Below are 57,321 nucleotides of genomic sequence, written 5' to 3'. Positions count from 1 at the left end.
GACCTTTGTCCCGCCAACCGGATCGACCCTGCCCACCGCGATGGCAACCACATCGATCTTTCCGATCATCGCCCATGCGAGGGCTGCGGCGAACATCGTGATGATCGTGATCGCCACAGCCCTTCCTGCCGGACTGGCGGGCGTTTCGAGAATCTCGAGAGCGGCCGGCAGGAACTGTCGTTCGACGCCGTGGATTTTTTTGTGCCGTGTGCCGCCCTCGCGTTTTTCGTCCGCCTTTGCTTTCGCAGGGATCGCAGCGCTCGGCCGAACCACGGCATCCTCGCCACGCCCGGAACCAGGCTTCGCCCGAGCGCCCGCAAGCTTGATGGGCTGGCTCTGATCCGGCGCCTTCTTCTCAGGCTGCATCCGAGGCCCCGCTTCCCTGGATGTCCCAGAGCTGGGCGTAGCGCCCCCCGGCCTCGAGCAGGGACTCGTGCGTTCCGTCCTCGACCACCAGCCCCTTTTCCACTGTCAGGATCCGATCCGCGTGCCGGACGGCGGAAAGCCGGTGGGCGATGATCAACACGGTGCGCCCGCGGCAGATCTGCTGCATGTTCTGCTGAATGATGCGCTCGGATTCATAGTCCAGCGCGCTTGTCGCCTCGTCGAGGATGAGGACGCGTGGCTGCCCGATCAGGGCCCTGGCGATGGCGATGCGCTGCCTCTGACCCCCCGACAGGTTCGAACCGCGCTCGCCGACATGGGTGTCGTATCCGTCGGACAGCTCGGCAATGAAGTCGTCCGCCCCGGCCATTGTCGCGGCGGCGACGACGCGCTCGAAGGGCATGCCCGGGTCGACCAGGGCGATGTTCTCCCGAATCGACATGCTGAACAGCAGGTTTTCCTGGAGCACGACGCCGACCTGCCGCCGCAGCCAGCCGGCGTCGACAGACGCGATGTCGAGCCCATCGATCAGGACACGGCCGTGCGTCGGCACATACATGCGCTGAACCAGCTTCGTCAGGGTCGATTTTCCCGATCCCGAGGGGCCGACAATGCCGACCACCTGCCCCGGCGGAATGGTGAGATCGACGCGGGCCAGGACATCCTTCAGATGCGGCTGATAGCGAAAGAACACATTGTCGAACCTGATGCCGCCCTCAATGCGCTTGAGCGCTGCCCGGTTCGGGTTGTATTGGGGTTCGGACGGCGTGTTGAGGATGTCCCCTAGCCGATCGACTGAAATCCGCGCCTGCTGGAAATCGTTCCAGAGCTGCGACAGCCGCAGGATCGGCCCGGTGACCTTGCCCGACAGCATGTTGAACGCCACCAGCTGGCCGACGGTCAGATTGCCCTCGATCACCGCCAGAGCCCCGAAATAGAGCGTGGCGGCAAGCGTCAGCTTGTTGATGAGCTGGGTGATCTGGCCGGCGATGTTGCCGAGATTGGCGGTCCGGTACGACGCTCCCACATAGGCCGCCAGCTGTTCGTCCCAGCGCCGCTGCGATTGCGGTTCGACCGCCAGCGCCTTGAGGGTCTCGATCCCGGTGATGCTTTCCACCAGAAACGCCTGGTTGCGCGCGCCGTGGCGAAACTTCTCATCCAGACGCGCCCGCAGGATCGGCGTCACCACCACGGCCAGGAGGACATAGAAGGGAATGGAGGCCAGCACGATCAATGTCAGCATCTGGCTGAAATGCCACATCACCACGAAGAACACGCTGGTGAAGACCAGGTCGATCAACAGCGTCAATCCCGACCCGGTGATGAAGTCACGGATGTTCTCGAGCTCTCGCACCCGCGCGACGGATTCGCCGACCTGGCGGTTCTCGAAATAGGCCAGCGGCAGGCCGACCAGGTGGCGGTAGAGCCTGGAGCCGAGCTCCACGTCGATCCGGTTGGTGGTGTGCGAGAAGATGTACGTCCGCAGACCGCCGAGCGTGACTTCGAACAGCGCGATAGCGACCAGCGCCAGCATCAGCACATCAAGCGTGGTCAAGCCGCGATGGACCAGAACCTTGTCGATGATCACCTGGAACAGCAGCGGCGACACAAGTCCCGCAAGCTGCAGGAAAAAGGAGGCGAGAATGACCTCGCCGAACAGCTTCCGGTATTTCAGGATCGCCGGCACGAACCAGGAAATGTCAAAGCGCGAGCCTTCGCCGAGCAACCGTGCGCGCCTGGCGACGAGCAGCAGGCGTCCGGACCACCTGGCTTCGAACTCCGCCTTTTCCAGCTGCTCGACATTGCGGGCCTCGGGCTCCTGAATGAGGACGGCCCCGTCCCGCGCGCCCGCCAATATGACGAAGCTGCCATCCTTCATTTCCGCAAGCACGGGGAACGGGGTCCCGGGCAGCCGATCCCATCTGCTTTTCAGGATCCTGGCCTTCAGGTCGAGCCGCTTTGCGGCGCGCGCCAGCAGTTCCGCCGTCATCGGCTTGCCCGGGTCGGCGAACTGATGGCGCAGCTGCGCCGCGTCCCCCGGCATGCCGAGCAGGCTCAGGATACGAACGAGACCGATCGCGCCGGTGTCGATCAGGTCGTCGGCGGTGTCGGCGCTCTGGCTGGTCATTGGCCGGGCCCTACGCGGCTTGCCAGGCCGCGAGGGCGGCGACCACATTGTTGTCCTGCTCCAGCGCCGAGAGCCGATCGAGATTGGTTCCCCCGGTGTTGCTCGCGCTCCAGGCCGCCATGGCTGTCACCAGTTGCTGAACGCCTGCCCGGGAGAGCTGCAGGTCCGCAGCCAGGAACCCGTCGACACCGGCCGCCGATGGCGCGCCGCCTGAATACCAGCCGTCCAGCGTGACGCTGCTGCTTCCGTCGCCGCGCAGGATGTCGACCAGCAGGTCGTCGCCGCTCTTCGAGAACCACAGTTCTTCCCAGGACAGATCATCCTGGAACGAGACGACGTCGGTGGTAGCATCGTCGCCGTCGGAGGCGATCCTGTCCTTGCCGTCCGCGGCCCAAACCATGAACATGTCGCTGCCGGCGCCGCCCGACATCCTGTCGTCTCCGGCGCCGCCGATCAGAACATCATTGCCGGCGCCGCCGTTCAACACATCGCTGCCGCCCGCGCCGTCGAGCAGGTTGCCGTTGGCATCCCCCGTCAAGGTATCGCCGAAGCCGCCGCCGTAAATCATCTCGATGCCGATCAACTCGTCGACTTCGCTGGCGCCGACCCTTGCGGTCACAATGCCGCCCTGGCCGACCGCGCCCAGATCGACGACGACACTGGCCGTGGCATGGATGAAACTGGCGGTATCGATGCCGCCGCCGCCGGACAGGCGGTCATTGCCCAGACCACCTTCCAGCACGTTGTTGCCGTCGTCGCCCGTCAGCACGTCGTCGAAGTTGCTGCCGGTGACGTTTTCGATCCCGGACAAGGTGTCAGACCCGGCGCCGCCCGTCGCAGTACCGGCGGCGAGATCAACTGTCACGCCGAGCCCTCCCGTGACATGGACGTAGCTTGCGGTATCCGTGCCGCCGCCGCCCGCAAGCGTGTCATTTCCCCGACCGCCCTCGAGCACATTGTTGTTGCCATCGCCCTTCAGCACATCGTCGAAACTGCTGCCGATGACATTCTCGATTCCTGACAAGGTGTCCGATCCGGCGCCGCCCGTCGCGGTGCCGGCGGCGAGATCGACCGTGACACCGGTTCCTGCCCCGTGGTAGCTCGCGGTATCGCTGCCCCGGCCACCGTCGAGCTTGTCGTTGCCCAGTCCTCCTTCAAGCAGATCGTCGCCGTCGCCGCCCATCAGCAGATTGACACCCGCATCGCCTGTGAGTTGATCATCGAACTCGGTGCCGACAATGTTTTCGATATCGATCAGCGTGTCGGTGCCCGACGAACTGGTCGCGATCCCGGTGACCAGACTGACAACCACGCCGCCAGCCAGCGTGCTGCCGTCGAAACTTGCGGTGTCGTTTCCCGCCCCACCATTGAGTATGTCGTCGCCTGCATCGCCGAAGAGCAGGTCGTCACCGACGCCTCCGCGCAGCAGATCATTTCCGTCGCCACCATACAACTCATCGTCGCCGGTCGCGCCGGTCACGATATCGTCGCCGCGACCGCCCCAGATCTGGTCGTTTCCATCGCGCCCGAACAGCTGATCCGCGCCGTCGCCTCCGATCAGCTTGTTGGCCGCCATATCGCCGTAGATGACATCGTCAAAGTCGCTGCCGGTTGCGTTCTCGATGCTGACCATCGTGTCGGTACCGCCACCTCCCGTGGCGGTCTTGGCAAGAAGATCGACGACAACCGCTGCGGTCGCATCGGCGTAACTTGCCGTGTCCGACCCCTCGCCGCCATCGAGCGTGTCATTGCCCGTTCCGCCGTGGAGCGTGTCGTCGCCTTCCCGGCCGAAAAGCCTGTCATTGCCCTTTCCGCCGTAGAGGATGTCGTTCCCCGCATTGCCGTCGAGGGCGTCGTCTCCGTCCAGACCCTCGAGAACGTCATCGAGAAGGGTGCCGATCAGCAAGTCCGAGGCGACGCCGCCGGCAATCATCAGCCCCTTGTCCTGCCCGAGCTTGAAATCGGAAAGCCCCTCGCCTGCCGCGGAGGTCTTCACCCCGGTGCCATCTGCAGAGACTTTCCATTTACCTGTGCCGGCGTCCCAGAGGTCCTTCCAGACGGATGCCCAGAGCTCCGCGTCGGTCCATGCCGCATGGCTCGATTTGGCGGTCTCATACTTTGCGATGAGGTCCGCGACGCCCGCGCTGGTCAGATAGGTGTAGTCCGAGAAGTCGTGCTCGGAGTATGTGTGAATGGCCTCCGCCCCGAGCGCCGCTTCCGCTTCGTATTCAGCTGTCCACTCTTCCAGCACGCCGTCGGGGCCATTGAAGTAGCTGTCCCAAATCGACAGAACGATCTGCGCCGCATTGCCGCCACCCCAGGAAAAATACCCCTTGACCGTCACCGAATTGAGTTCCCCTTTGGCCAGGGGTGCGGTTCCGTTTTCGAACATCACATGGTCCGGCATCAGGATCAGCAAGTCATCGCCGACGCGCTGGAACTGCACCGGCGCGTCCAGCACGCTGACGCTGTAGTCGGCGACACCGATCCGCTCGCCGAGGACGATCTTGTCCTCGGTTTCGTCTCCAAAGCCGAGCTTGCTGCCGCCCGCGTCCTGAATGACGCCATCCTTCAGGCCGTAGCCGACGATGAACACGTCCTGGTCCTTCGTGCCGCCCTTGCCGCCCCATGCGTAAGTGTCCAATCCGCGCAGGACGATCGTATCGTTTCCGTGCCAGGACGATGTTTCAGCCTCAACATTCTCGCCATCGCCACGCAGCACCCCGCCCAATGAGTCGCGGCCAAATCCGATGAAATCCTTCCCGGCGCTGCCGTTGATCAGGCCGCCATTGAACTGGGCGTAGACAAGCCCGCCGGGGGCGATCGTGATCACCGATGCGCCGACATTGTAGATGAGATTCTTGCTGCCCAGGCCGCCAAGAATATAGTAATTGTTCTCGCCGCCGATGGCGAAAATGATGTTGTCTCCGGAGAGGTAGATCGAGTTCTTGTTTCCGACGACGATGCCGAAATTGAACCCGCCGCCCATTCTGACCTTTGTCTTGTCACCGTAGACGACGACAACGTCGTTTCCGTCGCCCGTACGGATATCGTTCTTCTTGCCGAAGACAAAGATCGCGTTGTCGCCATTCATGTCGTGAACGACATTGTATTCACCAAAGGCAAACATGGCGTCATTGCCGTTGTTTCCGGTCAGATAGCTGTATTTTCCGAAGCTGAGCAGGATGTCGTCACCCTCGCCGCCGAAAGCGCGGCTGACCTCTCCCATCGAGGCGATGATATCGTCGCCATGACCGCCGAACTGCAGGTTGGCGTTGCCCTTGGCGATCAGGATGTCGCCATCCTCGGTGAGCGGACGGAGACCGACGAGGATTTCGCCGAGATTGTCCACAGCGCCACCTTCGCCCCATTGAACGATATTGCCGAAGTCGCTGAACAGCTTGATCAGGGACGGCAGGTTCGGCACCGCGGTAATGACCGGATAGCCGTCCTGCGCGGTGAACAGGCTGGATATGTCGCCTTCCTCGAAGGATTGATCGCTGCTGATGGTCAAGTCGTCCAACGAACTCGAACCCGCGGCCAGTTCCACCCAGCCGTTGAACAGACTGCCGGACTGGTCAAGGAAGCCGGACGCCCACTCGGTCGGATCCCCAGCCCCCACGCCTTGATTCAGGCCGTAATTCACGCCAGTACCTATTCCAGCCACTATGGCGCCTCCGAAGAGACTGGACGGCAGGGTCAGGTCGAACCAGAACATGCCCGCCAGATCGGCCGCGATCTGATTGCCGTCAACTTCTCCGGACGGCAGGCCATTCGCATCGTAGCTGATGTTGAAGAAGTCTCCGAAGGAGTCGTAGGGGACCGTGATGCCGATATCGCCCCAGGTCTGGATATAGTCGATGAAGGCCAGGATCGGATCCATGACCCGTTTCACCTTTACCCCGGCGGCGTTATACTGATATTTTCCGTCTTTCTTTTCCGAACTGACAAGGAACATGGCCAGCAGTTCATTGAGGGAAATCGCCTGACCCATCGCCGGAAAGAACGAGGCCAGCGACATGTCGAGGATGCTCATGGCGGTGTCGCCGAAAACCAGGTTGGCGTTGCCGATGGAAAAGACCACGTCCGATCCCCGGCCGGCCAGGACAACGTTGCCGCCATCCTTGGCGCTGTCGACCATGATCCTGTTCATGTCGTACATGGACAGGCGAATGTCCAGCCCGCTCTCCAGCGATGTCTGCGACCCTTTCTGGATGCCAGACTCTTTTTTCTTAGGCTCAACAGGATCGGCAGTCTCGTCCGCGACGGCCTTTTTGGGAGTACTTTCCAAACCAAGTAAATTGCCAAACTTCGTCACAGTGGCATTGGTCTGAGACTCCGCGTTCCGCTTGCCGAAATTACCGTTGGTATATTTATCGCCTATGTTCTTCGCGCTCAAGGATGGCAGCGAGAAGCCCAGGAAGGCCAACGACGCAAATTGGGACGGGCTTGGCACGGGTATGCCAAGCGTTGCCCGACTCATCCAGCTCAGGTCAATGCCTGATATTTTCTCCATCATGCTCGGAGTTCTGGTGTGCGGACCAATAAATCCCTCGGTGTCCTCAAGGTTACGCGGACCAATAAACCCTGCAGTGTTCACGTCGAGAGAAGGCCGGCGCGGTTTTGCATAGGAAAAATAGATGTCATTCGATACGCCGTAGTCGAGATTGACGTTGTGACGCCCGGCCATGACGTGGAACCCATGCCATGCGAAGGTCATATCCGCGTCGCCCGTGACCGACGTCTCCGTACCATCACCGCCGTTCAGACCATCCAGCCAGTTGAGACTGTGGCTGCCCATGGCCGGATCGACGCTGCCGAAGCGCACGACGAGATTGAAGTTGCCCTTGACGATGCTGACGTCGTTGCCGTGGCCGACCTTGATGGCCACGTTGCCGCTGCCTTTCAGCAACCGGACGGTCAGGCCGTCGCCGACCTTGAGGGCCAGGTTCCTGTCGCCGAACAGGACCTGCGCGCTGAAGGTCGAATATGCGCCGCCGTTGCCCGCGGCCACATGTCCAAGCAGATCGCCACCGTCGAAAATCGAGTGGTAGTTGACCTCGATGGCCACATTGTTGTTGCCGTAGGCGACGTTGAAGACATCCGGCCCCGCCCCCAGATCCCAGCCCGCGTGACCATGACCGACCTTGACCACGAGATTGCCATCGCCGAGTTGCGCGGTGAAGGTCTTGCCGTCGCCGACCTGCACGAGAATGTTGTAGGAGGAGCCCAAGGCGATACTCTTGAGCAACCTGCTGGCTATGCTGTCTTTCTTTTCAATGACCTCACCGGCCTCGCCGCCCAATTGATCCGCGAGACGGGGCGCCGGCGAAGTCGTAGCCGCTGGCGCGGGCGGAGCGGGGCGTGTCGTTCCGAACTGTGCAAAGGCGACATCGCCGTCACCGGCCTTGATTGTGATATTTGCCGCCGCTTGCCCCTCCCCATCATGCGTCACGGCCTTTTTCATCGCTTCCTTGTCTTTGAGCGACGCCCGGACAGACTCGAGTTGTTCCGTGAAGAGCGTGTTCAGCGACGGCGTTTTCTTTGCAGGTGGCGTTGAGGGAGTCCCGCTCGGAGGGGAGGCCGTCTCGTCTTGGGGAGAGGCCGTGCCGGTCGTGGTGGTTTGCGTTGTCGACGTCGAATCGCCGAGATATGTTTTAAGTTGTTCCTTAAGCCAGCTCAGGAAGTCGCTCGGAGTCCCTTTCCTGTCGAAAATGGCCGGGACCAACGCGAGTTCTTCCTTGAGGTCTTCGCCTCGCTTCTTGCCGTCGACATCCGTACCGAAGAAACTCGACGCGACGCCGAGTCCCAGCAGCATGCCCGAGCCGTCTTGGATGGTGACATTGCCCTGGCCGGCCTGAAGGCTCACCGCCGTTCCATCGCCGACCTTGACGGCAACATTGGCCTTTCCGTAGGAGACAAAGGCGGTCAGGCCGTTGCCGACATGGGTGGAGACGTTCAGGCTCCCCATGGAGACCATCACGGCAAAATCCGCGTCTCCCACCTTGGTGACCACGTTCACCGTTCCGGACAGGATTGAAACCAGGTCTCCGTTGCCGACATTCGTCACCACATTGGCGGTCGACAACGCCCCGACGACGTACATCGCGCCATCGCCGACCTTGGTGACGACATTGTAACGTCCGGCCATCACGGCCCAGAGGTCCGATTGCGCGCTGTTGACCACCGTCAGGACATTGCCGACGCCGGCCATGCCGACCCCGACCAGTCCGTTGCCGACCTTGGTGACCACGTTGTACTGGCCGAGGAACACGCCAGAGAGTTCGCCGTTTCCAACCACGGTGGCCACGTTCAGCTTGCCGACCATGAAGAAATTGGCGTCGCTGTTGCCCGATAGCGTCGCGACATTGACCTGGCCACCCATGACGAAGGTGGACACCCCATTGTCGCCGACGCGTGTGGCGATGTTGAGCTGCCCGCCCATGACGAAGGTCGCGTCACCATCGCCGACCTTGGTCGCCACATTCAGCTTGCCCAGAAGCACGGCGACAAACGTGCCGTCGCCTTTCTGGGAGAAGGAATTGATATTCCCGCCCATGATCCCGACAGCCAACCCGTCGCCTTGCCGATGGGCGACATTGAGGTAGCCGCCCATGATCGCGACGAAATTCCCCACAGACTCGGAATCGTCGCCGATGGCATTGCCGTGGTAGGCGACATTCGCCCCGCCCGCCATGATCGCGTAGAAATCGCCATTTCCGTCCTTGGTGGCGAAATTCAACAAGCCCAGCTCGATGGCGATATCCCGCTCGCCCTCTCCCATCAGGGCAACGTTCCCGAGGGAACCGAGCATGATTGCCGTATCATTTCCAGCACCGCCTCGGAAAATATTCATGCCTCCGACAAGAAACGCGACGTCATCTCCTTCGCCCGCATCAACGAAATTAAGAATGCTTCCGGCAAAAATGAAGTCGTCGCCACCGCCCGTCGACAGCCAGTTTGTGCCAATACCAATCGCGATGACTTGGTCGTTTTCGTCTCCTGTATCAAGAACGTTCGCCAAACCGCCGACGATGTAGCGATTGAAATCGTCGAATATGAACTTTGTCCCGCCACCCGCTTGGGTTGTGAAGTCCTCTTGCGTGGCTTTGTATGCATCTTCGCTTGCCCCAGGGTCGGCGTCAGACACATCCGTGCTGGCCGCCAACAGCTCGCTTTGCTCCGCGACGGCTTCGTCTCGCGTCGTATCGGCCTTGGCGAGCGTGTCGGCATGACGGGCTGTCAGCGCCGCCATGTCCGGAAGCGTGCCGGCTGCGGCGGCCTGATTGGCAGCCGCCTGGCCGTCCGGGCCGCCATTCATCGCGGACTGCAGGATGGCGTCCGCGTCCGGGTCCTGCTCGCTCGGCGCCTCGGCGTCGCCGGTCTTCGCCAGATCGGCGCGCGTGCGCCCCCGTGCGGCCAGTTCGGCGTCGAGATCGAAGCCCTCGCCCTCCAGCTCCGCGAGATCGGCATCCGAGAGCTCCGGCTCGTCCGCCGCCTCCCCCGCGTCGAGTCCGTCAATGCCGAGGCTCTCAGTCAGGCCGCCGGCATCGGCGAAACCGCCTCCGGTGTCGCCGTTCATCAGGTCGCCAAGTCCGGAGACGCCCGCGTCGATGAAGCCGGTCAAGGCATCGACCATGCCCTGGAACGGGTTGGCGATGCCGCCGCCGGCGGTCTCGGCTGACGGGTCGGACACGGCGTCGGGGTCATCCGTCTGGGTGATGATCGAAAACCCGCCATAGGCCTGGACGTCGTTGTTGCTGCCCTTGGTCTCGATGATGTTGGCCGCGCCATAGGCCCGGATCGTGCTGTCGGTGCCGCCCGCGGTGATCACGTTGCCGATGCCAAAAGCCTGGATATCGGCCTGGCCTGCGACCGTGGCGACGTTGTATCCGCCGACCAGAACAGCGCTGGTCAGACCGGAGACATCGGTGGTCAGCACGTTGTAGCCACCGACCATGGTCGCATCGACACTGTCGCCGCCCAGTATCGTCGCCACATTGGCGCCGCCGCCGAGCGCGAGCTGGCTGTGTCCGCTGCCGCCGCCTGTCCGCGTCACCAAATTGCCGCCGCCAAGCGCCACCACATCGAGATCGCCATTCGTCACCGCCTGCGTGATCACATTCGCCGCGCCGGCCCCGTGGAAGATCAGATTGCCCGACGTGCCGATCCGCGTCACGGCATTGCCGATGCCACCCCCCTCGAACAATGTGTCTCCGGAGTCCGTCAGATGGGTGATCACATTCGCCGCGCCGGCGCCTCGGAAGATGACGTTGCCTGACGTGCCCGCACGCGTAACAATATTCGCCGCGCCCGCGCCCTCGAACAACGTGTCGCCTTGCGCTGTGGAATGGGTGATGACATTCGCCCAACCTGCGCCGCGGAAGATGACGTTGCCCGACGTGCCGGTGCGGGTCACGATGTTCGCCGCGCCCGCGCCCTCGAACCGAGTGTTGCCTTGAGCGGTGGAATGCGTGATCACATTCGCCGCGCCCGCGCCGCGGAAGGTGACGTTGCCCGACGTGCCGGTGCGCGTCACGATGTTCGCAGCGCCCGCGCCCTCGAACAGCGTGTCGCCGTAGGCAGTCGCATGGTCGATGACATTCGCCCCGCCGCCGCCCCGGAAGGTGACATTGCCCGAATATCCGTTGCTGGTCACGCTGTTGTAAAAGCCCGCTCCGGCAAAATCGACGTCGCCGTAGTCGGTCGATTGGGTCACCTCATTGTAGGCGCCGCCGCCAATGAAATAGGTATTTCCGGCCACGCCGCCGTGCATGACCCTGTTGTAGGAGCCGCCGCCCACAAAGGTCAGCTGGCCGCCGGTCTTTCCGTCACCCCCGACCATAATGTGAGTAACGCTGTTGTAGAATCCCGCTCCCTGGAAAAACGTGCCGCCGATCGTGGTGCTGTGGTAGATCTCGTTGTAGGCGCCCGCGCCGATGAAGGTGACCTCACCCTGATAACCCTCACTTGATATGCTGTTGTAGGCGCCGGCGCCCTCGAATGTGACATCGCCAAAGGTAGCCGTGCTCTTGAGCAGGTTGTATCCGCCAGCACCCTGGAAGGTGATGCCGCCCGCGTATCCATTGCGGATCAGAACGTTGCTGGCACCGGCCCCACGGAATGTTATTCCACCGTATAATACATTGTTCTCAATATGGTTTGCTCCACCAGCGCCATAGAAGTCGACATTGCCGCGGATGCCCGAACGATAAATGTTGTTGGAGGCAGCTGCGCCCTGGTAGAGGATATCGCCGTAGCCGCCCGTGTGATTGACCGAAACCGCGCCCGCGAGGCCGCCGAAATGGATGCTCCCGTCCCCGGTCTTCGAAATATCCGCGTATCCGAACAGGCCGTAGAGACCGAGGTCCCCCGTGGTGTCCTCGACGTGGAGCACCGTCACGGAGCCCCTGATCTCGTCATTGCCAGATCCCGTGTAGATCCGCGCCTCGACAGCCCCCACATCGACGATATCGTTGCCGGCGCCGGCATTGATGTAGCCGGCGAAGCCGAGGGCCACGATGGTATCGTTCCCGTCGGTTGCATCGTAGCGACCTGTAAAAGCAAAGTTCAAAGTCTGGACCAAGCCACCCATCACACACTCCATTGCTTCAGGAAGTTTGCGGATCCCGGCGACAGCGTCGATGCGCCGGAACCCGCCATGACGTTCATCGTATCTCCTGGTCCCTCACGGAGCCCGGCATGCCTCTCAGGCAGGCCCGTCGGCGTCGTCGGGCTTTCTATTGATCAGGCCGAGCTCGATGTATTTCTCGATGATCTGCTGCATCTTCGGCTCCTCCATCAGGCCACGGATGACCGAGAGCATGTAGAGGAAGCCAGGCAGCGGCATGATGAGCTGCTGCTTCAGGCGCGGCTTGACCTCTCCCGCATCCGCGCCTTTCTCGGCCAGAGCTGCGGGGTCCTGATCCACCAGCAGCAGGCGGACCATGCCGTTGTTGAAATTGATGGCTGAAACGGTTTCGGCGTAAAGATCTTGCATTGGTCACCCCACTTGGCCACTCCCGTGACGCCGGACATCCAGCGCCGAGATGCTGTATACAGGTGGACTTATTGCAACTGCGAAGACAATAGTCTTGACGTGCACTTCCGTGCATTTATTATGACATTCCGATGACAGGCTGGCGCATGATGGCCCCTGGAGCCGCGCGAGGGCCCATCGCTTTCGACGGCCTTCGTTGCGCTGCACAAGAATCGCGTCCGCAGCGCTCAACGGGTCAAAAAGCGCTGCACCCTGCCCTTGGCGGGATCACTCCCAAAAGCCACCGCGCCGCGAACCGACCAGATCGTCTGCCGTGGCGGAGCCACGTTCGTTCGAAGGTCCCGAACGACGTGCCGGCAATGCCCGAACGGCGCAAGCAGTTCCGGAACGAAGATATGCGGACCGCTGCGCCAGTGCGACTGTTCGAAGACGAGGTTGTGATGCAATGCCGCGTCCAGCAAAGGATCGGACAGGTATGCCCAGTTGCAAAATCCGATCGGCACGCCCTGCGTGGTCTCATAATAACGAAACTGGCCGATCTCGATGGCCGGAACAATGCGCTGCAGCAGCATGCCGACGGGGTAGTATTGATGCAGCGTGGATTTCCGGCAGAGCCATAGCACGCCGCCCAACACAGCCGTCTGATCCCTGGTCGATGGCGTGACCCGCAATCCGGAGGATTGAGGCTCGGGCCCGGTGTCGTTCATCCTGCGGCTCCACCTGACGGATTTCGCTCCGGCACAGACAGAGCACACGCAGCACAGGAAGTGAATACAGGTATATTTCGATCAACGCGTTTTCGCGGGAGCATCTCGCCGCGTTGCCGAGGCCCGATCCCGGCGCATGTCCAGAGGAAGCGAACTCCCTTCGGCGCAGGACGATATGACAGACCAAGACCCTGGAGCAGCTTGCGCGTCAATCAAGGGCAGAAGTGCTCTATCCCGGATTGGAAACAAGCGCGGTCAGGCGCAAGACGTTCGCGGCTTGCGACCGGAAGAAGCCGGCACGGTCTCCCGCATCGAGCGCTGTGACCAGATCGGAGGCATTCTGCCGGAACAGGTCGGCGGCCTTGCTGCGATCGCGGACAACACCCTCCATCACCGCCGGGCTGCTGCGGTAAAACAGCAGCTCGTCCATATGCTTTGGCAGATCATCCGAATAAAAACCGCTTCCGATCTCATGGACCGTCTTCAGCACCAGCCAGAACCGCGCCGGCTCGGTGCTTGCGGACAGGCGCGTGGCGCGGCCCTGCAGAGTGGTGGCAGCCTCCTCCAGATCACCGCAATCGGCGACCAGCCCGAGACTGGCGACAGTGCTGAGCATGTTCGCATACAATGCGAGATAGTTCCCTGCCATTCCGGCGGGATAGCCCTCGACCAGCGTCCCCACCCCGGTGCGGACCACGGCGAGCTTCTCGAAGGCGAGGCGCTGGAGCACCTGGCGGATCGGCGTCCGGCTGACCATGAACTCCTGCCCCAGTTCCTGCTCACGAAAAACGGTTCCCGCAGGATATTCGCCGAGGCAGATACGATCGCGCAGCGTTTCATAAATGACGTCGACACGGGTTTTTTCGCGCATGGGAGACTCTTTCATACAACTGGCCCGGGCGGACGGCGCCGGGCACCGCGGCAGGCGTTCGGATCCTGTAACAAGATTTTCACCATGCGCTCAAGTGCGCCACGCCGCGCCGAGCGTCAAGCGCGGTTGGCCCATGGCGGGAAACCCATCCTGGATCATCAAAAATCCCTTGCTTTCCAAGCGGATCACGCTTGTCATCACGCCAACACAATAAACTGAATAACTCGGATCGAAATGCAGCAGCTTCACCTGATTCCCCTCCCGGGCCGGCCCACGGTCAATCTGGCAGTCAGCGGAGTGCCGGGCCTTCTGATATCCGCAAACGGCGCGCTGGCGCTGTGCGAGGAGACACTCGCGGCGGAAATGAACCGGCTCCGCGACCTCAACATCAGGACCCTGATCGGGCTGGTCGAGGATGACGAGCTTGGCACCATTGATTACCTTGACATAACAGACGCGGCGAATTCCGTCGGCATTCAAAGCATCCGGTTCCAGGTCAGGGACTTCGGCATCCCGTCAGCGGATCAGGAAGCGGACTGGCGTCACATCTCGTCGCACGCACACGAGTTGGCGCGCGGCGGCCATGGGTTTGCCATCCACTGCATGGCCGGAATCGGCCGCAGCTTCATGATGGCAGGTCGCATCCTGGTCGATTTCGGCCTTCCGCCCGGCGAGGCCTTGAAGACCCTGCGCGCGGTCCATCCGGAAGCGCTGGAAACCCCCACTCAGGAACTCTACCTGCAGACCTTTCCCAGATAACCACTCGAAACCTGCAGCCGTGGCAACGCCCATCGATCTCCTCGCCTGCATGGACAGGATTTCACTTCCATCGCCACCACGTCCGGTCAGGACAGCGCCGCTGTTTGACAAGCCGAACTCCAGCGGTTGCCGACGCACGCGCACTCAACCGAATCAGGTATGATGCAGAGCACCACCCGTCTCCCGCCGGAGACCCGAGGGGACAATAGGGGCGCGAAGCTTGGCTGAACCATCAACGATGCCGGCGAGGCGGGTGCTTGCCACCATAAGCCTGCCGCAGGCGCCGAATAGATATTTTATGCAGCGATAACAAAGAGCTAACGCCACGCCCTGCACTCCAGCCGACCCAGGCCGCCGTGTTCCGGTCCCGTTTATGTTTCGCGCCTCCAATGTTCCTTCATTGTTTGTTCACCCCTTGCAGAACACATATGGAACATGTAAACAACGTTCTGGTTTTGTTTCATAAGGCGACCCGGGGGATTTCCGGCCATGTTGACACGCAAGCAGCACGAGCTCCTGCTCTTCATCCATGAACGCATGAAGGAATCGGGCATTCCCCCTTCCTTCGACGAGATGAAGGATGCGCTTGATCTGGCGTCCAAATCCGGCATCCACCGCCTGATCACCGCGCTCGAGGAGCGCGGCTTCATTCGCCGCCTGCCCAACCGGGCGCGGGCACTGGAAGTCATCAAGATGCCGGAAAGCTACCAGCCAAGCCTGCAGCAGCGTCGCGGCTTCTCCCCCAGCGTCATCCAGGGCAGTCTCGGCAAGGCAGAACCGGTGCGGCGGGCTCCCGAACCCTCCAATGAGTCGACGTCGCTGACGGCGCAGGTGCCGATGATGGGCCGCATCGCCGCGGGCGTGCCGATCTCGGCCATCCAGAACAACACCCACGACATCACCTTGCCGCTCGAAATGCTGGGCCAGGGCGAGCATTACGCGCTCGAGGTCAAGGGCGATTCGATGATCGAGGCCGGCATCTTCGACGGTGACACCGTGATCATCCGCAACGTCTCCACCGCCAATCCCGGCGACATCGTCGTCGCACTCGTCGATGACGAGGAGGCGACGCTGAAACGGTTCCGGCGCAAGGGCGCCTCGATCGCTCTCGAAGCGGCAAATCCCGCCTTCGAAACGCGGATCTTCGGGCCGGACCGCGTCAAGGTCCAGGGCAAGCTGGTCGGCCTCATCCGCCGCTACCACTGACACCCTGCCGGCTTTGCTCGCCGCCCTCATTCCAGGACTCCCGGCCCGCCCTCCAGCGGGCCGATTTCGTTTGGACGAGCGTCCTGCGGGGTGGCGCCGCCGGTCTCATATACGCCGGAGCGCCAGTCGTAGTAGCGCTGGATCGTCCACGGCCTGACCACGCCGGCAAGCGAAGCCGTGATGGCGAAGGACGCCTTTCCGCGCCGACCCGTCGCCGCCGCTGCCATGGTGGGGCTCGTGATCCCGTCTGCCGGATCCCGAGCCTCGCCGGGCAGCAGGCGGATCGCCAGCGCTCCGCTGCGCCGCAAGGTCCTGGCGGTGACCAGAACTGCACCGGAGCGGCAGCTGTCGATGCGCGCCGGGAACCCCACCACCACCAGGTTCGCCATGTCGCAGGCGGGACCGATGGCCGCCCCGTCGTCGACCGCGGCAATGACTGTGTCGCGCAGCACTGCGACACAGTTGCCCCGGTCCCGGCAGGCAAAGCGGCCGGCAGCGCCGCGGGCATGGCCAAGCAGGTCGCGCAGGGTGCGCTGCGCCTCGATGCGTTGCGCCCGCAGGGCCGCGGCGTCTTCCACCAACGCACTGCGCGCCAACTCCCCGTTCACGGGCGCCGTGTTCACTGGCGCCCTTTTGATTGACGCTCTGCCCGCCGGCGGCGGGTCCGACGCCGCACCGGCGGCCGCAACCGGGCTGTCGCCGGAATCGATCTGCCGCGGAAGCCGTACCATGACCGGCGGCTCATGGGTGGGCGCCCGGAGCGCCCTCTGCCACTGCTCGAAAACGAAAGCGGATGGCCGTTCGGCGTTGCTGGCAAGCGTCCCCTCCCCGAGCAGCGCGATGAGCCGCCCGTCCTCTCCGATGACGATGTCGGGCGGCGCCTGCCGAAACGGGGAGAGCGTGAGCATGGCGCCAAGCGCTGCGAGCAGCACGCCGGCGAAACGCAGGCGTCCGCGCATCAGCACCAGCACGAGGAAGCCGGCGGCGGCGGTCGCCGTGGCGGGCAGAGGCACCTGGCCGACCACGACATCACCGCCCAGGCTGTCGACCCAGGCGGCTGCAGCGATGACGCCTTCGAGCCCCAGGCCCATCAGCTTCAGCGGCCAGGCATCCAGTCCGAAGGGCATCAGCAGCAGCGCCACGAGCCCCGCCGGCATGATCACCAGCGTCATCAGCGGCATCGCCAGGAGATTGGCAAGCGTGCCCCAGGCGGCGATGCGGTGGAAGTGATGCGTGGAGAAAAGGCCCGTGGCAATCCCCGCCACCAGGGACGTCACCAGCAGGCCGGCGATGAAGCCGATTGCCCCGCGCAGCAGGCCGAAACCTTTCGCACCGCCCGACCGCTCGCTCCTTTCGGCCCGCCCTGCCCAGCCGCCATAGGCGGCAATCAGCGCGGCGGTGGCGGCAAACGACATCTGGAAGCCGGGGCCGGCCACGGCGGAGGGAGAGATCACGATGATGACGAGCGCCGCGATCGCGACATTGCGCATCGTCAGCGCCGGACGGTCAAGCAGCACCGCCACCAGCATGATGACCAGCATGATCCATGCGCGCTGCGTCGGCACGCTGGCGCCCGACAGCACCAGGTATACGGTGGCGGCGACAAGCGCGCCGGAAGCGGCGATCTTCTTGACCGGCCAGGACTCCACCACGGACGGAAACAGGGCCATCAGGCGCCTCAATCCGACATAGAGGGTGCCGGCGGCCAGAGCCATGTGCAGGCCCGAGATCGCCAGGATATGCGCCAGCCCCGTGGCGCGCAGATGGTCGACCACCTCGGGACTGATGCCGCGCCTGTCCGAGACGGCGAGCGTGGCGGCGATGGCGCCCGCGTCTCCCGGCAGCACGGACCGGATGCGGCCGGCGATCCGGTCGCGCAGCGCTCTGGCATATTCGACGCTTCGCAACACCCATCCGGCCGACGCAGCGGTCGCCGGCAACTCGACCGGAGCCTCGAAAAGGAAACCGTAGGCACCGATACCGTTCTGCAGGGCCGAGAACGCAAAGTCGTAGCCCCTGGGCAAGGCAGGACCGGAAAGGGCCGACAGCCGTGCCCTGGCCTTGAGGCGGGCGCCGATCGGAAGCGGCTCATGCCCTGTGCGCGCCACCAGCCTCACCCGCTCGGGCGGACGACGGATCTCCGGAGCCTCCGTCGCCTCCAGGGCGATCAGATAGCGGACACGACCGTCTGCATCGATGTCGCGCATTTCCACCCGGCCGGTGATCGCCGTGGTCACGTCGGAATCGAGCAGCGTCGGCGCCCCCCGCGCCTGCAGCGCTGCGGCCAGCGCTCCGCCACAGGCCGCCGCCAGCAGCAGCGCCAGCGGCAGATGGACCGCCGATCGCAAGCCGGCATGGAGCGTGATCGCCGTCATCAGGGCGAAGGCCGCCGCAAGCGCTGCCACGGATGGATCGAAGGGCAGCGCGAAGCTTGCCGCCGCGCCCACACCGGCTGCGACGGGCAGCCAGAGGAACAACTGGCCGTGGCCGCGCTCCGCTTCCAGGCCGGCGGTCAGCATTCGCGCCGCGCGTGTCCTCAGAGACACGCCCCTCGCCTGCATCGGCAGGGGTGTCAGCCGGGCGGGCAGACGCTGTGGGAGAGCCGCCTGCGGCGGCATGAACAAAGGCTCCGGCATGGCGATGGACGCCGCCGCGCGATCCTCATGCTGCAGTGCCGGTTCGCTCATCCAAGCCAAGCCTCGCCAGGATCCCGATACTACACGCAAAAGGGGCAGAAATACAACCTGAAAGGGTTGACAGCGTCAGAATCAAGGTTCGCCAGGCATCCGCGAACGGGTTGCAAGATGCCGGCAAAATTCATTATAATCATCAGCTTGCATAACAAACGGGCAAATCGCGGTCAGGGTCTGCACCATTGCTCTTGCATTGCACAATTAGCAGTCTGGATAGCTTGGCATGCCTTTCCAAATCGTATAGCACAACGGGTGACAGTCATCCACTGTGCCGGCCTTCTGGTGCGGCGCTGCCCATTCTGGAAGGACATGCCATGGCAGACAAAAGCGCAAAACTCATAGTTGACGGCAAGGAAGTCGATCTGCAGGTTCGCAGCGGCTCCCTTGGGCCGGATGTCGTGGACATCGGCACGCTCTACAAGCATACCGGCGCCTTCACGTACGATCCGGGCTTCACTTCAACGGCGGCCTGCGAGTCGGCCATCACCTTCATCGATGGCGACGAAGGCATTCTGCTGCACCGCGGCTATCCCATCGAGCAGCTGGCCGAACACGGCGACTTTCTGGAAGTCTGCTACCTGCTGCTGTACGGCGAACTGCCGACCGCGACCCAGAAGGTCGACTTCGACTACCGCGTCACCCGGCACACTATGGTGCACGAGCAGATGTCGCGCTTCTTCACCGGCTTCCGCCGCGACGCCCACCCGATGGCGGTGATGTGCGGCTGCGTCGGCGCGCTGTCGGCGTTCTATCACGACTCCACCGACATCACCGACCCGCACCAGCGTATGGTCGCCTCGATGCGGATGGTCGCCAAGATGCCGACGCTCGCCGCCATGGCGTTCAAGTACCATATCGGCCAGCCCTTCGTGTATCCGAAGAACGATCTCGACTATGCGTCGAACTTCCTGCGGATGTGCTTTGCCGTTCCGTGCGAGGAATTCGTGCCCAACCCCGTGCTCTCGCGCGCCATGGACCGGATCTTCATCCTGCATGCCGACCACGAGCAGAACGCGTCCACCTCGACGGTGCGGCTTGCGGGCTCCTCGGGCGCCAATCCGTTTGCCTGCATCGCCGCAGGCATTGCCTGCCTCTGGGGCCCTGCCCATGGCGGAGCCAACGAGGCCGCGCTCAACATGCTGACCGAAATCGGCACCGTCGACCGGATCCCGGAATTCATCGCGCGCGCCAAGGACAAGGACGATCCGTTCCGTCTGATGGGCTTCGGCCACCGGGTCTACAAGAATTACGATCCGCGCGCCAAGATCATGCAGAAGACCTGCCATGAAGTGCTCGACGAGCTCGGCATCAAGGACGATCCGCTGCTCGAAGTGGCGATGGAACTCGAGCGCATCGCGCTCACCGATCCCTACTTCATCGAGAAGAAGCTGTACCCGAACATCGACTTCTATTCCGGCATCACGCTCAAGGCGCTCGGCTTCCCGACCACCATGTTCACCGTGCTGTTCGCTCTTGCCCGCACCGTCGGCTGGATCGCGCAGTGGAGCGAGATGATCGAGGACCCGGGCCAGCGCATCGGCCGCCCCCGGCAGCTCTATATCGGCGAGAAGAACCGCGACTACATACCGGTCTCCAAGCGCTGAGCGCTTGCTCTTCCGCATCCGGACCTGAGAAAGCGCCTTCGGGCGCTTTTTTCGTGCCAGGCGTGGCGCTGATTGAAAAATTCGGGCCGGCCGGAGGCCGCGTCGCTCAGGTCCTTGCCAGGACCGCGAGCACCACGTCGGCGGCCGTCGCCGATGGCGGCGCATCCGTGTGCATGCGCTCGCGGATGACGGCGAATTCGGCCAGCATCGCCGCTCGCCTCGGCGTGTCGCGCGCCAGATTGGCGGCGGTCCGGGCCAGCCGCTCGGGCAGCACATGGTTGTTGTACTGCTCCTCCACGACCACATGGCCGGCAATCAGGTTGGGCAGCGCCATCGACCAGGTGGTGAGCTTGTGCACCAGCCGGCGGGCGATGAAGTCCAGCTTGTAGGACGACATGTGCGGCACGCCGACAATGGCGAGTTCGAGCAGCACCGTGCCGGAGGCGGCGATCGCGACATCGGCCTCGCCGAAGGCCTGCCATTTGGCGTCCTCGCCGCTGACCACCTCGCAGGGCACGCTCCAGCCGCCGACCGCCGCCCTCACCCGCGCCTCGACCCGCGGCGAGGCCGGCAGGACGAAGCGCATGGCCGGATCGAGCCGCGCCAGATGGGCGGCCGCGGCCCCGAACGGGCCGATCAGCCGGGCGATCTCGCTGCCGCGCGAGCCGGGCAGGATCAGGCACACCGGCGCCCGCTCCGGATCGGCCGGCCGTTCGGCGCGGCGGGCCTGTGCGGCGCGCGCCGCCAGCAGGCCGGGATCGAACATCAGCCGGTGGCCGACATAGGTGAGCGGCGGGCCGCCGAGCTCGGCCACGATCTCGGGCTCGAAGGGCAGCACCGACAGCACGTGGTCGACATAGGCGGTCATCGCGGGAGCCCGCTCCGGCTTCCAGGCCCACACGGTCGGGCAGACATAGTTGATGATCTTCAGGTCCGGCAGCGCGCGGCGCACCCGGCGGGCGACGCGATGGGTGAAATCCGGGCTGTCGACGATGATCAGGCAATCGGGCCGGGCGGCGATGACGGCAGCGGCGGTCTGGCGGATGCGCCAGATCAGCTTCGGCAGCCGGGCGATGACGGCGGAGAAGCCGATGATCGAGAGTTCCGACTGGTCGAACAGCGACGTGAGTCCCTGGCGCTGCAGCGCCTCGCCGCCGACGCCCACCAGCTCCGGCCGGGCGCCGAGGCGCTCGGTCAGCGCCGCGACCAGTTCGGCTGCCAGCATGTCGCCGGAGGGTTCGCCGGCAATGATGGCAAGCTTTGACAATCTCATGGCGCCAGGTCCGCCGGATCGATGCCGGAGACGAAGATGCCGGCCCGGTCGGCTGCGGCGATCAGCGCATCGCGGTCGAGCACCAGCGCCCGCCCCGCTTCCACGGCAATGCCGGCAAGACCGGCGCGGCCGGCATTCTCCACCGTGCCGGGCCCGATGGACGGCAGGTCGGCGCGCATGTCCTGCATCGGCTTGCAGAGCTTGACCAGCACGCCGCGGCGGCCGGCGGGCAAGCGGCCCTCGGCGCGCAGCCGGGCGACCCGCGCCAGCATGTCGTCGGTGCCTTCCAGTCCCTCAAGCGCGATCACCCGCCCCCCGACCGAAATCGCGCCCTGGCCGATGTCGAGGCGTCCCAGTTCGAGCGCCGCGCGGGCGGCGGCCGCAATGTCCCGGCATGCGGCTGCGTCCGGCGACACCGCACCCAGCGGGCCGCCGGTGGCGAGCAGGCCGGGCACCACCTCATGGGCGCCGACCACCTTGACGCCGACGCTCTCGAGCAGCCCGATGACGCTGCGCAGCACCGCGTCGTCCCCGCCCGACACCAGCGCCCGGAAGATGCGCGGCACCGCAGGGATCATCCTCCAGGTGGGACGGAACTCGCCGAGGCCCGGCCGGCGGGCGATGCCGCCCGACAGCACAGCGTGGCTGATCTCCTCGCGCCTGGTGATGGCGGCGAAGCTCGCAAGATCGGCAATGGCAAGGTCGGCATGGGCGAAGCCGGACCAGTCCTGGTCGGCGGCGCCGATGATCGGCAGCACGAAGGGCGTGTGCCCCGCCTCGCGCGCAGCTTCGGCCAGGCGCATCGGCAACTGGCCGCTGCCGGCCACGATGGCCAGACGGCCTATGGCGGCGCCGGCCAGCATCGCGCTCAGCCCCGCTTGCCCCGCGCCGGCGACGAGAGCGCGCGTTCGCTGTCCGCATCGATGAAGCTGATGATGTCGGCCACCGCGCCGACGACGGTGCCCTCGGCCTTGATGCGGGCGATGTTGTCCCGGATCGGCGTGGTCTGGTCGAAGATCGCCTTGTAGACGCGGCGAACGGCATGAATCGACTGCTTGTCGATGCCGGCGCGCTGCATGCCGATGATGTTGAGGCCGGCCAGCACGCCCGGATTGCCATTGAGCATGCCGTAGGGAATGACATCGTTGCTGACGGCGGCCAGGCCGCCGATGAAGGCATGGTGACCGATGCGGGTGAACTGGTGCACGGCAGCGCCGCCGCCCATGATGACGCGATCGCCGACGCTGACATGGCCCGCAAGCATCACATTGTTGGACAGGATCACGTTGTCGCCGACATGGCAGTCATGGGCGACATGGGAATAGGCCAGGAACAGCGAGTTGTTGCCCACGGTGGTCTTGCCGCCGGCATTGGCCATGCCGGTGTTCATCGTCACGCCTTCGCGGATGGTGCAGTTCTCGCCAATGACGAGTTCGGTGTCCTCGCCCTTGTAGTGGATGTTCTGCGGCTCGCAGCCGATAACGGCCTGCGGGAAGATGCGGCAGCCGGCACCGATGCTGGTGCGGCCGGTGACCACGACATGGCTCATCAGCCGGACATTGTCGCCCAGCACCACCTGCGGGCCGACATGGCAGAACGGCCCGATGACCACATTGGAGCCCAGGATGGCGCCGTCCTCGATGAAGGAACTGGGATGGACGATGGCGGGTGCGCGCGCGGCGGCAGGCAGGGTCATTCGGATTCGCTTTCTGAGGGCACCAGCATGGCGCCGATATCGGCCTCGGCCACCTTGGAACCGTCGACCATCGCTTCGCAATGGAATTTCCAGATGTTGCCGCGCTGCTTGGTTTTGGCAACGTGGTATTCGAGCCGGTCACCCGGCACGACCGGCTTGCGGAACCGCGCGTTGTCGATGGTCATGAAGTAGACAAGGTTGGTGCCGTCGCCGATCGACTTGGCGCAGATGGCGCCGGCCGTCTGGGCCATCCCCTCGATGATGAGAACCCCGGGCATGATCGGATTGCCGGGGAAATGGCCGGTGAACTGCGGCTCGTTGGCCGTCACGTTCTTGATGCCGATCGCCGATCTGTCGCCATCGATATGGATGATGCGGTCAATCAGCAGAAATGGATAGCGATGCGGCAGAAGCCGCATGATTTCCTTGAGATCCGCGCTCTCGAGCGTCCGCGCCGGAGTGTCGTTCATTGGTCTTCTCCGCCCTAGTTCTTCTGGTTCCGGGCAAAAGCCCGTGCATTGGCATCGGCTGCATCGCGCAGCACACCGCGCATCGGCCGCGCCGGCACGCCGCCCCAGCGTGCGCCCGCCGGCACGTCGCCGGCCACGCCGCTCATGGCGGCGATCTGGGCGCCGTCGCCGATATGGACATGACCGTTGACGCCGGTGGCGCCGCCGATCATCACCATGTCGCCGACCGTGGTGCTGCCGGCAATGCCCACCTGGGAAACGATGACGCAGTGGCGGCCTATACGGACATTGTGGCCAATCTGGACAAGATTGTCGATCTTGCTGCCCTCGCCGATGATGGTGTCGTCCAGCGCGCCGCGGTCGACGCAACTGTTGGCGCCAATCTCGACCTTGTCCTGAATGATGACCCGGCCGATCTGGACGATCTTGTCGAGGCCGCGCGGGCCCGGCACATAGCCGAAGCCGTCCTGGCCGATGCGGACGCCGGGATGCAGGATCACCTCGTTGCCGATGAGCGCGTGCTGCACCGTGCAGCCGGTCGAAATGGAGCAGTTCCGGCCGATGCGGACCTTGCGGCCGATGACGGCGCCGGCGCCGACGAGCGTGCCTGCTCCGATCTCCGCATCGGCGCCGATGACCGCCCCGGCCTCGACGATGACGCCGTCTTCAAGCCGCGCGGACGGATCGACATGGGCGGCCGGCGAGATGCCGGCACCGGTGGTGATCCGCAAAGGCCGTAGTGCAGCGGGAAACAGGACTGCCGCGGCCATGGCGAAGGCTGCCTGCGGATGGGCGACCACGAGCGCTGCCACATGCGCGGGCACCTCGGAGGCCAGCGCGCGGCTGCAGAACACGGCGCCAGCCTGCGATTGACGCAGGTCGTCCAGAGGCTTGCGGCTGGTTATGAAGGTGACGTCGGCGCCCTGGGCGCGGGCCAGCGGGGCAATGCCGGACAGGACCCGGTGTCCCAGGTCAGGCTGATCGAACTCGGCCGAGCACAGCTCCGCGAGGGCGGCAATCGTCACGCCGCCATGCGGGGGGTAAAAGGAACTGGGCTCCATCACGGGACCGATCAGCTAGGCCAGGCGCCACCCGTGGGTGACGCCTGGCGAAGGCGTTAGAAACGCGTGGACGCGCCGAAACCGAACTTCTTGATGTCGTCGCCGTCTTCCTTGACGACGGGCTCGGCGTAATAGACCCGCAGCGGACCGAAAGGCGAGGCCCAGGTCAGGCCGAGACCGACGGATGCGCGCCACGCCATGTCGGAGCCCTCAACCGTCTGGCCATCGAGATCGGTAGCGCTGATGTCGCTGCCATAGAGCGTCGCCGCATCGGCGAAAGCGTTGAGGCGCAGACCGAGATCACGCGAGATGAACGGCATCGGTGTCGAGACTTCAAGCGAACCGTTGAAATAGGTGGTGCCGCCGGCGGAGTCCACATTGGTGGTCCCATCGAAAACCCGGGGGCCGATGCCGCGGGTGTCGAAGCCGCGGATGGTTTCCTGGCCGAGGAAGAAGTGGTCGAAGACGCGCAGATTGCCGCTGGTGGCCATGACATGGCCGCCGCCGACCGAGACCTGGCCGATCATGTCCGCCGATTCCGACAGCATGTGGAAATAGGTCGCCTTGGCGGTGGTCTTGAGATAGTCGGCGTCGCCGCCCAGACCCGCATATTCCTGCGTGAACTTGGCCGAAATGCCTTCGCGCGGCAGCTTCTGGTCGTCTAGCGAATTGTAGGACAGCGTGTAGGACAGGGCGGAAGTGATGCGCCCGCCGTCCGCGATAACAGCACGTTCCGGATTGGAATCAATATTGGCGAGGCTAGTGTATTCGTACTCTGTCGAAGTCAGCTTGTAGGCTGTCGTCAGGGCCAGCTTCTCGGTGATCGGAATGCCAAGCCGCAGGTTGATGCCCTGGTCGGTCTGGTCGAAGCCGGTGTAGCTCTTGTCCGTGTTGCGGAAAATGTCGAACCCGGCGGCCAGGCGGTAGCCGAGGAAATAGGGCTCGGTGAAGGACAGGCTGTAGGTCCGGCTATCCGATCCGCCGCCCACCGAGGCGCGGATGAACTGGCCGCGGCCGAGGAAGTTGCGCTCGGTGATGTCGAGCGTGGCGGTGAAGCCGTCATTGTTCGAGTAGCCGCCGCCGACGCCGAATTCACCGGTCGGCTGGTCCTTGACATCGACGATCAGGACAACGCGATCAGGCTCGGAGCCCGGCTGCGTGGAGATGTTGACCGACTCGAAGAAGCCCAGCGCATCGAGGCGCTTCTTGGCGCGGCGCACGAGAACCTGGTTGAAGGCATCACCCTCGGCGAGGTCGAATTCGCGCCGGATGACATAGTCACGCGTCCGGGTGTTGCCGCGGATCTCGATGCGTTCGACATAGGCGCGGGTGCCCTCGTCGACGAGATAGGTGACCGAAATGGTACGGTTGGTGAAGTCGCGGTCGCCGCGCGGCGTCACCTGGGCGAAGGGATAGCCCTCGCCGGCAACGCGGTCGGAAATCGCCAGAATGGAATCTTCCACGTCCTTGGCGGAATAGACCGCCCCGGATCTGGTCTCGAGAAGGCGCTGCAGGCCCTCGGTATCGACGCCGGGAACTGTGCTCTCGACGTTGACGGCGCCGAAGGTGTAGCGCTCGCCCTCCTCGACGGTGATGTTGAGAACATATTCGTTGCGCGTCTCGTCAAGCTCGGCGGACGAGGAGATGACGCGGAAGTCGGCATAGCCGCGGTTGTAGTAGAAGCGGCGCAGCAGCTCTTCATCCGCGCGCAGCTTGTCCTCGTCGTAGACATCCTTGCGCGACAGGAACGAAAGCATGCCGGAGCGCTTGGTCGTGATCACGTCGGCCAGGCGGCCATCGCCAAAAGCCTGGTTGCCGACGAAGTTGATCGAGGCAATCTTGGTGCGGTCGCCCTCGTTGATCTCGAAGGCGATGTTGACGCGGCCGCCATCGACGGGAACCAGACGGGTGGTGACCGTGGCGTCGCTGCGGCCGATGGCCGTATAGGCATCCCTGATCGCCTGCACGTCGGCTTCGAGGATCTGCGGATTGTAGGCGCCCAGCGGCTGGATCTGGACGGTCGACTTCAGCTGGGTGTCCTTGATCTTCTTGTTGCCGTTGAAGACCACCTGATTGACGATCTGGTTCTCGGCAACCGTGACCACCAGGGTCGAGCCGGACACGCTGATCTGGACATCGGAGAACAGACCGGTGGCAAACAGCCGCTTGACCGATTCATCGATGTCGTCGTTGGAGAAACTCGAGCCGGGGGTGATGGTGACATTGCCGCGGACGGTGGATGCATCGACGCGGCTGTTGCCGCGCACATCAATGCGGCTGATGACGGCTGCGTCAGCGATGGTAACGGATGCCATCATGACACCAGAGGCGCCCGTTGCAACGATACCCGCTGACAGCGCAACCGCTGACACAGCGTTCAAGAATTTTGAACCAGCCTTCATTGATCTACTTACCTTTATTTCCGATGTCCCCGCGCAGGCGACAAGCGTCCTGACTCATGACACTGCCGTTTTACCCGCTTTTGCCCCACAAGCAAGGGATCGAGTTAATTTCTGTTTACTTCGTTCCGATGCGTGGCTGTTTGGTCACGTATGTTCCAATTCATGCTCAACGAACGGTTAACACAGGCTGTCCGCACCCCTCATCCGATCAGGCTGCTCACGTCATTCCAGGTGGCAAACAACATCAGGGCGAGCACGGCCGTCAATCCGAGGCGGAAAGCCCACTCCTGAGTCGTGTCACCCAGCGGTCGTCCGCGGATGCCTTCGAGTGCATAGAACACCAGATGGCCGCCGTCCAGCATCGGCACCGGCATTAGATTGAGCAATCCAATGGAAACCGACAGGACAGCCGCCAGCTGGATCAGCGCGCCGACCCCGAGAGTGGCCATCTGGCCCGAAACCTGGGCAACCCGGATGGGTCCGCCCAGTTGGTCGGCCTTCTCGCGCCCGGTGATGATGTTGCCGATATAGCCGAAGGTGCGGGTGACGATGAACCAGCTCTCCTGCACGCCCTGCCCCACGGCCTCGACCGGACCGTAGGTCTTCACCCGGAAATTGGCTGTCTCATTGTTGGTCACCACACCGATCTGGCCGACCTCCATCTTGTTGCCGAAACGGTCGGTGATCTCGGTCCTGACCGGCGTCAACGACAGCTCCACCGGCTGGCCGGCACGCTCCATCGTCACCCGGATCGGCACGTCGGGCCGGACGCCGACATAGCGGCGGACGTCATCGAAGGTCTCCACGGGGTGGCCGTCGATGGCGAGGAACCGGTCACCGGGGGCCACGCCGGCGGCGGCGGCGGCGCTCTCGGCACGGACTTCGGCCACCACCGGGTCGGCGATCATGCGGCCATTGACGCCGAAGGCGACGGAGAAAATCGCAATGGCCAGGATGAAATTGGCGATCGGGCCGGCGGCCACCGTCGCCGCGCGCCGCCACAGCGATGCGCCCGGAAACGATCGCGCGCGGTCCGCCTCGGACATGGCCGCGACCTCGGCATTGTCCGGCACGCTGGCGGCATTCTCATCGCCGAAGAACTTGACATAGCCGCCCAGCGGGATGGCGGAAATCTTCCAGCGGGTGCCGCGGGAATCGTTGAAGCCGACGAGCTCCGGGCCGAAGCCGACGGAAAAGGTCAGGACCCGGATTCCGCACCAGCGGCCGACCAGATAATGGCCCATCTCGTGGACGAAGACGACGATGGTCAGCACCACCAGGAATGGCACCAGCGTTCCGGTGAGGAATCCGATTGCGGAGGAGACGATGTCCATGGGGCCATTCCTTTGAAGTCACTTGCGATGGCGGTCGGCAGGACCGCCGCCCGCGATCAGCCCGGAAACCAGGCGCAATTCATTCTCTGCGACCCTATTGCCCGAGCAACCTTGCCGCAAGCTCGTCACCGCCGGCAAGCATGGACGAATTCGGCATCAGTCCGGCTATCAGAAAGGCTGCAAATGCGGCAAACACAAGGCCGTCGACCCGGTCCATGACGCCACCGTGGCCCGGGATGAGCCGGCTCGAATCCTTGACCGAAAACCGGCGCTTGATCCAGGACTCGAACAGGTCGCCGCACTGGCTGGCAATCGACAGGACGAGCGCGATCAGCGGAATGGCGATGTCGCCCCCCGGACGGATGCCGAGCGCCACGGCGACGCCGGCCGCGACGCCGGCAGCAGCGCCGAAGATCGCTCCGGACCAGGTCTTGCCCGGCGAGATCGATGGCGCCAGCTTGGCGCCGCCGATGGCGCGGCCGCAGAAATAGGCCAGAATGTCCGTAGCCCAGACGATGGCAAAGACGAACAGCATGGCAAAGAGGCCCAGCAGCCCCTCGCCGCGGATTTCCGACAGCGCCAGCCCCGACAGCCCGGCATAGGCCAGCGCCGTGGCGGCCCAGGCCGGCTTGCGGCGGAAGAGCGCCGGAGCCGCGGCGGCAATGGCGCCGGCGACGATGACGACGAGCGCCAGCGACGACCGGTCATACAGGATCAGCAGCCCGGAAACCGCCACGCAAAGCCAGCCGATGCCGTTGCCGACCGGATCGCGCTCCTGGTTCCTGGCGATGGTGGAAAACTCGTAGAAGATCAGCACCGCAATGGCCACGGCCAGCAGGCGGAACCAGATGCCGCCGGCCCAGGTCGCAGCCAGAACCAGGACGGCGAGCACAAGTCCTGACTTGATTCGGAGCACGAGCTCCGGATTCACTGCCCCACCGCCAGGCCAGGTGCGGCGAGCGCGCCAAAGCGCCGGTTGCGGCGGCCATATTCGGCCAGCGCCTCGTGAAAGGCGGCACGGTCGAAATCCGGCCAGTAGCAGGGCATGAAGACGAACTCCGAATAGGCGGACTGCCAGAGCAGGAAATTGGACAGGCGCTGCTCGCCGCTGGTGCGGATGACCAGGTCCGGATCCGGCATGGCGGCGGTGTCGAGATGGCAGTCGATGTCGGCCTCGGTGATCGTCGCCGGATCGATGCGGCCTTCGGCCACGCCGACGGCGATCGCGCGCATGGCGCGGGTCAGTTCGTCGCGGGCGCCGTAGTTGAAGGCAATCGCCAGCACCAGACCGGTGTTGGCGACCGTCCGCTCCTCGGCCTCGATCAGCAGCGGCCGGATGTCGGACTGGATGGTCTCGCGGCAACCGATGACGCGAACCCGCACGTTCTGCTTGTGCAGTTCGGCCAGGTCGCGCCGGATGAAGAACCGGAGCAGCCCCATGAGGTCCTGGACCTCCTCCTTGGGGCGGTTCCAGTTCTCGGAGGAGAAGGCGAACAATGTCAGGTTGGCGATGCCGGCCTCGCGGGCGGTGCGAACGGCTTCGCGCACGCGCTCCACTCCGGCATGATGCCCGGCGGTGCGCGGAAGTCCGCGCGCCTTTGCCCAACGGCCATTGCCATCCATGATGATGGCGACATGGTGCGGCACCTTGTCAGGGTCGATGCCCGGCATATGTTCCAGAGCCTCCATTCCGGCGTGCAAGCGAGTCACCGGTCCTAGACCTGCATGATTTCCTTTTCCTTCTCGGCGAGCAAGCGGTCGATCTCGGAAATCATCTCGTCGGTCATCTTCTGGACCTTGTCGGAATCGCGACGGCTGTCGTCCTGGCTGATGTCGCCGTCCTTCTCCGCCTTCTTGAGCGAGTCCATGCCGTCGCGGCGGACGTGACGGATGGCAACGCGGGCATTCTCCGCATAGGTGTGGGCGACCTTGACCAGGTCGCGGCGACGCTCCTCGTTGAGTTCGGGAAGCGGAATGCGAAGGTTCTGGCCGTCGATGATCGGGTTGAAACCGAGATTGGCCTCGCGGATGCCGCGCTCGACCGCGCCGACCATCTGCTTGTCCCAGACCGAGACGGAAATCATCCGCGGCTCCGGCACCGAGACGTTGGCGACCTGGTTGAGGGGAACCCTGGAGCCGTAGGCTTCGACCTGCACGGGATCGAGCACGTTGGAGGACGCGCGGCCGGTCCGCAGCGCGGCGATGTCTGTCTTGAAAGAGGTGATCGCGCCGTCCATCCGGCGCTTGAGTTCCTTGTGTTCAATCGGCAGGGCCATGGCGCTTTTCCTTCTGCTGTATCTGACTGCCGAAACCGGCTGTTGTGTCGATCATCTCATGTTCGTCGCGGCGCGAACAGGCCGCGACGGCGCGGTCAGTGATCGCGAACAATGGTCGCCCGGCCGCCGCCGAGGATGATCTTGGCGAACTCACCCTTCTCATGGATGGAGAAGACGATGATCGGAATCTTGTTCTCGCGCGCCAGCGCCACGGCGGCAACGTCCATCACCGCCAGCCCCTTGTTGAGGACCTCGGCGTGGGTGATCTGGTCGAAGCGGGTGGCGTGCGGATCGAGCTTGGGATCGGCGGAATAGATGCCGTCCACCTGGGTGCCCTTGAGGATGGCCTCGGCGCCGATTTCGGCTGCGCGCAGCGCTGCGGCCGAATCGGTGGTGAAGAACGGATTGCCGGTACCGCCGGCGAAGATGACGACCTTGCCGCGGTTGAACAGGTGCAGAGCTGCGCGCTGCGAGAAGCTCTGGCAGATTTCCGGCATGGAAATGGCCGACAGCACCTCGGTGTCGATGCCGAGCTTGCGCAGCGAGGTGGCCAGCGCCAGCCCGTTGATCACGGTGGCGAGCATGCCCATGTGGTCGCCGGTGACCCGATCGCCGCCCTTCGAGGCCACGGCCACGCCGCGAAAGATGTTGCCGCCGCCGACGACGACGCCCACCTGAACTCCCAGTCTCGCCACCTCGGCAATGTCGGAGGCAATGCGGTCGGCGACTGTGACATCGATGCCGAAGCCTTGGGCGCCCATCAGCGCCTCGCCGGAACATTTGAGCAGGACGCGTTTGTAGAGAGGTTCGGCAGCTGTCATCGGATTTTCCATATTGTTTGAGCCCGGATACACGAAGGGCACCGCGTTGTCACGCGGTGCCCCAAGGGTTTCCAAGGTGGAGAGCCGGCAAATCAGCCTTTGGCGACCGCCGCCACTTCTGCTGCGAAATCGCTTGCTTCCTTCTCGATGCCCTCACCAAGCTGGAAGCGGACGAAACCGGTGATCTCGATCGGCGCGCCGGCTTCGGCTTCCGCGGCCTTGACGGCGGCGCCCACGGTCAGGTCGGGGTTCATCACGAAGGCCTGCGAGAGAAGCACCACTTCCTCGTAGAACTTGCGCATGCGGCCTTCGACCATCTTCTCGATGATGGCTTCCGGCTTGCCCGATTCGCGGGCCTGCTCGATGAACACGTTGCGTTCGCGCTCGGCGACGTCGGCATCGACGTCCTCGGCCTTCAGCGCCAGCGGGTTGGTGGCGGCGACGTGCATGGCGACCTGGCGGCCGATGGATTGCAGTACGTCGGCCTTGCCGGTCGAGTTCAGCGCCACGAGAACGCCGAGCTTGCCGAGATTGTCGGCAACCGCGTTGTGCACATAGGTGGCGACGACGCCGTTGTCGACCGACAGTTTGGCAGACCTGCGGAACGCCATGTTCTCGCCGATATTGCCGATCGCGTCGGTAATGGTGGCGGCGACGGTCTTGTCACCGATCATGGCGGCGCTGACGGCTTCGACCGAACCGTCGGTGCCGAGCGCGGCCTTGGCCACATCGCGGACGATGGTCTGGAAGGCATCGTTGCGCGCGACGAAATCGGTTTCGGAGTTGACTTCGACGACCACGGCCGACTCGCCGTCTGCGGCGACGCCGACCAGGCCTTCGGCCGCGGTGCGGCCGGCCTTCTTGTCGGCCTTCGAAATGCCCTTGGCGCGCAGCCAGTCGACGGCGGCTTCCATGTCGCCATCGGTCTCGATCAGCGCCTTCTTGCAATCCATCATGCCTGCGCCGGTTTTCTCGCGCAGGTCTTTCACCATTGCTGCGGAAATGCTCATGCTAGCCTCTTCAATCTCAATGCGGGATCCGGCGCCGAAAAGGCGCTGTCCCGGCGTTTGGCGCGCTGTCGCGCCGTCCAAAAGGTCTGATCCGGCAGGGCCTGGCCCTGCCGGATCGAAGTCTCGGCCCGGTCAGGCCTGGGCAGGTGCTTCTGCGGTCTCTTCGGCGGCAGGCGCATCGGCGAGCGCAGGCTCGACGGTGGCATCCTGGGCGCCCATGTCGATGCCGGACGCACCCTGCTGGCGGGCGATGCCGTCAATGCAGGCGCGGCTGATCAGGTCGCAATAGAGCGCGATGGCGCGCGAGGCGTCATCGTTGCCCGGGATCGGGAAATCGACCGGATCGGGATTGCAGTTGGAATCGATGACCGCGACGACCGGAATGCCAAGACGCTTGGCTTCCTGGATGGCGATGCCTTCCTTGTTGGTGTCGATGACGAACATCAGGTCGGGTGTGCCGCCCATGTCGCGGATGCCGCCGAGGGCGCGGTTGAGCTTTTCGCGCTCGCGCTCAAGGTTGAGGCGTTCCTTCTTGGTGAAGCCCGAAGCTTCCGAGGACAGGATCTCGTCGAGCTTGCGCAGACGCTGGATCGAGTGCGAGATCGTCTTCCAGTTGGTCAGCATGCCGCCGAGCCAGCGGGCGTTGACGTAATACTGAGCCGAACGCTGGGCGGCGTCGGCAACGATTTCGGACGCCTGGCGCTTGGTGCCGACGAACAGCACGCGGCCGCCCTTGGCCACGGTGTCGCTGACGAGCTGAAGCGCGCGAGAGAGCATCGGAACGGTCTGGCCGAGGTCGATGATGTGAAGGTTGTTGCGCTCACCAAAGATGTAAGGCTTCATCTTCGGGTTCCAGCGATGTGTCTGGTGACCGAAGTGGACGCCTGCTTCGAGAAGCTGGCGCATGCTGAAATCAGGCAATGCCATGCCTTTTACTCCTGTTTCCGGTTGAACCTCCGCAGGGCGTGAGCGCATAGCGCCACCGGCGGACCGATCCGGATTTCTCCCGGATCAACCCATGCCCCACGTGTGGAATAGGCGTCGCTTACAGCCTGCGGGGCGGTATTGCAAGGGCGAAGGTGGACGAAACCCCGACAGGACCGGCTTTGGACGTCGCCAGACTTCGCAATCGGCGACAAGAGGTGGGACGCAAGTTGCGCGATGCGGCGGAATGGCAAACTTTGCCATAAATCTTGCGGGGTCCCGCATTTCTGCTATCCTGTCCTTTGCGCCAACGTGGATTCCGCCAATGGCTACAATGAACGTCTCCCTGCCCGCTGCCATGAAGGCGTGGGTCGAACGGCAGTCAGCCGATGGACGCTACAGCAATGCCAGCGATTATGTGCGCGACCTGATCCGCCAGGACCAGGAGCGAAAGGGCGCCTTGGACATCTTGCAGACTGCGATCACCGAGGGCATCGAAAGCGGCGAGTCGCAACGGTTTGACCCGAACGCTTTCAAACGCCGCATGCGTTCAGGCCATGCCGCCGAATAGGCCAACGGATGTCCGGCTCACTCCCAAGGCACTCGGGGATCTCGATGGGATCTGGCATTACACCGCCCGGACCTGGTCGCCGGAGCAGGCCGATGCCTACATCGATGAGCTGTCGTTGCGCTTCGACATGCTGTCCGCAACGCCGGAAATGGCCCGCGAGCGATCGGAATTCGATCCGCCAGTGCGCATCCTTCCCCACAGGAACCACCTGATCATCTATCTGATCGGGGATGGCCGGATTGACATCATAAGAATACTTGGCGGCAAGCAGGATTGGCAGGCCGTGTTGCGCGTGATCGATCGCTGAATGCGCGCCCAGCCGACCCATCCTGCAATCGTGCCTGGCCGATTCCGTCAATCCGGACCGGGCACAGTCCATTGCTCGATGTCGTCGCGCTCGCCGATCAGCGCCAGGCCGTGGGCGATGGAGATCAGTTCCCCGCCGGTCTCGATCCTGTCAGCGGCAAAGCGCTCCGTGAAGATGCGGCGCACCGCGGGCACGAAGGAGGTGCCGCCGGTCAGAAACACCTTGTCGACCGCCGAGACCGGCGTGTCGGTCTTGTCGAGCACATCATCGAGAGCAGCGGTCATGCGCGCGAGATCGGCGGCGATCCATGTCTCGAAATCACTGCGCCGGACCGATTTCTCGCCGGCCTTGCCCAGCGGCGCGAAGCGGAAGCCGGCCTCCTCGTCCGACGACAGCGCCATCTTGGTCGCCGAGACCGCCTGGTTGAGCAGATAGCCCTCGTCGTTTTCGATCAGATCGACGAACAGCTCGAGCTTGTCGGGTTCCACCGCCTGGCGCACGAGCGCCTTGAGCGCCGAATATTCCTTCGTCGTCTTGAAGATCGACAGCTGGTTCCAGCGCGAGAAATTCGTGTAGTAGCTGCCCGGCACGTCGAGCTGCTTGCCGAAGCTCCTGAACTGGCTGCCCTTGCCGATTTCCGGCGCCACCACGTGGTCGATGAAGCAGGCGTCGAACTGGTCGCCGGCCACGCCGACGCCGGAATGGCCGACGGGAAGGGCGCGGATGCGTCCCGCCTCGCGCTCGAAGCGGATCAGCGAATAGTCGCTGGTGCCGCCGCCGAAATCGGCGACCAGCACGGTGGCGTCGTGCTCGAGGTTTCGGGCGAAGTAGAAGGCGGCCGCCACCGGCTCATAGACATAGTGCAGCTCCGGAAATCCAAGCCGGGTCAGCGCCTCGTTGTAGCGCTGCATGGCGAGCGCGGGATCCGGATTGGAGCCGGCGAAGTGCACCGGCCGTCCGGTGACAATGCGCTTGACCGGGGATGGCCAGTTGTCGCCGGCATAGCGTTCGAGCCGCTTGAGGAAGACCTCCATCAGGTCCTCGAACTGGAACTTGCGACCATGCACGAAGGTGCCCTGGAACAGCGGCGAGGCGGCAAAGCTCTTGATCGACTGCAGAAAGCGGCATTCGCCGGGATTGTCGATGAAGGCGCGGATGGCCGCCTGCCCGGCCTCGACCCGCAGCGCGGTGGCGCCCAATTGCGGATCCTGCATGAAGGACAGCGCGGTGCGCATGGTGTCGGCGGAACCGGCAGAGGATTTGAACGTGATGGAGGTCGTCTCCGAGCCGCCGCCCAGTTGGGCCAGCACCGTGTTGGTGGTGCCAAAGTCGAGCCCAAGCGCATCAGCCATGGCCGTTGCTCCATCTTGTCTGCCGGGTGAATGAGAATGGCGGGCCGCTATGCCCGCGCGTGACGAGCGGGCCTGATGCCACAGGCGCACGTCACAGTCCAGCCGCCGATTGCCTGGAAAGAGACATGGAGCGACGCGCACGCTTCCGCGGGCGTCCCGGACTACGGCAGCCACACCCGATCAGATCCGGCCGCTGATTCTGGACCAGGGCGCCCTACTCCTTGCAGGGCTCCGCCTTGAGCATGTCGAGTTCGGCAAGCCGGCCTTCCAGCACGAAGTCGCCGTAGTCCATGGTCAGGTCGCGGGTGACGCCGTTCTCGTACATCTTGAAGCTGATGGTGTAGACCGGCAGGCCGTCGGCATCCTTCTTGTCGTTGAAATAGGAGATGGTCACCGGCCAGAAGCCCTGCCCGGCCAGTTCACCTGCCTTTTCCGCGTCACTGCCTGGCTCCGGCGTCTTTTCCAGCGCGCCGATAACGGTGGTGGTGATCATCAGTTCGTTGGCGTCGTCGGAGCCGTCGAAGATGCGCGATTCGTAGAACCGCTCGCCGCTCCTCGCCTTGTCGATGAGCTCCATCATGTGCTCGGTCGGGAAATGGGCCCCGGCCAGTTCCAGCTTCTCCTGCTTGGGCTCGGCCAGTTCGACCTGCAATCCGGAGGCTTCGCCGCTGGCGCTGCCACGGACCTCGCGGTCGAGGTCCTGGTTGACGAAGGAACGGGTCGAGAAATCGAACTTGCGGTTCCTGATGTCCTCGTAGGTGGTGGTCTGCTGATCGGTCACCCGCGACGAATCGGCAGTGACGATCTCTGTGACGAAGCGGAAGCTGACCGTGTAGCCGTCACAGGGCGAACCGTTGAACTCATAGACCATGCGACCGGCCATGCCGGAAATGCCGGAGCGCTCGGACGCGTCCTTGAGCGACAGGTCGTAGACGGCCCGGTGCGCGGCAAGCGAGGCCGGGGCGGCAGACGCCGCGGTCGCGGCGCCGATCAGGGCCATGGAGGCCAGAACAAGCATTCGCATCAGTTTACTCCTGTCAATTCCAGCCGTCATGTTATACGGGCTTGCAAGGCAAAAGCGAGGCGGATCTCGCCGGCTTTGCACTGATTGTCGCGTCCACGATTCCATCATCGGAGCCTTGCCCATGACTGACACCATCGAAACCCGCCTCGCCGCCCGCGGCATCGTCTTGCCGGAAGCCGCAGCCCCCGCCGCCAATTACCGGCCCTGGGTGATCAGCGGCGCGCTGCTGTTCATCTCCGGCCAGCTGCCGCTCAGCAATGGCACCATGACCGCCAAGGGCCTGCTCGGGCGCGACCTCGACACCGAAGCGGGACAGCGGGCCGCCGAACTCTGCGCCATCAATCTCATCGCCCAGGCCAAGGCCGCGCTGGATGGCGATCTCGAGCGCATCGTGCAACTGGTCAAGATCACCGGCTTCGTCGCTTCAGATCCCGGCTATACCGACCAGCATCTGGTCGTCAACGGCGCCTCCAACCTGCTGGCCGAGATGCTTGGCGAGCGCGGCAAGCATGCGCGGGCTGCCGTCGGCACCGCCTGCCTGCCGCTGAACGCCGCCGTCGAAGTCGAAGCCATCATCGAAATCCGCTGAGCCAGACCGATGCCCCACCGCAAGGACCTCTCCGCCGTCATCGCCCGCCCGATCGCTCACCGCGGCTATCACGACATGAACCGGACGATCTGGGAGAATTCGCCCTCGGCGTTTGCCCGGGCGATCGAGCACGGTTTCGCCATCGAATGCGATCTGCAGCTTGCCACCGACGGCGTGCCGGTGGTCTTCCACGACGACGACCTGCAGCGGGTCTGCGGGCTTCCCGGCGATGTCCGCGACCGCACCTCGTGGGAACTGGGGCAACTGGCCATAGGCGGCACCGCCGACCGCATCATCACCCTGCCCGGACTGCTCGCCCAGGTGGCCGGAAAGGTGCCGCTGGTCATCGAACTCAAGGGCCGCAAGGACAACGATGACGGCTTCGCCGAAGCCGTGGTCGACTGCCTTTCCGGCTACAAGGGCGCAGTGGCGCTGATGTCGTTCGACCACTGGCTGCTGCGCGACCTGAAGCGGGCGGGCGCGACGCGGCCGCTCGGGCTGACGGCCGAGGGCGTCAAGCCGGAGAGGTTCTTCCTGCACGAGGAAGCGATGCATCTGGGGCTGGATTTCATCTCCTACTGTGTCCAGCATCTGCCCAATCCGTTCATCGCCGCCCAGCGGGCCAACGGCGTGCCGGTCATCACCTGGACAGTTCGCAATGCCGAGGCGGTGCAACGGACCCGCGACTGCGCCGACCAGATGACCTTCGAGGGCTTCGACCCGGACCAGAGCCTTACGGCCTGATGCCGCCGCGGCAATAAAAGCCTTCGCAGATGCCGCCACCGGGGCGACGGGACTTGTTTTCGCCGCCTCAGGACCTAGGTTCCGGAAGACGGGCGCCGACATCCGCGCGCCCCGCGGATGATCCAGCCCATGACTTCGAAAGATCGGGACTTCACGCTGTCGACTGTGACCGCAATGGATGCCGTCAGTGCCGCCGAATGGTCGCTGCTCTGCGGTGCATCCAGAGAAAGTGAATCCGAAACCCCGTACAATCCCTTCATATCGCACGCATTCCTGTCTTTGCTCGAAGACTCCGGCTCCGTGTCGCCGGAAACCGGCTGGGCTCCCCGCCACCTCATCCTGCGCGATCCGGACGGCGGGCTGGCCGGTGCGATGCCGGCCTATCTCAAGAGCCATTCGATGGGGGAATACGTCTTCGACCATTCCTGGGCCGACGCCTTCCAGCGCGCCGGAGGCCGGTATTACCCGAAGCTGCAATGCGCGGTGCCGTTCACGCCCGCCACCGGGCCGCGGCTGATGGTGCGCGAGGGGCCTGCGGCGGAGGCGATGCGGCGCGCGCTGGCGGGCGGCGCCAGGGCGCTGGCCGAGCAGATGGGCCTGTCGTCTGTGCACGCCACCTTCGTCCCGGAAGGCGAATTGCCGGCCTTTCAGGCGGAGGGCTATCTTCACCGCACCGACCAGCAGTTCCACTGGACCAATCACGGCTTTGCCGACTACGAGGCGTTTCTGGATACGCTGGCATCGCGCAAGCGCAAGGCGCTGCGCAAGGAGCGGCGCTGCGCACTGGACAACGACATCAGCATCGAATGGCTGACCGGCGCCGACCTCACCGAAGAGGTCTGGGACATCTTTCACGGCTTCTACATGGACACCGGCAGCCGCAAATGGGGCCGGCCCTATCTCACGCGGGACTTCTTCACGCTGCTCAGCGATCGGATGGCCGACGACGTACTGCTGGTCATGGCGCGCCGCGACGGCCGCTTCATCGCCGGCGCCCTCAACTTCATCGGCGGCGATTGCCTCTACGGTCGTCATTGGGGCTGCTCGGAGGATCATCCGTACCTGCATTTCGAGGTCTGCTACCATCAGGCGATCGACTTCGCCATCGCGCACCGGCTTGCCCGCGTCGAGGCCGGCGCCCAGGGCGAGCACAAGCTGGCGCGCGGCTATCTGCCGGTCACCACCCATTCGGCGCATTTCATCACCCATCCCGGGCTGCGCCGAGCTGTGGCGGACTATCTCGAGCACGAGCGCCGCGAGGTCGAGCATGTGTCCGAAGTGCTGACCGACCACGGCCCGTTCCGAAAATCCGACCCGCAGATCGCCCGCGGCCCTGCGACGGCCCCGGAGGGCGAGCAGGACTGAGGCGAGATCCTCGTGGCAGCGCCTGTGGCGACGGCAGATATCACGCCCCTCCCGCATCTGCATGCGGTGGAATCGAAAAGCCGACCAGCTTCTTGTATTAGAAGATTTTTTGGCAATCGATCGAATGTCGATTGCCACCGAAGCGGCGGCAACGCGCCGCGGATGCCTTGCCGCACCGGGCCGGCTTGGGTAGATGTACCGGGACATCACCCAGTGAGAACAGGCCATGACCGCATCCAGCTATGACGACGGCAACGTGTTTGCAAAGATCCTGCGCGGCGAGTTGCCGGCGGAACGGCTCTACGAGGACGACGCCACCCTCGCCATCATGGACATCATGCCGCGCGGCCCCGGCCATTGTCTGGTGGTTCCGAAGGCGCCGGCGCGCAACATCCTCGATGTCGCCCCCGACAGTCTCTCGGCAGTGATGGCGACGACGCAGAAACTGGCTCATGCGGTGATGAAGGCCTTCGATGCCGACGGCGTGACGATCCAGCAGTTCAACGAGCCCGCCGGCGGCCAGGTGGTGTTCCACCTGCATGTGCATGTGATCCCGCGGTTTGACGGCACCGCGCTGAAGCCGCACAGCGGGACGATGGAGGATGCCGCCGTGCTGAAGGCAAATGCCGAGAGGATCCGCGCCGCACTGTAGGCATCCAGCGGCGAATCGAGATTCATTTTCTCCGCGAAGAATCTAGATCCGCGCCAGCAGCTCTGCTTTCTTGGCGCGGTATTCCTCGTCGCTGAGAATACCCTTAGCGTGCAGGCCGGCAAGCCGCTCGATCCGGGCGAAGACATCGACCTCTTCGGCCGTCACTTCCGCCGGGCCCGACGGCTTCGGGGTCCCGTGGGTGGCATCGACCGCCGAGGCGCTGTCGTCCTGGCGCTCCGCCTCCGCCGTATTCTCCGGGACTGATGCAGCAGTGAGTCCGGCATCGGGCCCCGGCGGCGATGGAAGCGGATTCTGGTTGCCGGCCCCGTCATTGCGGCCGGCCTTGGCGCCGCCGTCCACCTGCCGCAACTCGGACACCCTGACCGGTCCGTGCTGCGAGGTGAAGCTCAGCGACTGGTCTCCGCCCTGCTGCTGCGAGAAGCCGCCGATATGATGCTCGCCCGTGTCATAGACGCGGACCACGCCGTCGCCGGTATCGATCGCCATGCGGCGGCTGTCGGGGAACCAGGCATAGCGCATGCGGTTCTGCGCGCCTGTGGACGCCGCCCGGCCGAGCGTTTCCGGCCACCATTGCCCGCTCGAACCGCCTTCAACGAACAGGCTTTCACCGGAGTGTCCGCCGCCGGTGCGATGGCCCTGGCTCTGGCTCTGGAAACCGGCGCTCGGGGACGCGGCATGAGCGCCTCCCTGCGTCTGCGACGAGACGGCTGCCGGGGTCCGCAGACCGGCGTGCTCGCGCAACAACCGCGCAACATCCGAACAGATCGCATCGACCTTGGCTTTGAGCTCGTTGTTGAACATGTCGCCGACCATGGTCATGCCGCCCCGGGACCACTGGCCCATGCCGCCCAGATCGGGGTGATTGAATTGGGCCTGGTTGCCCTGCCCCGCCGTCAGCGCCATCAGCACGTGCTCGACGGCTGCGGGACTGACGCCGTGGCGCCTGGCAATCTCGTCAACGGCCCGGCGTCCGTCCTGGCTCAATTCGGTCACGGAATGAATTCTCCTGATCTGGGTTTCCACCTTAACGCCGATGCCGCGGAAAGGATCCATTCAACAGCGCGACGGGCCTGATGTCCACCGCGCATCGCGGCGCAGGCAGGCTGCAGCGCCACGGTCCCGCTCCGATCCACCCGGCGGCGGGTCGCCATCGTTTTGCGGCATTGTGCGGGCAAGAGGAAGTTTCAGTCATCCCTGCGAGGTTTCCATGAACGCCGCCATCATCATCATGACCATTCTTGGATGCGACGATTCCGCAACCCAGTGCCACTATGTGGAGACGGTCGACCGGCAATGGGCGACGATCCAGACCTGCGACGCCGACTCCGAGGCCAGGCTGAGGGGCTACTCCAACCTGAAATATCCCGTGGTCGTGGCCGTTTGCCAGACACCGGAGGACGCGGGCATGGTTGATGCGGCGATCGAGGACGGCAGCGTTTTGGCCGAGGCGCCGGACAAGCGCACGGATCCGGACTCAGCTCACAGCACCGAGGCACAGGCCAGCGTCGCCAGCAGGGTCTTCACGCAGATCAAGGGCGTTCTGCCGGCCGCCGCCGGCATCAAGTCCCTGATCGCCAAGCCGGTGCACTTCGTCACCGACGGCTACTCCTGGGTGGCGCAACGCTTCGAGAAATAGCGCCGGCGGCGGCGGCCGGCCACCTCCCCGTCAGCCGAGCAGCAACTGGCCGCCGATGAGCACGGCAAGCGCCACGGCGATGCCGACCCAGACACGCTGGCGGAGCGCCAGGAAGGCGGCAAAGCCGAGGCCCAGGGCAAGGAGCCGCAATGCCACCGGCACGTGCTTCAGTTCACCGCTGGGATAGAGCACGAGCTTGGCGATGACGGCGGCGACCAGCGCGGTGGCCACGGCCCGGACCCAGATCAGAAGCAGCGAGTCGTCCTTCAGCCGGGCGCCGACGACAACGCCAAGCCAGCGCCACAGATCGGTGGCGAGCCAGCCTGCGACGGCAATGAAGACATAGGGCCACCACCAGGTGTCGAGCCACTGATACGACATCATCGGCCTGCCGACCTTGCGCGCCGGGCGATTAGCCGATCGGCCAGAAACGCCACCGTTCCGCCGGCAAGTCCGGCATAGAGAATGTCGAAGCCCGGCGATATCTGGTGAAACAGCGGCCCCAACGCCATGCCGGCGATCATGGCGATATGGACGACCCGGTGGGGCGAGGATGCCCAGATCGAGGTCAGGAAGTAGACCGGCGTCAGAAAGAACAGCGCGCCGGCAAGCATCGCCGGCAGAACCGAGACGGTGGAATAGACGATGGCCACCAGCACCATGTTGACGGTGGTGACGGTCATGCCGAAGCCGGCGAAGAACATCGCCCGGTGCTCGCGGGGAATGTCCTTCACCCGTTCCATTGTAAACACCCAGGCGGTCACGGCGACGAAATGCGCCAGCAGCAGCAGAAGCCAGGTCGGCGTCCTGTGGCTGCGGATCTCGGGGATCAGCGAGGCGACCATCGGCATCAGCCGGATCGAGGACAGCGTCACGGTGATGAAGGCAGCCGGCAGGGATGCACCGGCGATGATGGACCCCACCAGCAGCACCTTGGCCGGCAACGCCCAGACGATTCCCGTCATGAAGACGGTCTCGCCCATGGGCATTCCCGCCTCCACCGCGAAACCGGCGAAACCGACAAAGGCGCTCATCAGAATGAGGGCTGGAAGCGAAGCTATGCCGCGCACGCCGTGGAAGAACCACCAGGCGGACGGCCGGTCAATCGGATCGGTCATGACTCGGTGTTAAGCCATGGCGCGGCCGCTGAAAACAGAAAATGCCCGCGGGGGAACGTATTATCCAGAAAAACCAACGCCCCCGGCAAGCCGGGGGCGTTGGGCGTCTCGAGGTCCAGGTGCGGTCTATTTCTTGCGCGGCACCTTCGGCACTGCCCCTGAGGCCTTGCGGGGCGCGGGCTTCTCGCCTGCCTGCTCAGCTCCGGCAGAAGCCGCGGGCTTGGCCGGGGCGGATGCCTTGGCGGCACCAGCCGACTTCGGCTTGTCGGGCGTCTTCGGCGCCGGACCGGCCTTGGCCTTCGGCTTCGCGCGCGCCTTGGAGGCAGCCTTCTTCTTCTCCGGCAGCTGTTCCTTCTTCGGCGACACGGGCACCGAGCCCGGAATGCACTCCAGCAGCAGGCCGCGGTTGCCGTCGGCCTTGACCCCAACGGTGATCTTGACCGTGCCGCCGTGCTTGAGCTTGCCGAACAGGAGTTCGTTGGCGAGCTCCTTCTTGATGTGCTCCTGGATCACCCGACCCAGCGGCCGGGCGCCCATCCGGTCGTCATAGCCCGTCTCGGCCAGCCAGGAGATCGCCTCCTCGTTGAGATCGAAGGTGACGTTGCGTTCGTTGAGCTGGGCCTCGAGCTGCATGACGAACTTCTGAACCACCTGATGGACCACTTCCGCCGGCAGCGAGCCGAAGGCGATGATCGAATCCAGACGGTTGCGGAACTCCGGCGTGAACAGCCGGTTGATCGCCTCCATGTCGTCGCCTTCGCGCTTGGACGAGCCGAAGCCGATGGCCGACTTGGCCGCGTCCGCGGCGCCCGCGTTGGTGGTCATGATCAGGATGACGTTGCGGAAGTCGATCTTCTTGCCGTTGTGGTCGGTCAGCGAGCCATGATCCATGACCTGCAGCAGGATGTTGAACAGGTCGGGATGCGCCTTCTCGATCTCGTCGAGCAGCAGCACGCAATAGGGGTGCTGGTCGACGCCGTCGGTCAGCAGGCCGCCCTGATCGAAGCCGACATAGCCGGGAGGCGCACCGATGAGCCGCGAGACCGTGTGCCGCTCCATGTATTCCGACATGTCGAAGCGCAGGAGTTCGACACCGAGCGAGGCCGCCAGTTGCTTGGCCACTTCGGTCTTGCCCACGCCGGTGGGTCCGGAGAACAGATAGGAGCCGATCGGCTTGTCGGGCTCGCGCAGGCCGGCGCGCGCCAGCCGGATGGCCGCCGTCAGCGCGTCGATGGCCGCATCCTGGCCATAGACCACCGAGCGCAGTTCCTTGTCGAGATTTTCGAGAACGCTCTCGTCATCCTTCGACACGGTCTTGGCCGGGATCCGGGCCATGGTGGCGATGGTGTTCTCGATCTCCACCTCGGTCAGCTCGGCCTTGCGCTGGCCGACCGGCAGCAGCATCTGCGCCGCGCCGGATTCATCGATGACGTCGATGGCCTTGTCGGGCAGCTTGCGGTCGGTGATGTAGCGGGCCGACAGTTCGACGGCCGATTTGATCGCCGCGTCCGAATAGGTGACCTTGTGATAGGACTCGTAGTAGGGCTTGAGACCCTTGAGGATCTCGATGGCGTCGTCGATCGACGGTTCGTTGACATCGATCTTCTGGAACCGGCGCACCAGCGCCCGGTCCTTCTCGAAGAACTGCCGGTATTCCTTGTAGGTGGTCGAGCCGATGCAGCGGATGGCGCCCGACGACAAGGCAGGCTTGAGCAGGTTGGAGGCGTCCATGGCGCCGCCGGACGTGGCGCCGGCACCGATGACGGTGTGGATCTCGTCGATGAACAGCACCGCGCCTGGCAGGTCCTCGAGTTCCTTGACCACCTGCTTGAGGCGTTCCTCGAAGTCGCCGCGGTAGCGGGTTCCCGCCAGCAGCGAGCCCATGTCGAGCGAATAGATGACCGCGTCGGAAAGCACGTCGGGGACGTCGCCCTCGACGATGCGCTTGGCCAGGCCTTCGGCAATCGCCGTCTTGCCCACGCCGGGGTCGCCGACATAGAGCGGGTTGTTCTTGGAGCGGCGGCAGAGGATCTGGATGGTGCGATTGACCTCCTCGGTGCGACCGATCAGCGGATCGATCTTGCCGGTCTTGGCCTTCTCGTTGAGATTGACGCAATAGGCGCTGAGCGCATCCTGGCCCTTCTTCTTGGCACCCTCGTCGCTTTCGGCTGCCGGCTTGGTGATCTCGGGCTCGGGATCATCGATGCCGCGAACGGGCCGCGCCTCGCCTGAGCCCGGGCGCTTGGCGATGCCGTGCGAGATGAAATTGACCGCATCGTAGCGCGTCATCTCCTGCTCCTGCAGGAAATAGGCGGCGTGGCTCTCGCGCTCGGCGAATATGGCGACAAGCACATTGGCGCCTGTCACCTCCTCGCGGCCGGACGACTGCACATGGATGACCGCCCGCTGGATGACGCGCTGAAAACCGGAAGTGGGCTTGGAGTCCTCGGCATAGCCGGTGACCAGATTGCCCAGTTCCTTGTCGACATAATCCGTCACCGTGCGGCGCAGCTGATCGAGATCGACATTGCAGGCGCCCATGACGGCGGCGGCATCGGGATCTTCCATCAGCGCCAGCAACAGATGCTCGAGCGTGGCATATTCGTGATGACGTTCGTTGGCGAATGTCAGTGCCTGATGAATCGCCTTTTCCAGGCTGGCGGAAAAACTGGGCACGTTCAGGTCCTCATTTCTTTTCCATCACGCACTGAAGCGGGTGATGATGCTCGCGGGCGAAATCCATGACCTGAGTCACCTTGGTTTCGGCCACCTCGTAGGTGAATACGCCACATTCTCCGACTCCATGATTGTGCACATGAAGCATGATCCGTGTCGCCTGCTCGCGGTCCTTCTGGAAGAAATTCTCCAGGATGTGGATCACGAACTCCATCGGCGTATAGTCGTCGTTCAGCAGCAGGACCCGGTAAAGACTCGGACGTTTCACCTCGGGCTTGACCCGGGTGATCACCTGCGTGCCCCGGTCGGGAGTGCCGCCGCCTGATTTCTTGTCCGCCTGCATGACAACCGGAAATGCGCTTTTGATCACAGTGTGTCTGTCCTGTCTGGCCCTGCCGCGCTGCTCATCAAGATCACGACGCATTCTGACGCTTTCCCATAACTTAATCTTTTGTTCGCCGATTTTAAGCCCCCCTGCACGATCGATCAATCTTATTTGATGCCGCGCCGGGCAACAAGAACGGCACACGAAAAAACCCGGCTGCGAAGCGCAACCGGGTTGAATTCTGAAGCGTGAACCTGTCGCGAGACAGATCCTGCCGAGCATGTCAGGCGTGGGTGCCGACCTTGGCGGCAGCCTCTTCGAAAGGCTTGTAGGCCTGCTTGGCCAGATCGGCGTAGATTTCGCTCATCTTGGTGGCCTGCGCGACGAAACCTTCGTAGCTGGACTTGGCGAAATCCGTCTGGATCTCGATGGCCTTGTCGAGGCTCTTGGCTGCGACAAGCTTCTCGACCACGGCCGAGCTGTCCTCGAAGGCCTTCTTGGAATAGTCCGTGGCTTCGGCAGCGATCTGCTGGAAACCCTTGGTCATGGACGAAACCGTGGTCAACATGCTGTCCATGGCTTCCTTGCCGAGTTTGGAACTGCTGTCAAAATTCATCATGGCGCCGACTCCTGTCGTTGAATGGGGTGATGGAGCATTGATATGTGCGTCGCACCAATTTGTCAAGGATTTTTGTGCAGTGCAGCATTTCGAAACATTTTCAGACGGATAGACGCGCCGCGCGGCGTCAATACGCCCGTTCTGGGGGGATGAGGCCGGCAACGAAGGATTCATCATAAACGGATTGGTAACGACGCGCCGATAATGTGGCCGCAATGGCTGGTCATTGGGGGATGACTTCCAGACGCCCTCCCTGCTGCAAAATTACGAGTTGCCGTCCCATGCGTACCGAACAGACAACCGCCCGAACCGCCGTCGCCGCCCTCCCGCTGCGGCTCCTCGCCCTTGTCACGCTCGTCCTGGCCACAGCCTTCAGCGCCCCCGCTGCGCGGGCCGCCGAGTATGCCGGCATCGTCATTGACGCCAAGACCGGCAAGACGCTCTACGCTCACGACGCCGATGAACTGCGCTATCCGGCCTCGCTGACCAAGATGATGACGCTCTATCTCACCTTTGAGGCGATGCAGAATGGCCGGCTCAAACTGTCATCCCGGATTCCGGTTTCGGCCAACGCGGCCAAGGAGCCTCCGACCAAACTCGGACTGAGGCCGGGACAGACGATTTCGGTGGAAGACGCCATCCTGGCGCTGATCACCGAGTCGGCCAATGACGTCTCGACCGCGCTCGGCGAATATCTGGGCGGATCTGAATCCAAGTTCGCCTCGATGATGACCGCGAAGGCGCGCGTGCTCGGCATGTCGCACACCACGTACCGCAATGCGCACGGACTTCCCAATTCGGCACAGAAAACCACCGCGCGCGACCAGGCCCGGCTCGGCATTGCACTGCGCGAGCATTTTCCGCGCGACTACCGCTATTTCTCCACCCGCTCCTTCACCTATGGCAAGCGCAAGCACGGCAACCACAACCGGCTCCTGGGCCAGGTGCGCGGCGTCGACGGAATCAAGACCGGCTACACCAGGGCCTCGGGCTTCAACCTCGTGACATCGGTGATCGACCGCGACCGTTCGATCGTCGCCGTGGTGATGGGCGGGCGCACCGGCGCCAGCCGCAATGCCCAGATGAAGGACCTGATTGCCCGCTACCTGCCGCAGGCTTCGACCCGCGGCGGCGGACAGCTGATCGCCCGCGGCAAGATGGCGCCGACGATTCCGGCAGCCCTCATTGCCGAGCTGGAACTGCCGCAGGTCGGCCCGCTGCCGGAGAACCGTCACGACGACAGCCGCATCACGCTGGCCTATGCCGCCCCCGCGCCCAATCCGGTCGTCGGCCGCGCGGCCCTGGCCGAGACGCTGCGCCTGCAGAAGACCGTTGCGGTGCCGACGCCGGCGCCGGCCTATGTGCCGGAGGCGGCAGACAGCATCGCAAGCCTGGCCGTCGATCCGGTCACCACCGCATCGACCCAGGCGATCACCGGCTGGGTGATCCAGATCGGCGCAATGCCGGACCGGGACGGCGCGCTCGGCCTGCTGTCGAAGGCGCAGAGCGCAGGCGGCGGCGCGCTCGCCGATGCCGAGCCGTTCACGATGGCCTATTCCAAGGGCAGCGCACAGCTCTATCGCGCCCGGTTTGCCGGCTTTGACGGCCAGGACGGCGCGCTGTCGGCCTGCAAGGCCTTGAAGAAGAAGGGGTTCGCCTGCTGGGCAACCCAGAACTGAACGTGGCCTGTCGTGCCATGGGTGCCAGGCTGTTCGCCTGGCACCGCCTGTGACTTGTAATGCGTAATCAGGGGAAATCAGTCATGTCGACGCAAGAGAACATCCTTGGCCTCATTAATCCGGCTGGCAAGAAACTCAGAACCACCCGTATCGGGATGCATCCGCTTCATGAGGCGGCGATGCGCCTCGCTGATATCGGATTTTCCCGCCCCAGGTCCAAGACCAAGGATCTGGTAGGCCTCCTGCTTTGTCATGGCGCCCGAGCCTGGAGAAGTTCCCAGTCCCGCGCTGTCATCCGCATCAGCGCCCGCACGCCAATCGGGCATGCGGCGGTCAAGATACGCCTCCAGTAGGCCAAGGCTTTCTGCATCGCAGTCCAGCTCGCGGCGCAGCCGCAGCAAGGCTTCGAGATCGAGCGCGCCGAGTTCGGCGCCCTCCATGCTCCCCGCCAGGACGACCCCGTTCATGTCGCCGGAATCCAGATCGAGTTCCATTTCCAGCGCCGCCGAACGCACATGCGACCGCCCGCCGGCGCTGCGCTTGGCGCGCGCGGCGGAGCGCATGCGCCCGAAGATGGTGAAGGCCAGGAACAACAGTGGCGCGCCGAGGCTGATGCGCCCGACCAGCGTGAGCGCGAGGCCTGCAATGCCCATGACGCCCGGCAAGAAATAGCGCAGCGTCGTCGCCAGCCTGGCGGGCGGCATGCGCATCGCCACCAGACCCAGCAGCGCCAGGACAGCCCCTGCCAGAAGCATGTAGAAGATAATCGTCATCCTAGCGGTTTCCCCCGGAGCCCGGCTTCATCTGGCCAAGCAGCAACCGGGCGGCGCTGCCGCCCGCATGTTCCAAGGCCTTTCGGCCTCCACGGGCGAATGTCGCCACAGCCCGCAACAACGCGGCCAGCTCTGCCGCCGCGGATCGGTCGAACTTCGCATAGGCGCCGTTGGTCAGGCGGGCAATCTCGCGGAAGGCCGTCTCCGCAGCCGGGTCATGGCCCTCGTGAAACATGAAGCATGGCACATTGCGCAGGCTCAGTTCGCCTGCCAGCGCACACAGCTCATCGATGTTCTCCTCCATCGCGTCGCCGATATAGACCAGGGCGTTGACCCTGGCGCCGCGCGCCTCGGCGTTCGCATGACGCAGCACCCTGCCGATCTGGGTCTGGCCGCCGCGGCAGTCAATGGCCGACATCAGCCGAGCCAGCCGGCCGGTGTCGGCCACCCATTTCGACGACCTGCATTCATTGAAGCCGCGGAAATAGACCAGTTGCACATTCAGGCCGCCGGTCTTGCCGACCGTGTCGAACATCTCGCCCTGCAGATGACAGGCCACGTCCCAGGTCGGCTGCCTGCTCATGGTCGCGTCCAGCGCGAAAATCAGCCGACCGTCGCCGTCGGCGCTGCCGGCAATCGATCTGGCCGATGACAGGAAGGCCGCGATTTCGCTCGACGACGAGCGGGCAGCCGGCACGCCGGCGGCGGCCTCGGCCGGCCTGACCTGTTTGTGAGTGCTGGGTCTGTCCTTGTCCATGGTCCGCCTGTTCAAGCCGGCGAAAACGCCTCTCCCTCAATGTGGCATCGTCGGGCGCAAACACAAGGTCTGCAAGGCCGGATTGCCGTGCCGTCCGCCGCCAGCGCGGCGGAATGCGCTCAGAGAAGGCCGAGACTGGCCAGTTCGCGACGCAGTTCGGCCGGCATCGCCTCGGCCCCGGTGTCAGAGCCCAGGTCTGCGGGCGCATCCTCTGCGGTGAGATAGCGCCAGCCCTGGAACGGCCGCCGCGGCTGCCAGTTGGTCAGATGCAACTGGGGTTCCAGGATGAAGTCGCACCGCGAGATGCCCTCGCCGTCGACGACGGGGCGAAGGTCGAGCAGGCGCTGGCGCACCTGCACATTGCCCTTGATCACCCAGTAGAGCGAACCGCCGTCCAGCACCTCGTCGCGGCGCTTGGGCGCCATGCGGGTGGTGTGGTGCTGTTCGGGCGCCTTGCCGGCAGCCTTGCGGGCCGCCAGACGCCGGGTGATCCAGTCCTGCAGGTCCTCGACGCTCTCGGCGCCGACGCAAAGCTTGATGATATGGAGAGCCATCCCTCCTTGTCGGTGCCGGCGCGCGATCCGTCAAGAGCGCGCCGGAGCACTCCGCCACCCGTCCACAGCCCGTCTCCGGCGCCGGACGACCGGGCTCAGCACTCCACCACATTGACGGCGAGACCGCCCGTGGAGGTTTCCTTGTACTTCTCGTTCATGTCGAGGCCGGTCTGGCGCATGGTCTCGATGCAGGCGTCGAGCGGCACGAAATGGGTGCCGTCGCCCTTCAGCGCCAGCGAGGCGGCGGTGACCGCCTTGACCGCGCCCAGCGCATTGCGCTCGATGCAGGGCACCTGCACCAGGCCGCCGACGGGGTCGCAGGTCATGCCGAGATGGTGCTCGAGCGCGATCTCGGCGGCGTTTTCCACCTGTTCGGGCGTGCCACCCATGATCGCGGCCAGCCCGGCGGCCGACATCGCCGCAGCCGAACCCACCTCGCCCTGGCACCCCACCTCGGCGCCGGAAATCGACGCGTTATGCTTGATGATGCCGCCGATGGCGGCGGCTGTGAGCAGGTAGTCGCGAACCGAAGTCTGATCGGCGCCGTCCTGGAACTGCAGGATGTAGCGGATGGTGGCGGGAATGACGCCGGCGGCGCCGTTGGTGGGCGCCGTGACGACACGACCGCCGGCGGCGTTCTCCTCGTTGACGGCCATGGCGTAGACGCTCAGCCAGTCATTGGCGAGCAGCGGATTGCGACGGTTCTGGCGCCACTCGTCCTGCAGCTTTTCATGGATCATGCGGGCGCGACGCTTGACCTTGAGCCCACCGGGCATGATGCCCTCGCCGGTCAGGCCGCGCTCGACGCAGCCGTCCATCGCCGACCAGATCCGGTCGAGGCCGGCGTCGAGCTCTTCAGGGCTCATCGACGCCTCCTCGTTGGCGCGCTTCATCTGCGCAATCGACAGGCCTGACCGGGCCGCCATCGCCAGCATCTGCGCGGCATTGGCGAAAGGATAGGGCACGGTCCTGTCGACTGCTGGCTTCCTGGTCGACTTGAGCGCCTCGAGTTCGGTGTCGGTGACGACGAAACCACCGCCGACGGAATAGTAGACCCGGCGCAGCAGCACATTTCCGTCGCGGTCGAAGGCGCTGAAACGCATGCCGTTGGCATGCCCCGGCAAAGGCGTCTTCTTGTCGAAGACCAGGTCGGTCTTCGGGTCGAAATGATAGGTCGGATGGCCGGGCGGCGTGACCGACCGGCTTGCCTCGACCGATCCGATGATGGCGTCCATCCGGTCTGGATCGACCTGGTCGGGGCGCTCCCCGGTCAGGCCCAGCACGACTGCGCGGCCGGTGCCATGGCCGATGCCGGTGTAGGCGAGCGAACCATGCAGGCTGACCGCCAGCGAGGCAACCCGGGTTCCTGCGGGCCGCGGCCAGGCGTCGGAGGCGATTTCATCGAGGAACCTCACCGCGGCCGACATCGGCCCCATCGTGTGGGAGCTCGAAGGACCGACACCGATCTTGAAGACATCGAAAACCGAGAGAAACAAGTGCTACCTCCAATGCCGGTCCCGCCGGATCCCGGCGAACCGGCCGGACGGGTTATCATCGCCGAGCCACCGGTGCATGACCAGTCCGGTGACGCCGACAGTACATGCAAATTTCCAGCACGGCCTGCCGGGCCGCCGACACCTTCTGCCGCGCAGGCGACATCGGCGGCGCGATGCCGCGAAACAGGGAGGACCAGTGCACGGAAATTTGGGCAAGAAAAAGCAGCGCGGACAAGGGTCACGCGCTGCTTATCGGATCTCGCAGTGTGGGGCTCAGATGCCGCCGAACAGATATGCCAGAACAAGAATTCCCGTAAACCCGATCACTGCGCGGGCGGTGATGCCCCAGCAGGATTTTTGTGCGGTGTCGTTCATATTCACTCCGATTGATGGACCAGATCCGGCCGCGTCAGCATGTTGGATTCGCTTGCGGCTTGAATTGGGGGTTTAACGAACTGGTAACATCTTCGCAACTGCAAAAAAGGGCGAAACTGTGGTCAAATTCTCATAGGAGCTTCGCGCTCGGAACATGGCTCCTTGACAATCCAACGGGTTAGCCTGAAGCGTTTCCTGTTCGACTCACATGACAGGGCAATTTTCGACCACAGACCTTAACGGCGGGTTAACCACGACAAGGCCGCTGCCGCGTCAGTGCGGCGCCGAACTTTAATGGTTTTGCGTACGGTGCTGCTTCGTGGCACAAGGTCGGTCATGACAATCCTCGACTACCTCGCCATCTCATGGTTCGTGCTGCTCTGGGCAGGCTTCTCGCAATCGACCAGCGGCAGCCACCGGCTTGGCCGCTCCAGCCTGTCTCAGATCATGAATGCGCATCGGCGCACCTGGATGAGGACGGCTGTGCGCCGCGACCTCCGGATGATCGACACTGCGATCCTCGGCGGGCTCCAGAACGGCACCGCGTTCTTCGCCTCCACCACCATTTTCGCCATCGGCGGCTGCTTTGCCCTGCTCGGGGCAACCGACGAAGTGCTCACCGTCGTCAACAGCCTGCCGTTTCCCATCGTCGCGACCCGCATCGGCTTCGAACTCAAGGTCTTCGGGCTGATCGCGATCTTCGCCTACTCGTTCTTCAAGTTCGGCTGGTCCTACCGGCTGTTCAACTATGCCTCGATCCTGTTCGGCGCGATACCGATGGTCGGAGAGATCGAGGGAGGTGAAGATGCGGTGGAGAGGGCCGGTGACCGGGCCGCGGCCATGAACATCCTCGCCGGCAAACACTTCAATGCCGGTTTGCGGGCGATTTTTCTCGCAATCGGATATCTGGGCTGGTTTGCCGGACCATTGTACTTCATGGCTACGACAACTTTGGTGATTCTCGTTCTGGTGCGGCGGCAGTTCCTGTCGGCGGCGCGCAGCGCGGCTTTGGAAGGCATGTAAACTGATGACCAGACCAACCGGCCACTCCGAAGCCGATATCCGCATGACGATCGTCGAGCACCTCGCGAAGGCCGGCGCCGGAAAGACCATTTCACCCTCCGATGTCGCCCGTGCCATGGCCGGCAAGGACGAAAAGGCCTGGAGCCAGGTGATGAAGCCGCTGCGCCGCGTCTGCATCGCCATGGCCAAGGACGGCGAGCTCGAAATCCGCCGCAAGGGCAAGGTCGCCGATCCCGACGACTTCCGCGGCATCTACCGTCTGGCTGCCGCATCGCCGGAAAGCATCGCACGCGCGGCGCAGGCCAGGCTCGACGCCGCCGGCGACAACCCCGACACCGACGCCGAGTAATGATTCCGCCTCTGCCGATCCGAAGGCCGACGCCGCTCGACTATGCGCTGCTGGTGGCGGCCGCCCTGATGTGGGCCTCGGCCTTCACCGCCATCAAGATCGCCGTGCCCGAAACCGGCCCGGTGTGGCTTGCCGCCATCCGGGTGACGCTCGGCTTCGTGGTGCTGTTGCCCTACGCGCTGTGGCGAGGCCTGGCCTGGCCGGAATCGCGCGGGCAATGGGGCCTGATCGTCGGCATGGCCTGCCTCAACATGGTGGTGCCGTTCTTTCTGATTGCATGGGCTGGCGAGACCCTCCACGCCGGCGTGCTGTCGCTGCTGATGGGAACCGGACCTTTCCTCGCGTTGATCGGCAGCCACTTCCTCACCGCGGACGATAGGCTGACGCCTCACAAGCTGCTTGCCGTGGCGCTCGGCTTTGCCGGCATCATGGTGGTGGTCGGGCCCAGCGCCGCGGCGGGTCTCGGTCACGGCGATTTTCATGCCAAGGCGGCGGTGCTCGGCGCCTCGATGTGCTACGTGACGGCAAGCCTGCTGATCCGCCGTATCCACATGCCGCCGGTGAGGCTCGCCTGCCTGGCGCTCGGCATCGGCTCGGCCTTTCTCATCCCGCTGGCGCTGGCCTTCGAGGGGCTGCCGCCGACCGGCATGTCGCTTCATGCCTGGATGGCGCTGGTCTTTCTGGGCATCTTTCCCACCGGGCTCGCCTACATCCTGCGCTTCCATCTCATCCGCACCATCGGGCTCACCCGCTTCTCGACGGCGATCAACCTGGTGCCGGTGTTCGGGGTCATGCTGGGCGCAATCATTCTCGGCGAGCAGGTGAGCATGAGCGTGCTGATCGCCCTGGCGCTGGTGCTGGCCGGGCTTTTCGTGGCCTCGCGCGGCGGACGGCGAGCCTGAATTCGGCCCGGGCGACAGCTGCGCCCGCTTTCCAACACAATGACTTGCTGTAAGCTCCGTGCATCCGGGCCGACCAGGGCGGCCCATAATTTCCGGGGAGAGCCGATTGGCAACCGATCCAGGCACCGCCACGCCCGCAGCATCATCCGGCGGACGGCTGCAGATCATCGACCTCGTGCGCGCCGTGGCGCTTCTGGCCATGGCCAGCTACCATTTCTCCTGGGACCTGGAGTACTTCGGCTATCTCGAGCCCGGCAGCACCGGCCACGGACTGTTCAAGCTCTATGCGCGGTCGATCGCCTCGAGCTTCCTGTTTCTCGTCGGTGTCAGCCTGGTGCTGGCGCACTGGCCGCGATTCCGGTTCGACGGCTTTCTCAAGCGGATCGCCATGGTGGCGGGCGCGGCGGCGCTGATAAGCCTGGCGACATGGATCGCCACGCCCGATCAGTTCATTTTCTTCGGCATCCTGCATGAAATCGCACTGGCGAGCCTGCTCGGGCTTGCCTTCGTTCGCCTGCCCCCTGCCTTGACGCTCGCGGTGGCGCTGGCGGTCGTGGCGCTGCCGCAGCTGTTCAGGGCCGAATTCTTCGACGCTCCGTGGCTGTGGTGGGTTGGACTTTCCGCGCATGTGCCGCGCTCCAACGATTATGTGCCGCTGTTTCCCTGGTTCGGCGCGGTCCTGGCGGGCATCGCGCTGACCCGGCTGGCCATCGCCACCGGTCTGCGCGAGCGGCTGCAGCGGATCCGGTTGCCCGGGACCCCGCTGGTGCGGCTGCTGCGGTTTGCCGGGCGCCACAGTCTGGCCTTCTATCTGGTGCATCAACCGGTGCTGATCGCGATTGTCTGGACAGTCAGCCAGATCCTGCCGCCCGCCGGCGCCGACCCGGTGCAGGCCTATGTCGCGAGTTGCGAGCAGGGCTGTGTCCAGGACAACGACATGGCGATGTGCCAGCGCTTCTGCGGATGCGTCATGGAGGAGCTGCTGGGGCGGGACCTGTTTGCGCCGTTGCAGTCGGGCGCCATTGATCCGCTCAAGGACGATCGCGTCGGCGAGATCGCCCGGGCCTGCACGATGAGAGCGCAGACGCCTTGAAAACAATGGAAAAAGACTGGCCGGAATCGGCAATCCTTGTATATTAGCCGTCAAACGGGAACGATGATGAACGTCTATCGGGCGCGACCCAATTCCATTCCCTGGCCACCCTTGCTGCTCGTCCTGTTCGGGGCCGCGGCGATCGCCGCCTTTGCGGCACTGCCTCTGCCGCTGGTGTTTCACCTGTCGCGGCTGCTCGGGGCCGTGCTGATCCTCGCCGGGCTGGCGGTCGACTTCTGGGCGATGCGCAGCCTGCAGCAGGCCCACACCACTATCCTGCCGCATCGCGGCTCGAACCATCTCGTCACGGAGGGCCCCTTCCGCTTCAGCCGCAACCCGATCTATGTGGCCAATCTGCTGCTGCTGGCGGGCATCGGCCTTGCGACCGGCAACGGATGGTTCATCGTCGTGATGCCCTTCGACGCCCTGGCCATGCACTATCTGGCCGTGCTCCGCGAGGAAAGGCACCTGCTGGCCCAGTTCGGGTATCGATACGAGAACTACTGCCGCAAGGTCCGCCGCTGGATCTGACGGCCGGGATTCGGCTCCGCCCGGTGCAATTCCGGACGAGGTGAACCTTGCCGGGGCAGGACAGCGCGACAGGTCACCGACCTCCATTGCCTCTGCGATCCCGGCGCTCAAGGGGCGCCGTCATCCAGACCGGCTCGTCGCCTCAGGTGTTCACGCCGATCTCGGCCAGCCGGGTCAGGCACGTTTCCTCCACCAGGTCGAGTTCCGACAGCGTCTCATCGATGTCCTTTCGCTTCTGGCGCAGGTCATCGCGCTTCTCCTCGACCTTCCGCATCAGCAACCGGAGTTGCCCTGCCTCGCCGGGCGGGTCCTTGTAGACCTGGATGATCTCGCGGATCTCGGCGATGGAAAAGCCGATGCGGCGCCCCCGCAGGATCTCCTGGATCAGGCGCCGATCGGCGGAGCGGAACAGCCGGGTTCGGCCGCGGCGCTCGGGCTGGATCAGGCCTTCATCCTCGTAGAACCGCAGCGTCCGGGTCGAAATCCCGAACTCGCGGGTCAGCTCGGTGATGGTGTATACTTTGTGCACTGCATGATTCCTGATCGCATGGCGCATTGCACGACTTGCTTACCTTTACGTATAAGTCAATTTTTCCACCCTGACCACCACCTTTCATGCGGCTCAGAGATGCGCCAGCCAAAGACCGGCCATGCCGAGAAAGGCGAAAAAGCCGATCACGTCGGTGACCGTGGTCACGAACACCGCCGATGAAATCGCCGGATCGGCGCCGACCTTGTCAAGCAGCAGCGGCAGCAGGATGCCGGCCAGGGCCGCGGCCAGCATGTTGATGATCATTGCCGCGGCAATGACGGTGCCCAGACCAGGGCTGGCAAACCAGAAGCCGGCCACCACGCCGATGATGACGGCGAAGATGACACCATTGATGACGCCCACGGCCGCCTCGCGCCGGATGATGCGGCCGGCGTTGTAGATGTCGAGATCCTTGGTGGCCAGGGCCCGCACCGTCACGGTCATGGTCTGCGTGCCGGCATTGCCGCCCATGGAAGCGACGATCGGCATCAGCACCGCAAGCGCCACCATCTGGCTGATGGTGGCGTCGAACAGGCTGATGACGGCGGAGGCGAGAATGGCCGTGCCGAGATTGATCAGCAGCCAGGCAAACCGGGAACGCACCGTCGACATGACATTGTCGGACAGTTCCTCGTCGCC

52 protein-coding genes (2 of these 52 cut by a window edge) are annotated in these 57,321 nt (G+C 64.3%); 17 read left to right on the top strand and 35 right to left on the bottom strand.

Going from position 1 to position 57,321, the window contains the following annotated elements; genetic code table 11:
- The 7 genes from DFR52_RS01885 to DFR52_RS24390 form a co-directional block, all read right to left on the bottom strand.
- Positions 1–366, bottom strand: partial view of an HlyD family type I secretion periplasmic adaptor subunit gene (locus DFR52_RS01885; protein ID WP_110030219.1) — the start only. It extends 1,128 nt beyond the left edge of the window; the window shows 366 of its 1,494 coding nt (coding positions 1–366); the start codon lies at positions 364–366; the stop codon falls past the left edge of the window.
- Positions 356–2,512: a type I secretion system permease/ATPase gene (locus tag DFR52_RS01880; RefSeq protein ID WP_110030218.1), complete on the bottom strand. Its 2,157-nt coding sequence runs from the start codon at positions 2,510–2,512 to the stop codon at positions 356–358. The genes DFR52_RS01885 and DFR52_RS01880 overlap by 11 nt, the downstream gene beginning before the upstream one ends.
- Before the next feature lie 10 nt (positions 2,513–2,522).
- Positions 2,523–12,107: a hypothetical protein gene (locus DFR52_RS01875; RefSeq protein WP_158284828.1), complete on the bottom strand. Its 9,585-nt coding sequence runs from the start codon at positions 12,105–12,107 to the stop codon at positions 2,523–2,525.
- Between the two features lie 114 nt (positions 12,108–12,221).
- Entirely contained in the window at positions 12,222–12,512 is a 291-nt protein-coding gene (locus tag DFR52_RS01870; RefSeq protein ID WP_110030216.1) for a hypothetical protein, read from the bottom strand.
- A gap of 227 nt (positions 12,513–12,739) precedes the next feature.
- A complete protein-coding gene (locus DFR52_RS01865) occupies positions 12,740–13,219 on the bottom strand; it encodes a toxin-activating lysine-acyltransferase (RefSeq protein ID WP_110030215.1) in 480 nt (159 codons plus the stop codon).
- A gap of 229 nt (positions 13,220–13,448) precedes the next feature.
- Complete coding sequence (locus DFR52_RS01860; RefSeq protein ID WP_210205745.1) at positions 13,449–14,090, bottom strand: GntR family transcriptional regulator; 642 nt, start codon at positions 14,088–14,090, stop codon at positions 13,449–13,451.
- Positions 14,091–14,180: 90 nt separating this feature from the next.
- Entirely contained in the window at positions 14,181–14,339 is a 159-nt protein-coding gene (locus tag DFR52_RS24390) for a hypothetical protein (RefSeq protein ID WP_158284827.1), read from the bottom strand.
- Between DFR52_RS24390 and DFR52_RS01855 the strand changes: the two genes are divergently transcribed.
- Together DFR52_RS01855 and lexA are read left to right on the top strand one after the other, a co-directional pair.
- Complete coding sequence (locus tag DFR52_RS01855) at positions 14,325–14,849, top strand: protein-tyrosine phosphatase family protein (RefSeq protein ID WP_110030213.1); 525 nt, start codon at positions 14,325–14,327, stop codon at positions 14,847–14,849. The genes DFR52_RS24390 and DFR52_RS01855 overlap by 15 nt on opposite strands.
- 489 nt (positions 14,850–15,338) lie before the next feature.
- Positions 15,339–16,055, top strand: a complete 717-nt coding sequence (gene lexA / locus DFR52_RS01850; protein WP_110030212.1) for a transcriptional repressor LexA — start codon at positions 15,339–15,341, stop codon at positions 16,053–16,055.
- Between the two features lie 26 nt (positions 16,056–16,081).
- Here lexA and DFR52_RS01845 read toward each other — a convergent pair whose 3' ends face one another.
- A complete protein-coding gene (locus tag DFR52_RS01845) occupies positions 16,082–18,742 on the bottom strand; it encodes a ComEC/Rec2 family competence protein (RefSeq protein WP_110030211.1) in 2,661 nt (886 codons plus the stop codon).
- A 320-nt stretch (positions 18,743–19,062) separates the two neighbouring features.
- On the opposite strand from DFR52_RS01845, the gene gltA reads away from it, so the two are divergent.
- Complete coding sequence (gltA, locus tag DFR52_RS01840; protein ID WP_110030210.1) at positions 19,063–20,352, top strand: citrate synthase; 1,290 nt, start codon at positions 19,063–19,065, stop codon at positions 20,350–20,352.
- A 106-nt stretch (positions 20,353–20,458) separates the two neighbouring features.
- Here gltA and lpxB read toward each other — a convergent pair whose 3' ends face one another.
- From lpxB to rpsB, 13 genes are all read right to left on the bottom strand, one after another.
- A complete protein-coding gene (lpxB, locus tag DFR52_RS01835) occupies positions 20,459–21,625 on the bottom strand; it encodes a lipid-A-disaccharide synthase (protein WP_110030209.1) in 1,167 nt (388 codons plus the stop codon).
- A complete protein-coding gene (locus DFR52_RS01830; RefSeq protein WP_110030208.1) occupies positions 21,622–22,488 on the bottom strand; it encodes an LpxI family protein in 867 nt (288 codons plus the stop codon). The genes lpxB and DFR52_RS01830 overlap by 4 nt, the downstream gene beginning before the upstream one ends.
- 5 nt (positions 22,489–22,493) lie before the next feature.
- Entirely contained in the window at positions 22,494–23,321 is an 828-nt protein-coding gene (gene lpxA / locus DFR52_RS01825) for an acyl-ACP--UDP-N-acetylglucosamine O-acyltransferase (protein ID WP_110030207.1), read from the bottom strand.
- A complete protein-coding gene (gene fabZ, locus DFR52_RS01820) occupies positions 23,318–23,791 on the bottom strand; it encodes a 3-hydroxyacyl-ACP dehydratase FabZ (RefSeq protein WP_110030206.1) in 474 nt (157 codons plus the stop codon). The genes lpxA and fabZ overlap by 4 nt, the downstream gene beginning before the upstream one ends.
- A gap of 14 nt (positions 23,792–23,805) precedes the next feature.
- Positions 23,806–24,852, bottom strand: a complete 1,047-nt coding sequence (lpxD, locus tag DFR52_RS01815) for a UDP-3-O-(3-hydroxymyristoyl)glucosamine N-acyltransferase (protein WP_110030205.1) — start codon at positions 24,850–24,852, stop codon at positions 23,806–23,808.
- A 56-nt stretch (positions 24,853–24,908) separates the two neighbouring features.
- The gene (bamA, locus tag DFR52_RS01810) at positions 24,909–27,254 is read right to left on the bottom strand and encodes an outer membrane protein assembly factor BamA (protein ID WP_110030204.1); all 2,346 of its coding nucleotides are present in this window, start codon (positions 27,252–27,254) and stop codon (positions 24,909–24,911) included.
- Between the two features lie 200 nt (positions 27,255–27,454).
- Complete coding sequence (gene rseP, locus DFR52_RS01805; protein WP_110030203.1) at positions 27,455–28,588, bottom strand: RIP metalloprotease RseP; 1,134 nt, start codon at positions 28,586–28,588, stop codon at positions 27,455–27,457.
- A 94-nt stretch (positions 28,589–28,682) separates the two neighbouring features.
- Positions 28,683–29,519 carry a phosphatidate cytidylyltransferase gene (locus DFR52_RS01800; RefSeq protein WP_110030202.1) on the bottom strand — a complete coding sequence of 279 codons (837 nt, stop codon included), beginning with the start codon at positions 29,517–29,519 and terminating at the stop codon, positions 28,683–28,685.
- Positions 29,516–30,259, bottom strand: coding sequence for an isoprenyl transferase (locus DFR52_RS01795; RefSeq protein ID WP_110030201.1), 744 nt, complete (start codon positions 30,257–30,259; stop codon positions 29,516–29,518). The genes DFR52_RS01800 and DFR52_RS01795 overlap by 4 nt, the downstream gene beginning before the upstream one ends.
- A gap of 44 nt (positions 30,260–30,303) precedes the next feature.
- Entirely contained in the window at positions 30,304–30,864 is a 561-nt protein-coding gene (gene frr / locus DFR52_RS01790) for a ribosome recycling factor (protein WP_110030200.1), read from the bottom strand.
- Positions 30,865–30,959: 95 nt separating this feature from the next.
- Positions 30,960–31,685, bottom strand: a complete 726-nt coding sequence (pyrH, locus tag DFR52_RS01785) for a UMP kinase (protein ID WP_110030199.1) — start codon at positions 31,683–31,685, stop codon at positions 30,960–30,962.
- A 92-nt stretch (positions 31,686–31,777) separates the two neighbouring features.
- Positions 31,778–32,695 carry a translation elongation factor Ts gene (gene tsf / locus DFR52_RS01780; RefSeq protein WP_110030198.1) on the bottom strand — a complete coding sequence of 306 codons (918 nt, stop codon included), beginning with the start codon at positions 32,693–32,695 and terminating at the stop codon, positions 31,778–31,780.
- A 132-nt stretch (positions 32,696–32,827) separates the two neighbouring features.
- Complete coding sequence (gene rpsB / locus DFR52_RS01775) at positions 32,828–33,622, bottom strand: 30S ribosomal protein S2 (protein ID WP_110030197.1); 795 nt, start codon at positions 33,620–33,622, stop codon at positions 32,828–32,830.
- Between the two features lie 322 nt (positions 33,623–33,944).
- Here rpsB and DFR52_RS01770 point away from each other — a divergent pair, with 322 nt between their 5' ends.
- Together DFR52_RS01770 and DFR52_RS01765 are read left to right on the top strand one after the other, a co-directional pair.
- On the top strand, positions 33,945–34,190 hold the full coding sequence (locus DFR52_RS01770) for a type II toxin-antitoxin system ParD family antitoxin (protein ID WP_110030196.1): 246 nt from the start codon (positions 33,945–33,947) through the stop codon (positions 34,188–34,190).
- Entirely contained in the window at positions 34,177–34,497 is a 321-nt protein-coding gene (locus DFR52_RS01765; protein ID WP_110030195.1) for a type II toxin-antitoxin system RelE/ParE family toxin, read from the top strand. The genes DFR52_RS01770 and DFR52_RS01765 overlap by 14 nt, the downstream gene beginning before the upstream one ends.
- Positions 34,498–34,544: 47 nt before the next feature.
- Here DFR52_RS01765 and DFR52_RS01760 read toward each other — a convergent pair whose 3' ends face one another.
- Together DFR52_RS01760 and DFR52_RS01755 are read right to left on the bottom strand one after the other, a co-directional pair.
- Positions 34,545–35,849: an Hsp70 family protein gene (locus DFR52_RS01760; protein WP_110030194.1), complete on the bottom strand. Its 1,305-nt coding sequence runs from the start codon at positions 35,847–35,849 to the stop codon at positions 34,545–34,547.
- Positions 35,850–36,063: 214 nt separating this feature from the next.
- A complete protein-coding gene (locus DFR52_RS01755) occupies positions 36,064–36,873 on the bottom strand; it encodes a cell envelope integrity EipB family protein (RefSeq protein ID WP_110030193.1) in 810 nt (269 codons plus the stop codon).
- Positions 36,874–36,994: 121 nt separating this feature from the next.
- Between DFR52_RS01755 and DFR52_RS01750 the strand changes: the two genes are divergently transcribed.
- From DFR52_RS01750 to DFR52_RS01735, 4 genes are all read left to right on the top strand, one after another.
- Complete coding sequence (locus tag DFR52_RS01750) at positions 36,995–37,462, top strand: RidA family protein (RefSeq protein WP_110030192.1); 468 nt, start codon at positions 36,995–36,997, stop codon at positions 37,460–37,462.
- Between the two features lie 9 nt (positions 37,463–37,471).
- The gene (locus tag DFR52_RS01745; RefSeq protein ID WP_110030191.1) at positions 37,472–38,206 is read left to right on the top strand and encodes a glycerophosphodiester phosphodiesterase; all 735 of its coding nucleotides are present in this window, start codon (positions 37,472–37,474) and stop codon (positions 38,204–38,206) included.
- Positions 38,207–38,335: 129 nt separating this feature from the next.
- A complete protein-coding gene (locus DFR52_RS01740) occupies positions 38,336–39,571 on the top strand; it encodes a GNAT family N-acetyltransferase (protein ID WP_170132205.1) in 1,236 nt (411 codons plus the stop codon).
- A gap of 226 nt (positions 39,572–39,797) precedes the next feature.
- Complete coding sequence (locus tag DFR52_RS01735; protein WP_110030190.1) at positions 39,798–40,223, top strand: HIT family protein; 426 nt, start codon at positions 39,798–39,800, stop codon at positions 40,221–40,223.
- A gap of 42 nt (positions 40,224–40,265) precedes the next feature.
- On the opposite strand, the gene DFR52_RS01730 is transcribed toward DFR52_RS01735, so the two are convergent.
- Positions 40,266–41,237, bottom strand: a complete 972-nt coding sequence (locus DFR52_RS01730) for an SHOCT domain-containing protein (RefSeq protein WP_110031073.1) — start codon at positions 41,235–41,237, stop codon at positions 40,266–40,268.
- 214 nt (positions 41,238–41,451) lie between these two features.
- Between DFR52_RS01730 and DFR52_RS01725 the strand changes: the two genes are divergently transcribed.
- Complete coding sequence (locus DFR52_RS01725; RefSeq protein ID WP_110030189.1) at positions 41,452–41,880, top strand: hypothetical protein; 429 nt, start codon at positions 41,452–41,454, stop codon at positions 41,878–41,880.
- Between the two features lie 30 nt (positions 41,881–41,910).
- On the opposite strand, the gene DFR52_RS01720 is transcribed toward DFR52_RS01725, so the two are convergent.
- From DFR52_RS01720 to DFR52_RS01700, 5 genes are all read right to left on the bottom strand, one after another.
- Positions 41,911–42,264 (bottom strand): AzlD domain-containing protein, encoded by a 354-nt coding sequence (locus DFR52_RS01720; protein ID WP_110030188.1) that lies wholly within the window; start codon positions 42,262–42,264, stop codon positions 41,911–41,913.
- Positions 42,261–42,998 carry an AzlC family ABC transporter permease gene (locus DFR52_RS01715; protein WP_110030187.1) on the bottom strand — a complete coding sequence of 246 codons (738 nt, stop codon included), beginning with the start codon at positions 42,996–42,998 and terminating at the stop codon, positions 42,261–42,263. Before DFR52_RS01715 ends, DFR52_RS01720 begins: the two co-directional genes overlap by 4 nt.
- 126 nt (positions 42,999–43,124) lie before the next feature.
- The gene (gene clpA, locus DFR52_RS01710; protein WP_110030186.1) at positions 43,125–45,674 is read right to left on the bottom strand and encodes an ATP-dependent Clp protease ATP-binding subunit ClpA; all 2,550 of its coding nucleotides are present in this window, start codon (positions 45,672–45,674) and stop codon (positions 43,125–43,127) included.
- Between the two features lie 10 nt (positions 45,675–45,684).
- On the bottom strand, positions 45,685–46,017 hold the full coding sequence (gene clpS / locus DFR52_RS01705) for an ATP-dependent Clp protease adapter ClpS (RefSeq protein WP_110031072.1): 333 nt from the start codon (positions 46,015–46,017) through the stop codon (positions 45,685–45,687).
- A gap of 265 nt (positions 46,018–46,282) precedes the next feature.
- Positions 46,283–46,618, bottom strand: coding sequence for a phasin family protein (locus tag DFR52_RS01700; RefSeq protein ID WP_110030185.1), 336 nt, complete (start codon positions 46,616–46,618; stop codon positions 46,283–46,285).
- A 281-nt stretch (positions 46,619–46,899) separates the two neighbouring features.
- Between DFR52_RS01700 and DFR52_RS01695 the strand changes: the two genes are divergently transcribed.
- Positions 46,900–48,297, top strand: coding sequence for a D-alanyl-D-alanine carboxypeptidase (locus DFR52_RS01695; RefSeq protein ID WP_110030184.1), 1,398 nt, complete (start codon positions 46,900–46,902; stop codon positions 48,295–48,297).
- Positions 48,298–48,374: 77 nt separating this feature from the next.
- Here the strand turns inward: DFR52_RS01695 and DFR52_RS24765 are convergent, their stop codons facing one another.
- Positions 48,375–48,491 (bottom strand): J domain-containing protein, encoded by a 117-nt coding sequence (locus tag DFR52_RS24765; RefSeq protein ID WP_245415207.1) that lies wholly within the window; start codon positions 48,489–48,491, stop codon positions 48,375–48,377.
- Between DFR52_RS24765 and DFR52_RS24760 the strand changes: the two genes are divergently transcribed.
- Positions 48,447–48,650, top strand: coding sequence for a hypothetical protein (locus DFR52_RS24760; RefSeq protein ID WP_245415206.1), 204 nt, complete (start codon positions 48,447–48,449; stop codon positions 48,648–48,650). The two genes, DFR52_RS24765 and DFR52_RS24760, sit on opposite strands and share 45 nt — an antisense overlap.
- Positions 48,651–49,071: 421 nt before the next feature.
- On the opposite strand, the gene DFR52_RS01685 is transcribed toward DFR52_RS24760, so the two are convergent.
- The 3 genes from DFR52_RS01685 to DFR52_RS01675 all read right to left on the bottom strand — a co-directional run bounded on the left by DFR52_RS01685 (position 49,072) and on the right by DFR52_RS01675 (position 51,877).
- Positions 49,072–49,827, bottom strand: a complete 756-nt coding sequence (locus DFR52_RS01685) for a vWA domain-containing protein (RefSeq protein ID WP_110030182.1) — start codon at positions 49,825–49,827, stop codon at positions 49,072–49,074.
- Positions 49,828–49,946: 119 nt separating this feature from the next.
- Positions 49,947–50,381: a DUF1489 family protein gene (locus tag DFR52_RS01680; RefSeq protein ID WP_110030181.1), complete on the bottom strand. Its 435-nt coding sequence runs from the start codon at positions 50,379–50,381 to the stop codon at positions 49,947–49,949.
- A gap of 95 nt (positions 50,382–50,476) precedes the next feature.
- A complete protein-coding gene (locus tag DFR52_RS01675) occupies positions 50,477–51,877 on the bottom strand; it encodes an L-serine ammonia-lyase (RefSeq protein ID WP_110030180.1) in 1,401 nt (466 codons plus the stop codon).
- 711 nt (positions 51,878–52,588) lie between these two features.
- On the opposite strand from DFR52_RS01675, the gene DFR52_RS01670 reads away from it, so the two are divergent.
- From DFR52_RS01670 to DFR52_RS01650, 5 genes are all read left to right on the top strand, one after another.
- Positions 52,589–53,275: a DUF599 domain-containing protein gene (locus DFR52_RS01670; protein WP_110030179.1), complete on the top strand. Its 687-nt coding sequence runs from the start codon at positions 52,589–52,591 to the stop codon at positions 53,273–53,275.
- Between the two features lie 4 nt (positions 53,276–53,279).
- Positions 53,280–53,624, top strand: a complete 345-nt coding sequence (locus DFR52_RS01665; protein ID WP_110030178.1) for a DUF3253 domain-containing protein — start codon at positions 53,280–53,282, stop codon at positions 53,622–53,624.
- A complete protein-coding gene (locus DFR52_RS01660; protein ID WP_245415156.1) occupies positions 53,624–54,526 on the top strand; it encodes a DMT family transporter in 903 nt (300 codons plus the stop codon). The genes DFR52_RS01665 and DFR52_RS01660 overlap by 1 nt, the downstream gene beginning before the upstream one ends.
- Positions 54,527–54,632: 106 nt before the next feature.
- Positions 54,633–55,619, top strand: coding sequence for a heparan-alpha-glucosaminide N-acetyltransferase (locus DFR52_RS01655; RefSeq protein ID WP_245415155.1), 987 nt, complete (start codon positions 54,633–54,635; stop codon positions 55,617–55,619).
- A 66-nt stretch (positions 55,620–55,685) separates the two neighbouring features.
- Positions 55,686–56,150 (top strand): methyltransferase family protein, encoded by a 465-nt coding sequence (locus tag DFR52_RS01650; protein ID WP_110030177.1) that lies wholly within the window; start codon positions 55,686–55,688, stop codon positions 56,148–56,150.
- 142 nt (positions 56,151–56,292) lie between these two features.
- Here DFR52_RS01650 and DFR52_RS01645 read toward each other — a convergent pair whose 3' ends face one another.
- The gene (locus DFR52_RS01645) at positions 56,293–56,679 is read right to left on the bottom strand and encodes a MerR family transcriptional regulator (RefSeq protein ID WP_110031069.1); all 387 of its coding nucleotides are present in this window, start codon (positions 56,677–56,679) and stop codon (positions 56,293–56,295) included.
- A gap of 93 nt (positions 56,680–56,772) precedes the next feature.
- A protein-coding gene (gene mgtE / locus DFR52_RS01640) for a magnesium transporter (protein ID WP_110031068.1) crosses the window boundary here: on the bottom strand, positions 56,773–57,321 show its 3' portion. It continues 852 nt past the right edge of the window; 549 of the gene's 1,401 nt are visible here — the last part of the coding sequence; its start codon lies off the right edge, out of view; the stop codon is at positions 56,773–56,775.

It is taken from the genome of Hoeflea marina, assembly GCF_003182275.1.
GTDB classification, from domain to species: domain Bacteria; phylum Pseudomonadota; class Alphaproteobacteria; order Rhizobiales; family Rhizobiaceae; genus Hoeflea; species Hoeflea marina.
The sequence above is the reverse complement of the archived record's forward strand: the minus strand, read 5'-3'. Positions and strand labels throughout refer to the sequence as shown.

Excerpts from the sequence above, each read along its gene's own strand:
- DFR52_RS01880 (WP_110030218.1), bottom strand. The coding sequence starts at position 2,512 with ATGACCAGCCAGAGCGCCGACACCGCCGACGACCTGATCGACACCGGC.
- DFR52_RS01875 (WP_158284828.1), bottom strand. The coding sequence starts at position 12,107 with ATGGGTGGCTTGGTCCAGACTTTGAACTTTGCTTTTACAGGTCGCTAC.
- DFR52_RS01870 (WP_110030216.1), bottom strand. The coding sequence starts at position 12,512 with ATGCAAGATCTTTACGCCGAAACCGTTTCAGCCATCAATTTCAACAAC.
- DFR52_RS01865 (WP_110030215.1), bottom strand. The coding sequence starts at position 13,219 with ATGAACGACACCGGGCCCGAGCCTCAATCCTCCGGATTGCGGGTCACG.
- DFR52_RS01860 (WP_210205745.1), bottom strand. The coding sequence starts at position 14,090 with ATGCGCGAAAAAACCCGTGTCGACGTCATTTATGAAACGCTGCGCGAT.
- DFR52_RS01855 (WP_110030213.1), top strand. The coding sequence starts at position 14,325 with ATGCAGCAGCTTCACCTGATTCCCCTCCCGGGCCGGCCCACGGTCAAT.
- lexA (WP_110030212.1), top strand. The coding sequence starts at position 15,339 with ATGTTGACACGCAAGCAGCACGAGCTCCTGCTCTTCATCCATGAACGC.
- DFR52_RS01845 (WP_110030211.1), bottom strand. The coding sequence starts at position 18,742 with ATGAGCGAACCGGCACTGCAGCATGAGGATCGCGCGGCGGCGTCCATC.
- gltA (WP_110030210.1), top strand. The coding sequence starts at position 19,063 with ATGGCAGACAAAAGCGCAAAACTCATAGTTGACGGCAAGGAAGTCGAT.
- lpxB (WP_110030209.1), bottom strand. The coding sequence starts at position 21,625 with ATGAGATTGTCAAAGCTTGCCATCATTGCCGGCGAACCCTCCGGCGAC.
- DFR52_RS01830 (WP_110030208.1), bottom strand. The coding sequence starts at position 22,488 with ATGCTGGCCGGCGCCGCCATAGGCCGTCTGGCCATCGTGGCCGGCAGC.
- lpxA (WP_110030207.1), bottom strand. The coding sequence starts at position 23,321 with ATGACCCTGCCTGCCGCCGCGCGCGCACCCGCCATCGTCCATCCCAGT.
- fabZ (WP_110030206.1), bottom strand. The coding sequence starts at position 23,791 with ATGAACGACACTCCGGCGCGGACGCTCGAGAGCGCGGATCTCAAGGAA.
- lpxD (WP_110030205.1), bottom strand. The coding sequence starts at position 24,852 with ATGGAGCCCAGTTCCTTTTACCCCCCGCATGGCGGCGTGACGATTGCC.
- bamA (WP_110030204.1), bottom strand. The coding sequence starts at position 27,254 with ATGAAGGCTGGTTCAAAATTCTTGAACGCTGTGTCAGCGGTTGCGCTG.
- rseP (WP_110030203.1), bottom strand. The coding sequence starts at position 28,588 with ATGGACATCGTCTCCTCCGCAATCGGATTCCTCACCGGAACGCTGGTG.
- DFR52_RS01795 (WP_110030201.1), bottom strand. The coding sequence starts at position 30,259 with ATGCCGGGCATCGACCCTGACAAGGTGCCGCACCATGTCGCCATCATC.
- frr (WP_110030200.1), bottom strand. The coding sequence starts at position 30,864 with ATGGCCCTGCCGATTGAACACAAGGAACTCAAGCGCCGGATGGACGGC.
- pyrH (WP_110030199.1), bottom strand. The coding sequence starts at position 31,685 with ATGACAGCTGCCGAACCTCTCTACAAACGCGTCCTGCTCAAATGTTCC.
- tsf (WP_110030198.1), bottom strand. The coding sequence starts at position 32,695 with ATGAGCATTTCCGCAGCAATGGTGAAAGACCTGCGCGAGAAAACCGGC.
- rpsB (WP_110030197.1), bottom strand. The coding sequence starts at position 33,622 with ATGGCATTGCCTGATTTCAGCATGCGCCAGCTTCTCGAAGCAGGCGTC.
- DFR52_RS01770 (WP_110030196.1), top strand. The coding sequence starts at position 33,945 with ATGGCTACAATGAACGTCTCCCTGCCCGCTGCCATGAAGGCGTGGGTC.
- DFR52_RS01765 (WP_110030195.1), top strand. The coding sequence starts at position 34,177 with ATGCCGCCGAATAGGCCAACGGATGTCCGGCTCACTCCCAAGGCACTC.
- DFR52_RS01760 (WP_110030194.1), bottom strand. The coding sequence starts at position 35,849 with ATGGCTGATGCGCTTGGGCTCGACTTTGGCACCACCAACACGGTGCTG.
- DFR52_RS01755 (WP_110030193.1), bottom strand. The coding sequence starts at position 36,873 with ATGCGAATGCTTGTTCTGGCCTCCATGGCCCTGATCGGCGCCGCGACC.
- DFR52_RS01750 (WP_110030192.1), top strand. The coding sequence starts at position 36,995 with ATGACTGACACCATCGAAACCCGCCTCGCCGCCCGCGGCATCGTCTTG.
- DFR52_RS01745 (WP_110030191.1), top strand. The coding sequence starts at position 37,472 with ATGCCCCACCGCAAGGACCTCTCCGCCGTCATCGCCCGCCCGATCGCT.
- DFR52_RS01740 (WP_170132205.1), top strand. The coding sequence starts at position 38,336 with ATGACTTCGAAAGATCGGGACTTCACGCTGTCGACTGTGACCGCAATG.
- DFR52_RS01735 (WP_110030190.1), top strand. The coding sequence starts at position 39,798 with ATGACCGCATCCAGCTATGACGACGGCAACGTGTTTGCAAAGATCCTG.
- DFR52_RS01725 (WP_110030189.1), top strand. The coding sequence starts at position 41,452 with ATGAACGCCGCCATCATCATCATGACCATTCTTGGATGCGACGATTCC.
- DFR52_RS01720 (WP_110030188.1), bottom strand. The coding sequence starts at position 42,264 with ATGATGTCGTATCAGTGGCTCGACACCTGGTGGTGGCCCTATGTCTTC.
- DFR52_RS01715 (WP_110030187.1), bottom strand. The coding sequence starts at position 42,998 with ATGACCGATCCGATTGACCGGCCGTCCGCCTGGTGGTTCTTCCACGGC.
- clpS (WP_110031072.1), bottom strand. The coding sequence starts at position 46,017 with ATGCAGGCGGACAAGAAATCAGGCGGCGGCACTCCCGACCGGGGCACG.
- DFR52_RS01700 (WP_110030185.1), bottom strand. The coding sequence starts at position 46,618 with ATGATGAATTTTGACAGCAGTTCCAAACTCGGCAAGGAAGCCATGGAC.
- DFR52_RS01695 (WP_110030184.1), top strand. The coding sequence starts at position 46,900 with ATGCGTACCGAACAGACAACCGCCCGAACCGCCGTCGCCGCCCTCCCG.
- DFR52_RS01685 (WP_110030182.1), bottom strand. The coding sequence starts at position 49,827 with ATGGACAAGGACAGACCCAGCACTCACAAACAGGTCAGGCCGGCCGAG.
- DFR52_RS01680 (WP_110030181.1), bottom strand. The coding sequence starts at position 50,381 with ATGGCTCTCCATATCATCAAGCTTTGCGTCGGCGCCGAGAGCGTCGAG.
- DFR52_RS01670 (WP_110030179.1), top strand. The coding sequence starts at position 52,589 with ATGACAATCCTCGACTACCTCGCCATCTCATGGTTCGTGCTGCTCTGG.
- DFR52_RS01665 (WP_110030178.1), top strand. The coding sequence starts at position 53,280 with ATGACCAGACCAACCGGCCACTCCGAAGCCGATATCCGCATGACGATC.
- DFR52_RS01660 (WP_245415156.1), top strand. The coding sequence starts at position 53,624 with ATGATTCCGCCTCTGCCGATCCGAAGGCCGACGCCGCTCGACTATGCG.
- DFR52_RS01650 (WP_110030177.1), top strand. The coding sequence starts at position 55,686 with ATGAACGTCTATCGGGCGCGACCCAATTCCATTCCCTGGCCACCCTTG.